This is a genomic window from Flavobacterium psychraerolatum (assembly GCF_025960985.1).
Classification (GTDB): Bacteria; Bacteroidota; Bacteroidia; order Flavobacteriales; family Flavobacteriaceae; genus Flavobacterium.
Map to the genome: position 1 here is coordinate 1 of NZ_JAOQMX010000018.1, position 57,671 is coordinate 57,671.

Genomic DNA, 57,671 nt, shown 5'->3' on the forward strand with positions numbered 1-57,671 from the left:
GTAATATTACAGATGAAATGGTAAATCAATATTTGGAACATCATCGAAGCCCGAATGAAAGTAATAATGATAACTTCATAATTGAAGACTAGCAACATGCAGACTTTAAGTCTGACAACCAAATCTATGGACTTTAAGTCCATAGTGGTTTAGTTCGATAAGCTTTTTTTATTAGGTATTATCAGTTTTAAGGTTTTATTTGTTCAGCTCTTCTAGATTATAGATTGTTTAGAGAACAGCTGTATTTTAATTAATCTATGTTTATGTACTTCATTTGAGTTTCTTTATTTAGAAAGAAATAGTAAGGAATTATTCCTTTTTTTGATTAAGTTTGCAGAATTATCCAGCTTGTCCAATCCACCAAAAATGGGATTTAGGATTGCGAAGCGATGGAAGGAAATGAAGAATGATTTTATTTAGTGTCTATTATAATGTTTGATATGAAGAAGTTAGCTACAGTGGTTCTGGTAATGTTTTTAAGTTTATTGCCCTTGACCTCAATGGCACAAGACTTATTAAAAGGAAATGACCTTAGTGCAGTAAAAGTCGATAACTTGAAAGATGCCGATATTTCAAAGCTTCAAAGTCAGTTGCTTTCTAATAATATGACAATTGATCAAGTAGAGCAAATGGCGATAGCAAAAGGCATGTCTCCCTTAGAATTTTCAAAATTAAAGGCACGTATGAGTACTTTGGCTTCAGTTTCAACAGAAGGAAGTACTAATGATAAAGCTGTTCCGGGTAGAAAGCAAGATAAGATTGTTAATGCTAAAAAGGACTTCGTAACTGGCGGAGATATGACAATATTTGGTTCTGATCTTTTTGATAGTGGCAGTCTTAATTTTGAACCCAATTTAAAACTAGCTACACCTGTGAATTATATTCTAGGACCAGGTGATGAGTTAGCCGTTAGTGTATATGGAGTACAAGAATATAACGGAAATCTACCTGTAAGTGTTGAAGGTAAAATTAATGTTCCTTATGTTGGTCAGATTTCGGTATTCGGAATGACCATAGAAGCAGCAACTCAAAAAATAAAAAATTCGCTTGCGTCGATTTATAGTACGATTAATTCAGGGCAGTCAAATGTAAGTGTTAGTTTAGGGAGTATTAGAACTATAAAAGTAACTATTATCGGTAGTAAACAACCTGGAAATTATTCCGTTTCTTCCCTGTCGTCAGTTTATAATGCGTTATTTATGGGTGGCGGGCCAGGGATTAATGGCTCTTATCGAAATATAGAATTATTACGCAATAATAAAGTAATTAGGATAATTGATATTTACAATTTTTTATTGAACGGTAATCAATCTGATAATGTAGGTTTGAAGGACAATGATGTCATTCGTATACCATCATATACAAGCAGAGTAACGGTCGAAGGAGAAGTTAAACGTCCAGGTATATTTGAAATGAAGGCTGGAGAAACGTTTAAAGATCTTTTGTCATTTGCTTCTGGTTTTAATGAGTTAGCTTATAAAGGTTCAGTTAATGTTACCCAAAAAACAGGAACAGAATTTAAAGTTAAGGATATTAAGGCTATTGATTTTGATTCTTACAAACCACTTTCTGGAGATGTCTATCGTATTACTAAAATATTAAATCGTTTTGAAAATCGTATTGAGGTACGGGGGGCAGTTTTTAGACCAGACACGTATTCGTTTTATGAGGGAATGAGAATTTCTAATTTGATTGCTAAGGCAGATGGTTTAAAAGAAGATGCTTATGCAAAAAGAGCAAGAATAATACGTTTAAAACCTGATTTAACTACTGAGATTGTACAAGTTAATTTGGTTGAAGCCTTAAACGGAAATGCCGAAGAAGATATTTTATTGAAAAAAGAAGATATTGTAACCGTTTATTCTGTACTTGATTTTGTAGACGAATTTAAAGTAACGGTAGATGGTGAGATTCGCAGTCCGGGTGAATATAATTTTTACGAAAATCTAAGTTTAAATGATTTATTGATTCAAGCGGGTGGTTTAACAGGGTCAGCTTCTAAAAGAGTCGAGATTGCTCGTATGATTAAGGCTGAAGAAATTGATAACGCTAACTTAAGCAAAGCCGAATTGTTTAACTTGGAAATTACGCCAGAGAATAATGAACAGGTTAAAAATTTTAAATTGGAACCTTACGATGTGATCAGCATCCGTAGAATGGGTGTGTATGAGAGACCAGAGTCCGTGACTGTTAGTGGATCAGTAAGTTATCCAGGTAAATATGTTTTAGCATCTAAGAAGGAAAAAGTATTTGATGTTATCACACGTTCGGGTGGATTAACTGCTTTAGCCAATAACGAAGGTGTTAAAATTAAGAGGCCGATCCAGCAAGCTCAAATAGAGGATTTGAAAGCAGTCAATTTTAGTATTGCTAAAAGAGATAATGATACAATTAATACTAAAGTCGTAGACAAATTAGTAAATGAAGTTAAGTATTTAACTATACCAATTGACTGGAAGCGTATTTTAAAAAATCAAAACGATTTGGCAAACGTTTCTTTAATGGCTGGCGATGAAATTATAGTTGAAAAATTTGCGGAAGGCGTAAAAGTGGCCGGGAATATTCTTTTGACTTCTGAAATACCTTATGTAAAAGGTAAAGGATTCAAATATTATTTGAGCTCGGCAGGAGGCATAGATGCAAAGGGATGGAAAAGAAAAGCCTATATAATCTATCCAAATGGTCGTGCTGATGTTGCTTCTCATTTCTTATTCTTCAATTCTTTTCCTAAGGTAAGTCCAGGTTCTCAGATTGTCATTCCTGAGAAACCTATTAGTAAAAAAATGACGACAGCCGAAATTGTTAGTGTGGGGTCTATTTTCGTGAGTATTGCCGGAATAATATCAACTTTTTTATTGTTAAATAGATAAAAAATAAATGGAAGCGAAAAAAATTAATGACGAAATTTCTTTAAAAGAGTTAGTTGTAATAGGAAAAGAGTGGTGTAATTATCTATTATCCCAATGGAAAATTATTGTAATTACAGGTTTAATTGGGGCTGTTTTAGGAATTACCTATTCTCTTATTAAGAAACCAGTATATATGGCAACATTATCTTTCGCAGTAGAGTCTGAAAAAAATGGAGGAATGAGTGGGGCATTAGGTTTAGCGAGTTCTTTTGGTTTTGATTTAGGAGGAAGTGGCGGTGGGATATTCGAAGGTTCCAATTTGACTGAATTATTTAAGTCGAGAAAGATGGTCGAACAAACCTTGTTAACTCCAGTTATTTATAAAGGAAAAATAATCTCTTTGGCTGAAATGTACATTCAAAATAATGAGTGGAGAGAAGGATGGGAAGAAAAACCTAAACTAAAAAATGCTTTTTTTTTACCTGATGCGGATCGAAAGTCATATACACGAGTTCAAGATAGTATTTTAGGTGTTATTTATGATAATTTATCCAAAAGTGCTTTAACTGTTGGTCAAAGAGATAAAAAAATTGATGTCATTAGTATTGATGTAGCATCGACTAATGAGTTGTTTGCTAAATATTTCTGTGAAGCATTGGCGAAAAAAGTGTCTGATTTTTATATTGAAACTAAAAGCAAAAAGTCACGAGAGAATATGTCAATTTTAGAAAGACAAACTGATTCTATTCGAGTGGAATTAAATGGAGCAATAACAGGTGTTGCAGTGGCTAATGATAATACTTTTGGTTTGAATCCTGCCTTAAACGTGAGACGGACGCCATCCGCAAGAAGGCAAGTAGACGTACAAGCGAATACAGCCATTTTAACGGAATTGGTAAAGCAAACGGAGATGGCTAAAGTGACTTTGCGGAAAGACACGCCTTTAATTCAGGTCATAGATAAACCTATATTACCATTGAAAAATGATCGATTTGGTAAAGCTAAAGGGATTTTGTTTGGTGGTTTTTTGGCTGGATTTATTACTTTACTGTTTTTGATTATTAGAAGGATATTGAAGCAACTTCTTTAAATTAAACATAACTAAATAATAATATTTTGTCAATCGATTTGTTATAATAATAAACAAGTTGAAAAATTAATGAAGCCATTTTTTATAATTGCCTTTTAGCCAGGCCACGGATAAAGAGAAAAGCTTTAGATAAGAATTAATTGCTTAAAAAAGGCAAATGGTCTTGTCTACAAAAGAACTCAATGTTTTCGAGTAGAAGTGTTATAATTCGAATAGTAAATAAAGAATTCTTAAAAAATTGTAGGTGATTAGATATTGTTGTAGTTAGTTCATTTTTTTTGAAACAGATTAATAATTATTTTATTGTAAAAGCTCATTTTTAAAATATGATAAAAGACATAAAGGATTTAGCTTTAAATTCATTTTATTTATACTTAATTCAGGGGCTAAATTACCTATTGCCACTTCTAAGTTTACCATTTTTATTAAATGTATTATCTAAAGAGTCTTTTGGGATTTATATTTACGCGCTTTCATTTTCACAATTTGCAATTTTATTAATAGATTTTGGGTTTAATATTTCTGTAACAAAAAAAATCACTCTATTACAAAATGAATCTGATGAAATAAATAGAGTCTACTGGTCTATCACCTTTGTTAAATTTTTATTTTTTTTAATTAGTTCAGTAATTTGTGCAATAGTCGTTTTTTTATTTCCTTATTTAGAAATTTACAGAACAGGAATTTTTATAGCTTTTATTTCGTTAATAGGTTCTGTTTTTTTTCCTATATGGTGGTTTCAAGGACTAAATAAAATGCGTACACTGAGTATTATTAATGCTTTCTCAAAGCTACTTACTTATCCTTTTCTTTTTCTATTTGTAAAACAAGCAACAGATCATAGTTTAGCTATTTTCATACAATCATCAAGTGTCCTATTAGCTGGACTTTTATCTGTTGTTTTTATAAATATTAAATATAAATATTACAAAAAATTTTCTTTTTCTTTTTTTAAATTAACTATTCTGAAAGAAGAAATTAAAGAAGCTTGGCCTATTTTTTTATCTAATTCTGCGATTAGTCTTTATACGAATAGTTTAACTGTGATTTTAGGTTTTTACACAACTGCTGCATATGTCGGTTTATTTGGAGCTATTGAACGTATCATACGAGTAATATGTTTTGGCGTATTTGGTCCTGTTAGCCAAGCGAGTTTTCCGGTTATTGCGCGTTTTGCTGTAATTGATTTTAATAAAGCCAAATACGTTTTTCGACTTGTTTTTTATGGTTTACTTTTCTTAATGTGTTTTGCATGTGTTGGTTTTGTACTTATTGAAGATTTTATAATTCATAAATTTTTTGCAAGCTATCCTAATGTAAAATTTCTTTTGAGGATCTCAATATTGACTATAATACCTATCGCATTGGGAGGGGCTTGTGGTCAATTAGGTCTGTTAGCCCTAGGGAATATGGAACAAAAAAAAGTATTTTCAAATATTTACGTTTCTGTAGGTATTTGTTCTATACCGGTTAGTTTATTTTCTATCTATTTTTTTAAAGTAGAAGGAGCCATATTTAGCATGATGTTAGTTGAGTTAATTATATTTTTGTTAATGTATTTTTATGTAAAAAAATATAACTTTTTATAACATGGGTTTATTTTTATCACTGTTGTTTTTTCTTTTTTCTTTTATTTGTTATCGAATAAATAAAAGTATTTTAAGTCCTATTTTTATTACACCTTTTTTGTGGGCTATTTTATTGCTTTTATTCCATATAATTCCTCACACGCTATATTCATTACAGTTCCAATTTCTTTTTGCCATTTTTTTGTGGGTTTCTTTTTTTATAGTTGGAGGATTGATTATGAATTTTGTTTTAGAGCACACTTCTAATTTTATTGAAAACTTTGCAAATAGAAAAATCTTAAATCTTTATTTTTGGATTACTTTAGTTGGGGCACCTCTAATGATATTTTCTTTGGTTTCGCAAGCGATTTCTTCTGGTCCTCAGTTCTTTTTTTTAACTTTAAGAAGTTTAAATACAGGTACTGAGACAACAGATACAACTTTTCCAGTCTTAGGTTTTATATTTAATTTTGGTTATGCGGCACTTCTTCTATATATACAAAATTATGGTAAATCAAGAAAGAGTGGTAAGACAAAATTAATTGTTTTAATATTTTTAAATGTATTATTAAGTATTGTTACTGTTTCGCGTAGTAGTTTTTTGTTTCTTACATTGGCTATTTTTATTGTATTGTATTTTAAAGGGAAAATAAAAAAGAAACATTATTATTATGGTATCGGTCTATTGGGCTTTCTTCTTTTTTTGATTACTTTCTTAAGGTCAATAGCTGATACTGAATTAGGAAAAGAGAGCAGTTTGTCTAATACAATATCTATTTATCTTTTTGCCGGCATGCCTGCTTTTGATACCATTAGTTCTTTGTATCGTCAAGGTTTTGGAGAAAATACATTTCGTTTTTTTTATGCAGTATTGCATTCAATAGGATTCCCTGTTGAAGTAAAGCCCACAATATTAGAGTATGCAAATGTACCTGTTCTTACTAATGTGTATACTGTAATGTATGGTTTTTTTAGAGATTTTGGCATGATAGGGGTTGCTGCGTTTGGTAGTTTTTATGGTAGTTTTTTTCAATTTTTTTATAAGTTTTCAAAGAAGAATAATCAAATTGCTCAGTTGCTTTTTGCTTATTTATTTTCTATGTTATTGATGCAATTTTTTGGAGAATATTTATTTTCTAATTTATCCACTTTTTTTCAAATGTTTATTTTTTTTTCTATACCTTTTTTTTTAAAATTTAAAATATGACAGTAGATATTCTTTTAGCAACCTACAATGGAGCTAAGTATGTAGAAGCACAGATTCATTCTATTATCTCACAATCTCATAAAGATTGGCGTTTGGTTATACATGATGACGGGTCAAAAGATAATACCGTTACTATAATTAAAAAATTTTCTGCCGTTGATTCAAGAATTATGCTTGTTGATGATGGTGTCAGTTTTGGAAATGCAGGTCAGAATTTTATGTACTTGCTTCAGTTTTCTTCCGCTGATTACATTATGTTTTGTGATCAAGATGATATTTGGTTTGATAATAAATTAGATGTATTATATCAAGAAATTAAAAATAAAGAGTTTCCGTGTGCTGTTTATTGTAATGCGGATGCCTATGATGGGAGTAAAGTAGTTAGTAAAAATATTACCTTATTTCATCGAAGTACTTTGGAGAATAGTCTTTTCCTAAATAGTGGTGTTCAAGGTTGCTCTTTAATGTTTAATAGGAAATTATTAAATTGCTTAAAAGAATTTCCTAATTACGTTTACATGCATGATCACCTTATAACTATTGCATCAGTAACTTTTGGTAAGCTTTTTCATATTGATGATTCTTTGATGTTGTATAGGCAACATGATAGTAATGTAACAGGTAATATTAATAATAGTTTGTTAAGCAGAATGAAACAGTTTTTATTCACTCGAAATTCTGTAATTGATAAGAAACATTATGAGGCTAACTTGTCTTTTTTTGAAAAATATTCTCCAGTTATTTCTCGTAAAAACAAAGAAATCTTCAATGCGTATTTTGCCTATCCAAAAAAGAATCGCTTGGAAAGATTAGGAATCATTTTAAAATATCAATTTGTTATTGGTAATCATTATTCTATATTATTTGTAAAAACATTATTAAGAAAACCAATATAATTATGCTGTTATCTATAGTTACTGCTACATACAATAGAGCGTATTGTTTGTCAAATATATATATTAGTCTTTTAACGAATTCAAGAGCTGATTTTGAGTGGATTATTGTTGATGATGGATCAACAGATGGTACTGAATCTTTAATTCAGGAATGGATTATTGAAAATAAAATAAATATAAGATATGTAAAACAAGTCAATGGAGGAAAAACAAGAGCTATTTTCAGGGGGTTTCAAGAAAATCTTAAAGGTGATTTTACTCTTGTTCTAGATTCAGATGATTTTTTAGAATATTCTCTTCTAAATAAAATTAGAGAAGAACTGTTAAACTTAGATTATAATTGTATTGGTGTTATTGGATTAAAATCTGATTTAAGTGGTAAGCTAATAGGAAGTGAATTTCCATGTAAACAGTCATCGTACATAAATTTATATTACGGAAAAAATTTAGTTTTAGGTGACAAACTTTTTATAATAAAAACGGATTTATATGTAAATAGTTATAGTTTACCATATGATAATGAGAAGTTTATGCCTGATAATGTACCTTATATTAATTTAAATCATTTAGGGTTGTTTAACTGTATGAATATTATATTTTATAGAGGGGATTATTTAAAAGATGGTATGACAGCAAATGTTATGAAAATGGCAATGAATAATATAAAAGGATTTATTTATGAAAAAAAAATTCTTCAAAAACAAAAATTATATTTTAGAATCAAAGTTTTAAATAACGTGAAATTTATTCATTATTCATTAATTGACAGACAGCCCTTTAAGGTAATTGTTAATAATTCGGATAATATTATTTTTACTATTCTTCTATATATACCAACCTTTATACTCACAAAGAAATATAGATTAGAGACATTAAAGTATAAGAATAATATATGAAAATTCTGCAAGTAATCAATAGTCTAGCAATGGGCGGTGCTGAAAAGCTTCTGTTAGAATCAATCCCTAAGTATAAAGAAAATGGTTTAGAGGTCGATTTATTGTTATTAAACGGTATCAGTTATCCTTTTTTGGAAGAGTTAAAAAACTTAAATTGTTGTAATATTTATATATTAGGTAAATTATCTGTATATAACCCGTTACTTATATTTAAAATTATTCCTTACTTAAAGAAGTATAATCTTATTCATGTTCATCTTTTTCCAGCTCAATATTGGGTTGTTCTTGCAAAAATTTTTAGTTTTTCCAGAACTAAACTGATTTTTACTGAGCACAGTACTTCCAATAAAAGAATGCAAAACCTGTTATTTAAGCCTATTGAGAAATTTATATATTTTTTCTATATTAAAATTATTTGTATTACTGATGACGTTAAGAAGATACTTATTTCTCATACTGGTAACAAAGAGTCAAAATTTATAGTAATTTACAATGGTGTAAATATTGATAAATTTAAATCAGCAAAGGTTTTGCCGTTGAGTGAAATACATAATTCTTTGAAGGAAGAGGATTTATTAATTATTCAAGTGGCAGGATTTAGAGAGGAAAAAGATCAAAAAACAGTTATTAGGTCTATGTCATATCTAGAAAAGAATGTTAAATTGCTCCTAGTAGGCGATGGCATTATGAAAAAGGATTGTGAGTTGCTTGTACAAGAAAATATGTTAGAGGAGCGTGTTTTATTCCTTGGAGCTAGATCTGACGTTGCGAATTTATTAAAATCAGTTGACATTTCTGTAGTTAGTTCTCATTGGGAGGGCTTTGGCTTAGTTGCAGTAGAGGGTATGGCTTCAGGAATACCTGTTGTTGCATCTAACGTCAGAGGCCTATCGAAGGTAGTTGATGGAGCCGGTGTATTATTTAGTAAGGGTGATCATCGGCAATTAACTAAGTGTATAAATAGTTTACTTGAAAATAAGGAAAATTATAATGAAATTGTTGAAAAAGGATTTGAACGCGCTAAAAAATACGACATTAATATAATGGTTGAAAAGACAATTAGTTTATATATGAAATATGTTTAAACCTAAGATTATAAGAACATCTACAGTAGCATTATCTCTGAATGTATTATTGAAGGGGCAATTATCTTTTTTAAATAAGTATTATGAAGTTATAGCTGTTTCAGGTGTGGATGAAAATTTAGAAGAAGTAGCTACGAGAGAAATGGTTAAAATATCTGATGTTAAAATGCATCGTACTATAAAACCGTTTAGTGATTTATGCTCTTTGTATAATCTTTATCGTCTCTTTCGTAAAGAAAAACCAATGATTGTTCACTCTATTACCCCTAAGGCAGGATTACTAAGTATGGTTGCTGCTAAACTTGCAGGTGTTCCTATTCGAATGCACACTTTTACAGGGTTGATTTTCCCTTCCAAAGGAGGGCTGATGAAAATTCTACTAATTAAGATGGATCAATTCCTTTGCCTTTGTGCTACGAATATATACCCAGAGGGTAAGGGTGTGGAAAAAGATTTAAAGTTATACAATATCACTCGCAAACCACTCAAAGTTTTAGCGAATGGAAATGTTAATGGTATCGATTCAAATTTTTATTCTCCTGAACATATAAATAGTAATCAAGATAATGAATTACGAAAATCTCTAAGTATTAAGGAGAATGATTTTGTCTATATTTTTGTAGGAAGGTTAGTAAAAGATAAAGGAATTAATGAATTAGTAAATGCTTTTTCGAAAGTCCCACTGGAAAATATAAAATTACTACTTGTAGGAGACGAAGAGAAAGATTTAGATCCTTTAAATGATTTTACTGTTGAGCAAATCAAAAACCACAGCAATATTATTGCTGTGGGCTTTCAAAAGGATGTTCGCCCCTACTTTAATATTAGTCATGCTTTAGTATTTCCAAGCTATCGAGAAGGGTTTCCCAATGTAGTCTTACAGGCAGGTGCTATGGGATTGCCCTGTATAGTGTCAAATATAAGTGGGTGTAATGAAATAATTATGGAGGGTATTAATGGTGCTATTATTCCTGTGAAAGACGAAGAGGCTATTTTAAATAAAATGATAGAATTTCAGGCAGATATAAAATATTATAATGCATTGAAAAATAATGCTAGAGAGATGGTTTTGTCTAGGTATGAACAAACATACGTGTGGGAATCTATATTAAACGAGTATAAACAGTTGATTAATGATGTATAAAATTGTTTTTAAAAGACTTATGGATTTTGTCGCTGCATTAATTGGTTTAATAGTTTTAAGTCCAGTTTTAGTTATAGTTTTAATTAGTCTGTATTTTGCAAATCAAGGGAAACCATTTTTCTTTCAGCTACGTCCGGGTCTTAATGGAGTTATTTTTAAAATTATTAAGTTTAGAACAATGAATGAGAAGAAAGATGCTTCGGGCAATCTTTTATCTGATGCCGAAAGACTTACAAGAATAGGTGCATTTGTACGAAAAACATCCCTTGATGAAATTCCACAACTGATAAATGTTTTAAAAGGCGATATGAGCTTAATAGGTCCTAGACCTTTATTACCGCAATATCTTTCATTATATAATGATTTTCAAAGTAGAAGGCACGAAGTAAAACCAGGAATTACAGGATGGGCACAAGTGAATGGCAGAAATGCTATTTCCTGGCAAAAAAAATTTGAATATGATGTGTGGTATGTTGATAATTTATCAATAGCAATAGATATGAAGATTTTTCTCATGACTATTAAAAAAGTATTTGTTAGTGAAGGTATAAACATGCAGGGGCAGGTAACTACCGAAGCATTTAAAGGAAATTAAAATGTACTTATTTGGAGGAAGCGGACACTGCAAAGTTATTATTGACATTATAAAAAAAAATAATTTATATGAGATTACGTCAATAATTGACGATAATCCCGTTTTGGATAAAATTTGTGGAATTGACATTGTTAGAAGGGTGAAATTTAATGAAGATGATTCACTTTTTATTTCAATAGGCGATAATAAGATAAGAAAAAAAATAAGTAATAAGTACACTAATGTTAATTATCCAATATTGATTCATTCTAATGCAGTCATAGGAATTAATGTTAGTATAGCTCGTGGTACGGTTATAATGGCTGGAGCTATTGTTAATTCAGATACAAGAATTGGTAAACAATGTATTATTAATACTAGTGCTGTCGTAGAACATGATAATATAATAGAAGACTTCGTCCATATATCTCCTAATGCTACTCTTGCAGGGAATGTAAGTGTTGGTGAAGGTACTCAAATAGGAATTGGAGCTTGTGTAATTCAAGGTTTGAAAATTGGCAAATGGTGTACAATTGGAGCCGGATCTGTCGTCCTGAAAGATGTACCCGACTTTGCTGTTGTAGTAGGAAATCCTAGTAAAATAATAAAATATAATAAAGAACATGAATAACTCAAAAATATGGCTTTCATCTCCACACATGGGAGGAAATGAACAAAAATTTGTACAAGAAGCTTTCGATACTAATTGGGTTGCACCTTTAGGACCTAATGTGAATGGTTTAGAAAATGATTTAGAAAATTATCTAGGTAGTGAAAGCTATGTTGGTGCTTTAAGTTCAGGAACTGCAGCGATACATTTAGGTTTGATTTTATTGGGTGTTAAAGCTGGCGATGAAGTAATTTGTCAAAGTATGACATTTTCAGCATCAGCAAATCCAATTTTATATTTAGGGGCAACGCCTGTTTTCATAGATAGTGAATCAGATACTTGGAATCTTTGTCCAATTGCCTTGGAAGAAGCAATTGTAGACAGAATTGCAAAGGGGAAAACACCCAAGGCAATAGTCGCAGTCCATTTATATGGTGTGCCATACAAAGTAGATGAAATTAATACTATTGCTAAAAAATACAATATTCCTGTACTCGAGGACAGTGCAGAAGCTTTAGGAAGTTCCTATAAAGGACAAAAGTGCGGTACTCTTGGTGATATAGGTGTATTGTCATTTAATGGTAATAAGATTATAACAACATCTGGAGGTGGGGCGATAGTCACAAAAAGCAAAGAATTAAAGGATAGAGCTGTTTTTTTTGCAACTCAATCTCGAGATGACGCACCTCATTATCAGCATAGCGAAATAGGATATAATTATCGAATGAGTAATATTTGCGCGGGTATTGGTCGTGGTCAAATGGAAGTGTTAGATAAGCACATAGCTTTACGTAGAGAAATGAATTCCTTTTATATTGATTTATTTAAAGATATTCATTTTGTGAAAGTTTTTCAAACTGATGAAGAGATTTCTTTTTCTAATTATTGGTTGAGTGCTATTGAAATAGTTCCCAATAATGAGTATGGGATTACGAGTGAAAGTCTTCGATTAGCGCTTGACGCTGCTAATATCGAATCTCGTCCGTTATGGAAGCCGATGCATTTGCAACCTATATTTTCCAATTATCCTTATTACGGATCTGACGTTAGTCAAAGATTGTTTGAAAATGGATTGTGTTTGCCGTCAGGTTCAAATTTATCTGATGAGGATAAAATAAGAATTAAAAAAGCTATAGTTAGATTTTTTGAAGAAAGATAAATTATCAGTATTTAAGAAATAAAATATCTCCTAGCTGATATGAAGTAAATGATAAATATTATACCAAGCTGAAATTGAATAACTTTATGTCCCAAGAACCGAATTTTTATGTATGTTTATTTTAGCTGCTGTAGCATATGCTCTTTCGATATTTATTGACGTTGCCGCATATCATTTTAAATATTATATACAGGATAATAAAAACACAAGACATCTGTTGTCTTTAATAAATATTTTTCAGTATTGCTCTCGTGGATTTATTTTGATATTTATACCGATTATGGCCTTTGTAACCGAATCTGTTAAAGATAAAAATGAAATATGGTTAATAACAATATTAGCACATTTTTCAGTAATAATAGTGTTATTGCCTCTTTATTCACATCAGTTTACGTTTGCTTTCTCTAAATTTGTGATTACAAAGTTAAATTTCTTTTTTGGTAAATCTAAGCCCATTAATTTGAAGCTAATTAATCGGCAGCCTATAGGGTTTAAGTTAACCGTTAGAAATTGTATTTTGTTTGTTACAAATTATATCGCAGGTTTTTTGTTTTCATTCAGTATTACTTTTTTGTATTATATAAGTTTTTCTTTTCCTCAGAAAGCCTTGACGCTTAGTTCGATGACGCAGGTTATCAACATGTTTGGATCTATTATTTTGATTATTTTCATTGATCCCAGAATTATGGGGGCAATAGATGATGGAGAAGGATTTGCAGAAATTAAGATATTGACAACTAGTCGAATTTTGGTACATATCACTTTATTTATTATTCTACTTTTATTAAAATGATATTTATTATTACTTTATTAACTTTTTTGTTTTACTACTTTGCAAGTTTGGCAGTTGATAAGCCGCGGAAACAACAGATATTTATTTTGTGTTTTATTAGTTCTTCAGTTGTTTTAAGAGATATAATAAATATTACTTTAAATAATGATTATTATTTATATTACAATTTTAAAATATTTCATAAGCCAGATGGCTTTCTCTCCTTTTTGATAAATGAACCTTATCTCTACTGCATTTATTCGATATTTAATAACTTTTTTGAATTAAAATCAGATGTCTTTTTAGCTATGTATTGGTTTAATTTTTTAATTAACACATCTTTTTTTATTTGGATATTGACAAGAAGAGATGTTGAAGTATTTAAAAAAATGATCCTATTTGTTCTTTATTATTTTGTTCTGGGATTTGTAGTGCTTAGAAATGGTCCAAGCTATATTTTATTTTCACTTTTTTTTTATTATACCTTTAGAGATTTCAAATTTAAATGGGTTTTATTGACTCCATTTATGCATATAAGTTCATGTGTGATACTCGTGACTTATTTTTATAGGAATAAATGGTATTATATAGTAACAATGCTTACACCCATAATACTAATTTTTCTTTTTTTCCTTTTCAGTAAGTTCTTACATTCCTTACCAGCTTTTGAATCTATTTTATTTAAAATTAACTATTATTCAAAAGGAATGAAGGCTATTGGTTTAGCACATAAAGTTTTCTTTATTTTTGTTTGTTGCTTGTTTTTGACAGGGGTTTTTTTGTATAAAGAAAGAATGAATCATCCCATACTTGTGACGACTATGCTTGTTTATACACTTTCATTTTTTATAAACCCTTCAGTAGCTCATCGTTTTTCGCCATATATACTTTTTGCATTACTATTAGCTCCATTTTCCTTTGCAAAAGGTAATGGCAAGGTGATAATAGTAAATCATTTGACTGTATTGTTATTTCCTGTGTTTTTATATTCACTTTTTTTAGCTCATAAAAATAGTTTATTTCTAGAATGGTTCAGTTAAATAATTTGGTTTCAAAATTTATCAATAAAAATTAAAATAATAATATGAACATAGAACAAACACCAATAAAAGACTTAGTAGTAATTACACCAGTTGTTTTTGAAGATGAAAGAGGCTATTTTATGGAATCTTATAATGAAAATAAATTAAAAGATTTAGGAGTAAATATAGATTTCGTACAAGACAATCAATCTTTTTCAAAAAGAGGAACGCTAAGAGGACTACATTATCAGAATCCTCCATTTGCTCAAACTAAATTAATTAGAGTATTGGAAGGAGAAATAATTGATGTTGCAGTAGATTTAAGAAAAGATTCCCCTACATTTGGTCAGTCTTTCAGTGTTAAGCTAACGTCTGAAAATAAAAAACAATTATTAGTGCCACAAGGTTTTGCTCATGGCTTCTCTGTAGTAAGTGAAACAGCATTGGTAATGTACAAATGTGATCAATATTATAATAAAGCCAGTGAAGGCGGAATTCGATTTGATGATGCTGAATTAAACATCGACTGGGGAATAGATTTGAAAGATGCAATTGTATCAGACAAAGATTTAGTTTTGCCAGATTTTAAAAATTGTAATAGCGAATTTTAATGCAAAAAATAGTAATCACTGGAGGAAATGGTCAATTAGGATCGGAATTAAAAGTTCTATCTAAACTATATTCACAATTTGACTGGGTTTTTACCGATTGGCAAGAACTAGACTTGTGTAATTTGGATGCTTTAGAAAAAAGTATTTCATCAATTAATCCTCAAATAATAATCAATTGTGCTGCACATACAGCGGTTGATAAAGCAGAATCTGAGGTTGAATTGTCGGATATACTTAATCATCAGTCCGTTGCGATCATGGCTAAATGGAGTTTTCAAAACAACTGTAAATTTCTTCATGTTTCAACAGATTATGTTTTCGATGGTAATTCTTCGATAGCATTAACCGAAGAAGCAGCAACGAATCCGATCAATGTATACGGGGTGACGAAATTAGCGGGAGAAAAAGCATGTTTAAAAAATAATCCTGATGCTATTATTATCAGAACATCATGGGTATACTCAAGTTTTGGAAATAATTTTGTGAAAACAATGTCACGCTTAATGCAAGAAAGAGATACGCTAAGTGTAGTAAACGATCAAATTGGGAGTCCAACATATGCTGCAGATTTGGCGGCTGCAATTATGACTATTATCGCGGGTACGAAATGGGAAGCTGGAATTTTTAATTTTTCAAATGAAGGCGAAATTAGTTGGTATCAATTTGCCTTGGCGATACAAGAAATCGGGAAATTTGACTGTGATGTAAGCGGAATACCGGGATCAAATTACCCAACACCTGCTAAAAGGCCTAGCTTTTCTTTATTGGATAAATCAAAAATTAAAACTACGTACGCTGTTTTAGTTCCTGATTATAAAGTGAGTTTAGCAAAATGCATGGCTATCTTAGAAAGTTAGAAGTTATTTAAGTACTTATTTATAGCAGTAAAAATATATTCATTATTTTTTAATGTAAAAACAAAATACTATGAAAGGAATTATATTAGCAGGAGGTTCAGGAACTCGATTGCATCCTTTAACACTTGCCATGAGCAAGCAAATGATGCCAGTTTATGATAAACCAATGATTTATTATCCACTTTCGACTTTAATGTCGGCTGGGATTAATGAAGTTTTAATTATTTCAACGCCACATGATTTACCAAATTTCAAGAAACTATTGGGAGATGGAAGTGCATTAGGATGCAAGTTTACTTATGCTGAGCAAGCCATACCAAATGGTTTAGCGCAAGCATTTGTAATTGGTGAGGATTTTATTGGTAAAGATAGTGTTGCTCTAGTCTTAGGAGATAATATTTTCTTTGGCTCAAATATGAAAGAGTTACTTCAAGCCAATAATAATCCAGAAGGTGGTGTAGTATTTGCTTACCATGTTTCGGATCCAGAACGTTATGGTGTTGTAGAGTTTGATAAAGATTTCACAGCAATGTCGATAGAAGAGAAACCTTTAAATCCAAAATCCAATTATGCAGTTCCGGGACTTTATTTCTACGATAATTCAGTAGTTGAAATAGCAAAAAATATTCAACCATCTGCACGAGGAGAATATGAAATTACAGATGTGAATAAGGTCTATTTGGAACAAGGGAAATTAAAGGTAGGTATCTTGAGTAGAGGAACCGCATGGTTGGATACGGGTACTTTTAATAGCCTTATGCAAGCTGGACAATTTGTTCAAGTTATAGAAGAAAGACAAGGACTTAAAATTGGTTGTATAGAAGAAATTGCTTGGCGCCAGGGATTCATCTCTGGTCAACAATTGCGTGATCTTGCCTTACCACTTGTTAAATCAGGATATGGAGAGTACTTGATAAGTCTTCTAAAACACAATTAGGGAGATGATTTTTCTGGGTAGTTGTTGAATAATAAGATAAGGTATTTCATTCTAATTATTGGAATTACTCCCTATAATTGATCAAATTGGTTAACTTAGTAAGTATTTAGTTAATTTTGATGCGTATATAATAATTAAATTAATAATTGATGAAAAAGTATTCAAGTTTAGAAAAAAAAATTACTAAACTTAGTCAGAGATTACATTTTGATAATTTAAGTTATCTACCAAGATGGATAATTGTAATTATCGATTTTGTGGTGCTTGTTGGTGCCTTTTTTATGACCTTTTTATTATTTAAAGGTATGGGATTGGATTATGTGAAAATGGATTCGATATTTCTATATTTCGGAACATTTCTATTAGTCAATCTTTTTTTCTTTTGGTTATTTAGAACGTATTCAGGAATTATAAGGCATTCATCTTATATTGATGCTGTAAAACTTTTGTTCTCACAGACTTCATTACTTATCGTTTTTATGTCATTTAATTATACACATTTGTTAATATATGGATATAAAGCATTTTTGAATACCTCCTTGTTTATCAACGTAGTGATCTCATTTTGTGGACTTTTTTTGTACAGAGTAATAGTGAAGCAAACGTTCGAATTATACTTTACTCATCAGAATAAAGATGGACTGACTAAAGCCATTATTTTTGGTGCAGATGCAAATGCAATATCAGTAGCTAATGCTTTGAAATTAGAATCTCCTTTACGTTTTAAAATTGTTGGTTTTATAGATAAAAATAAACAAAACGGAACCAAGCGAATTCTAGATTTACCGATTTTTGCTCAAAAGAAAAAAATTCCAACGGTATTGCGCAGTCAAGGCGCGCAAGGTTTAATTATCGCCGATAAAAGTTTGTCAAAACAAGAACAGATGACTATCGTGGATCAATGTTTAGAATACAATTTAAAAGTATTTACGGTCCCCGCAATTTCGGATTGGGAAAACCAAAAAGAAATTTCGAGAAAAGTGAAGAAAATTCAAATCGAAGATTTATTAAATAGAAACCCAATCGTACTTGATAACAGATTAATTTCTAGTCAATTAAAAGATAAGAATGTTTTAATCACTGGTGCAGCAGGTTCAATCGGTAGTGAGATTGCACGTCAGGTATTGGGGTTCTCTCCCAAGCGATTAATTATTTTGGACCAAGCAGAGACACCTTTACACAATTTAAATTTAGAAATTGAAATTTTAAAACCAAAATCTAAAATTAAATCGGTTATTGCAGATATTAGAAACAAAAAAAGTATAACCGCTGTTTTTGAAAAGTACAGCCCTCACGTTGTATTTCATGCTGCTGCGTACAAGCACGTTCCGTTGATGGAGAGCAATCCGAATCAGGCAATACAAACAAATGTGGAAGGAACTAAAAACTTAGCAGATCTTTCTTGTCAATTTGGAGTTCAGAAATTTGTTATGATTTCCACAGATAAGGCTGTCAACCCTAGCAATGTAATGGGGGCAAGTAAACGTATTGCAGAGAAATATGTGCAATCGTTACATTTGAAAAATCTAAGCTTGGGAGAAAGTACGACCAAATTTATTACTACTCGTTTTGGAAATGTTTTGGGTTCGAATGGATCTGTAGTACCACTTTTCACAAAACAAATTGCCGAAGGTGGCCCAATAACTATTACTCACCGAGATATCATCCGATATTTTATGACTATTCCTGAAGCCTGTCAATTGGTATTAGAAGCGGGTGCAATGGGGAATGGTGGCGAAATCTACATTTTTGATATGGGTAAACCGGTTAAAATTATTGATTTGGCGTACAAAATGATAAAATTAGCAGGATTCATACCAGACAAAGATATCGAAGTCAGGGAAATTGGACTTCGACCAGGAGAAAAACTATACGAAGAGTTGTTAAACGATACTGCAAAAACATTACCTACTTATCATGAAAAGATCATGATTGCAGAAGAAATTCAAGAAGAGTACGAAAATTTACATGTTTCAATTAATTGTTTGATCGATACTTCAAAAATATCAACTAAAGAAGAGATTGTAAGGATGATGAAACAAATCGTACCTGAATTCAAAAGTATGAATTCAGATTATGAACTGTTGGATATTAAAAATTAATAGTTTTAAATGTGACTGTAATTACACCTTACTTTAAATGAAACAATTAGTCAAAAAAGTTTATTGGAATTAATTTCAATAAACTTTTTTTGTTAATGGGGTATATTTTTAAGACTCTAGAATTCGAAAGTATTTTGGATAAGGTAATTCAACTTAAAAAAAAAACGGAACCTTTAGTTTGGTTCAGATATTTTAGATTGTAATTACTAACTAAATTTGCTGTTCTACTCAAGAAGTACAAAATGAAAATTGTGGTGATGTAGTTCAAAATGCCAATCAAATTCTAGTTATTCAAATGCAAAGAAGTTGTTATTGATGATTATTTCTTTTAGAGGACTAAGATCTTTTATTTTTACCCTTTCATTAAATGATTCGACGTGATTAGTATGATGCACATCAGATCCAACAAAATCGTACAATCCTCCTTGCAATAGTTCTTCGGCTACATTGGCTACTTGCTTACCATAATATCCTGTTACAGCCAAAAGATTTAATTGAAATTTACAACCAGCTTTTTTTAGTTTTCGATATTCGGCGGTATTGGTATGATAAAATAAATACCGCTCAGGATGTGCCAAAACCGGAATATATCCAGCTACTTGCAAATCAAATAGAATACTATACAATTGAATAGGAGCATTTATATAGGACATCTCAACTAATACATACTTATCTTTTAATGTTAGTAAGTTTTGATCTTGTACTAGGTGGGTGAAATTATCATCCATGAAATATTCGGCTGCTGCTTTGAAGGGTAATTCAAACTGATGCGCTTGCAATGCTGCGACAGTATTGTTTTTAGTAGTTATTATTTGCTCACTCGTATTTTCCCAGACATGTTGAATAATGTGCGGAGTGGTAATAAATTGTGAGAATCCTATTGTTCTTAAGGCTGCGGTCATTGCCAGAGTATTCTCGATTGAGGTAGATCCATCATCTAAACTTGGTAAGAGGTGAGAGTGAATATCGATATAATTGTCTGGAATTAAATCTTTTAAGGTAGGTTTTTTTTTCGAAAAGAAAAGCATGAGGTCTTTTTTATATTACAGTACAAAGTACGTTATTTTTCAGCAATACTTAAGGTATTCGACTGTTATTCCTTTAAAGAAATAAGTATATTTGTATGTGACAAGCAAAATCACATTCACTCTGTAGCGCTATTAGCATGCAATTTGAATAATTAATCTAGTTAATGAATCCTAAAGAAAATAATACCAGCCCTTGGTTGTTTGAGATCAAGCCCAAGAGTAGCTTTTTTACCTTAAACCTGAAAGAAATTTGGCAATACCGTGATCTACTTTACTTATTTGTACGTCGTGATGTTGTAACAGTTTACAAACAAACCATTCTGGGGCCGCTTTGGTATTTGATTCAGCCTTTATTTACCTCGGTAACTTTTACAATTGTTTTTAATAATCTAGCTGGCATAAGTACGGGGGCTGTGCCTTCTTTTTTGTTTAATTTGGGCAGTATTACAATTTGGAATTACTTTTCGTCTTGTCTTACAGGAACCTCAAATACGTTTGCGACAAATGCAGGGATTTTCGGAAAGGTTTATTTTCCAAGAATAATTGCGCCTTTGACAACTGTCATTTCAAATTTAGCACGATTCGTCATTCAATTGTTGATATTTTTTGGTTTTTTCATTTATTTTTATTGGAAAGGAGCCCAAATTAGTTTTAACCAATGGTCTATTTTACTACCGATTGTAATTATAGTAATGGGAGTTTTGGGATTGGGATTAGGAATGATAATCTCATCAATGGTAACAAAATATCGAGACTTGAACTATTTAATTACTTTTGGGATTCAGCTATTAATGTATGTATCGGGGGTTTTTTATCCCATGAGTTTAATTCAATCTAAAATGCCAGAGTATGCATGGATAATACAATACAATCCTGTTGCGTACATAATTGAAACTTCACGATATATGTTGATGAGCGTTGGAGAATTACCCTTGTTAGGTATGGTTTACACAACAGTTGTAACGATTGTTGTTTTTCTAGTTGGAATACTACTTTTTAATAGAACAGAAAAGAATTTTATAGATACTATTTAAGTTTTCTTTGGATTGATTAAGATAAGTTTATTAATCGCAATTGCTAGTAGAGTAAGTCAAGAACCTTATTTTACGTAAAAGGGATAATGCTTATGGAATATAACTATTTGTCCAATAATTTCCACTGACGGTCAGAGCTGTCAAAGAGTTTGATTAGCATACATGAGATAATAAAAAACTAGATGGAGTGAGGAGGGATTAAGTAACAAAAGATGTCATAGTCTATCTAATACTTCACTTTAATAATGAAAAAAATACTCTTTTAAATAAAAGGAGATGAATTGATAAAATGAAAGACATAATTTTAAAAGTCGAGAATATTTCCAAACAATATCGTCTAGGCCTTGTGGGTACTGGTAGCTTAATGCATGACATTAATCGCTGGTGGTACAAAATACGCGGTAAAGAAGATCCATATTTGAAAATTGGAGAAGTCAATGATCGCGCTTCCAAAGGGCAAAGTGATTATGTATGGGCTCTGAAAGATATCAATTTTGAAGTAAGTCGTGGCGAAATAGTTGGGATTATTGGGAAGAATGGTGCCGGAAAATCTACTCTTTTAAAGTTGTTATCACGTGTTACTGCACCCACTACTGGAAGTATAAAATTTGGAGGAAGAGTAGCTTCTTTACTTGAAGTGGGTACGGGTTTCAATGGTGAAATGACAGGTAAAGAGAATATCTATCTCAACGGTGCCATTCTAGGAATGACTAAAAAAGAAATAACTTCAAAGCTGGACGAAATTATAGAATTCTCAGGCTGCGAGCGGTATATTGATACACCTGTAAAACGATACAGTAGCGGAATGTACGTGCGATTGGCCTTTGCAGTAGCTGCTTTTTTGGAACCTGAAATTCTAATTGTAGATGAGGTTTTAGCCGTTGGTGATGCCGAATTTCAGAAGAAAGCTATTGGAAAGATGCAGGATATCTCTAAGCAAGGTGGAAGGACTGTTTTGTTTGTCAGTCATAATATGGCGGCGGTAAAGCAACTCTGCAATCGAGGTATTATATTAGAGCAGGGTAAAGTAATTTTTGACGGGGGAATTGACCAGACTTTAGAAAAATACCTAAAAGCAAATCTCAATGATCTCAATGATAATTTTTATGGTAACGGAATAATTAAAAGGGCATCTTTAAAATTTTGCGGGGAGAAACTGTTTTACAATACAACTTTTAAATTAGAGGTGTTTTTTGAGTCAAATGTTTTAATAACTAATCCGATTTTAGGAATAGTGATAAAGGACTTAGATGATGTACCTTTAATAGGCGTAAATAATAGACATTATCTATTTCACAAATTAATTAAAGAGTCAATATATAGTGGAGAAATTACCGTTGAAATAGATAAGTTAAAATTATTTCCAGGTGTTTATAAGCTAGATTTGTTTTTGGGAGACTCAACCACTGATTTAGAAGTGCAAACAGATGTTATACAGTTTGAAGTAGTTGAAGATTTTCAAGAAGAAATTATCAATACATTAAATTTTAAAATTAATAAAATTTTTCATCCTAACGTCAAATGGGAGTGCAAAACTATAATAATCAAAATAGAGGAATGAAGTTAATTAGTAAGCGTATTCTAAGAATATTTAAAAGAGTTTTGCTCAGATTTCGCAACTCGGAAAATTTGTATTATGAGAACTTATTTATTACAAATCCAAAATGGAATTCAAAGGCACCAAATGATGAAGAATATAAAAGGTGGTTAATAATTCAGTCTTTTGTTGAACAGACATATTATGAGCAAGAAAATCTACAAATTCTAGACATAGGATGTGGAAGAGGATGGTTGTCAAATTTACTTACTAAATACGGTAATGTTACCGGTGTAGAGCCTGTTAGGTCTGTTGTTGGTCATGCAAAAAAGATGTTTCCTCATTTAAATTTTATTTGTGGAACAACAAAGACCATTTTGAAAAAACAACAAAATAAGTTTGATTTAATTATCGCTTCGGAAGTAATTGAACATATATCAGATAATAAAAAAAAGGAATTTGTTCAGGAAATAGCTATGCTTTTGAAAGATAAAGGATATTTAATTATTACTACTCCCAGAAAAGAGGTGGAACAATTATGGAATTCTTATTCTAGTCAAGACCAACCAATTGAAGATTGGATTGGAGAAAAAGAATTAGTTGAATTAATTTCGGCCGAAAATTTCACTACACTAAAACTAGAAAGATTTTCAATAGCTCCTATTGAAGGCGCTGCAGAAATACTAATTTATCAACTATGGTTATTTCAGAAAAAATAAATAGTAGTTTTATGATCTCCATAATAGTTCCATGTTACAATCAAGCGCAGTATTTACCTGAAGCTTTGCAATCGGTTTTAAATCAAACCTGGCAGCATTGGGAATGTATAATCGTAAATGACGGTAGTCCTGATCAAACTGAAGAAGTTGCAAAAGAATGGATTGCCAAAGACTCTAGATTTAAGTACCTTGCCAAAGAAAACGGTGGGTTGAGTAGCGCTCGGAACAGTGGCTTGGATATGGCAATGGGAGAGTATATTCAATTTTTAGATGCAGATGATTGTTTACATGAATCAAAATTTGAAAAGTCATTGGAGTTCTGTGAACAGTTAAATTTAGATTTGATTATTTCCAATTATGTGTCATTCACCAAAGATATAAGTAAAACAAATCCACCTCGTTTTAACCTACAAGAGTCTTATTTTAATTATGAGAAAATTGTCTTTGAATGGGATTTTGAATTCGCAATACCAATACATTGTGCTATTTTCAAAGCAAAATATTTTAAGGGATTTAGATTTCCAATTCATTTAAAAGCAAAAGAAGATTGGATAATGTGGATTTCAATTTTTAAACAAAATCCAAATACGGGTTTTATTAATAAACCGTTCGCATTGTATAGAGATCATTTAAGTAGTATGACAAGAGATAGACAAACAATGCAATCTAATTATGTTAATGCATTACTATATTTGAAAATTATTTTGAATGATAATGATTTCAATAAATTATTGACCTTGATATTGACGAATCTATATTCTAAAATTGAAATAGCTGAGTCAAATTTTTTAAAAATTAAGAAGTCTAAAACTTACCAATGGGGTTCCAAAATAAGGAATGTGGGGAATATATTAAAAGTTGAAAATTGGTTTCAGTCCAATCCTCAAAAATAAATTGGAATGAAAAAAGTTTTTGTAATAATAGTAACATATAACGGAATGAAATGGTTACCAGAATGTTTAGCATCTTTGGTAACTAGTACTGTTCCTGTGACGATTCTTGTTATAGATAATAATAGTACGGATGGCAGTGCATCGTATATTGAAGAAAATTATAATGATGTTATCCTTTTTAAAGAAAAGGTCAATTTAGGTTTTGGAAAAGCGAACAACATTGGCTTGGCTTATGCTTTGGGACAAAATGCTGATTATGTATTTTTATTGAATCAAGATGCATTTGTAGAGCCAGAAACCATCCAGAATTTAATTAACGTAGCTTGTGAGCACCAGGATTATGGGATCATTAGCCCTGTGCAACTTGAGTATTCTGGAAACGCATTAGAAATGTATTTTTATAAGTTTATGGCATGTACTGCGACTAGAAATTTTTATTCAGATTTTGTTTTGTCCAAATCTTTAAAAGCTATATACGAAGTTCCTTTTATTCAAGCAGCAGCTTGGCTTTTGCCAATAAGTACATTGAGAAAAATTGGAGGATTTGATCCAATATTTTTCCATTATGGAGAGGATGATAATTATTGCCAAAGAGTACTATTTCATAATTTAAAAATTGGTGTAGTTCCTAATGTTTATATTAGGCATGATAGTAACATGACACCAAAACCCATGGTTCCGCTGTTCTCAGATTTGTATTTTTTAAATTATGAAAAACAATTGTATATTAAATATGGAGATTTGAATTGTGATTTTTCTGTAAGTAATATTAAAATAGAAAAAAATAAAATTTTTAAATTACTAATTTTTGGTTGTTTAAGCTTTAATTCGCAAAAAATAAAAGGCGCTTTTAAACAGTTAACACTTTTAAAAGAATGCAATAAGAGAATTAGAATTAGTAGAAAGACTAATGAAATTATAAATGCACATTACATCAGTTAAAACATTTTTTGAAATTACAATAAATGAGTTGCTGAATTGATAAATTGAAAAGAACTATATACAAATGAATACAAAAAGCAATGTTACGGTTGTTATTCCTTGTTACAATGATGGGAAATATATAGCGGAAGCCTTGCAGTCTATCTACAATCAAACCCTCTTGCCAGAGAAAATTATCATTGTAGATGATGGTTCCGGTATGGAAACACAAAAAATGTTAGCAAAGATAAATCACCCATTACTTCAAATTATTCGTCAAGAAAACCAAGGAGTTAGTGTGGCAAGAAACAGCGCAATTGCAATTGCCCAGACTGATTTTATTGTCAATCTAGATGCCGATGATTATTACGAATCGACTTTTATAGAAAAAGCAGTAGCAATATTGGATGGTGATAGTAAAATTGGCATGGTAAGCAGTTTTTGTCGAGCTTTTATAAATAGTAAAACTCTTGAAATAATAAAACCATTAGGAGGAACTGTAACGGACTTTATTGTTGTCAATAATGGTAGGGCGAGTGCCATGTTTAGAAAAAGCTGTTGGGAAAAAGTTGGAGGTTTCGATGAAAAGATGATAAGTGGCTATGAAGATTGGGAGTTTTGGATAGCAGTAACCAAAAATAGTTGGTCTATGAGTATCATACCAGAAGTACTGTCACATTATAGAATTAAGAAAAGTTCGAGAGATCGTACGGCAATAATAAATCATGATTTTGAATTGAGAAATTATATATTTAACAAGCACAGAGATGTGTATATATCAAATTTTGAGTTTTATTGTGGTGAGTTGTTAAGACAAAATTCATTATTACGTATTAGCTTGAAAAATGCTAAAGAATCAAAAGAGTACGTTTTGGGCAAAAAGCTTTTGGCACCAATACGGTTTTTTAAAAAAATAGTATTCAAATGAATCCTTTAGTATCCATTATAGTTCCATGTTATAATCAAGCACATTTTTTGGATGAAGCCTTGCAATCAGTTTTAGAGCAAACTTATCCTAATTGGGAGTGTATTATAGTAAACGATGGTAGTCCCGACCATACTGAAAAAGTAGCAAAACAGTGGACAAAGAAAGATACACGTTTTGTTTATTTGTTCAAAGAAAACGGTGGTTTGTCTAGTGCTCGCAATGGGGGAGTTATAATTAGTAAAGGCGAATTTATTTTGCCTCTAGATTCAGATGATGTTTTGGATCCATCCTATTTGACAAAGCTTGTGCCAGTATTAAAAAAAGACTCCACATTGGGTATCGCATCCTGTTATAGTAATTTTTTTTATGGAACCAAAAAAAATATTATTTTTCAGATGAAGCCAAAAGGATTTGAAAATCTTTATTTACTCTATGTAAACCAATTAATTGCAACATCATTATATAGAAAAGAGTGTTGGGAGCAATCTGGTGGTTATGACGAAAATATGAAAAAGGGATTTGAAGACTGGGACTTTTGGTTGAATGTGACCAAAAAAGGATGGAAATATATTATCATTCCTGAATTTTTGTTTTATTATAGAAAAGCACAAAGTTCAATGTTGACTAATACTATTAAAAATCACACCGAAGAGGTAAAACAGTATATTTTTACAAAACATAAAGAGTTGTACATTCAAGATTTTAATAATTGTATGGAAGTCTTATTTTATGAGTTGAGAGTACAACGCGAAGGACATCAAAAATTCAAAAATTCCTTAGAATACAAATTAGGGAAGTTAATTTTGAATCCTTATCGATGGTGCTGTAAATGGTTTACAAAAATAAAAACATCACCATGATTTCAGTAGTTATTCGTAACAAAAATCAAGCAAAAGCTTTGTCCTTCTTGCTGAAAAACCTAACAGAACGTTACTCCAGTGATTTCAATGAAATTATTGTAATAGACAATCTATCTACAGATGATAGCCAGGAGATTTCGATACAGTTCGGAGCTAGATTTGTTTCAATTGCAAATTTTAGCTATGGTGGAAGTGCTAATCTAGCTGCTCAAGAAGCTATTGGTCCTATTGTTGTGATTTTTAGTGCTCATTCCTATCCTGTTAGCCATGACTTTTTTACTTTAATTCAAAAAAAATTTGAAGGCAATAGCAATTTAGCTGGATTGCGATGTTTGCATAGTACCAACGATTATCAGAATTATATAAAGGGCATTTCTGCCATAGAAGATCCTAATAAATCGGGATTGATTTTTTCTGGCTCGGCTTTTAATAAAAAAGTGTGGGAGCAACACCAGTTTCGCAATGATGTCGCCACGTTTGAAGACAAGGAATGGAGTAAAAGAGTTATAGAGAATGGTTTTGAAATTGAATTTGTGCCTTCCATTTTTCATTATCAGATAACGAGAACGCCAGAACAAAATTTCTTTAGATTCAAAAATGATGTGGTAGGCAATTACCAATTATGGCATCAGGATGTGACATTGAAAATGATTTTTAAGGGATTAATTGGGTCAACTTTTAGTGCTATTAAAAATGTAATAATTGAGTTGTGTTATAATTTAAAACGATTCTTTTATTTGATTAGATTTGTAAATAATAAACCTAATAGGTTTTAAATTCTTTAATATATGATATTTCTATTTAACCAAATATTTCTTCTTTTTAGTAGAATTGAGAACAAATGCCGCAAGTTTTTTGGCAACCATTCTAAGATTTTATCATCAAAGAAAATTCTCGAAAGGAATTTTAAAACGCAGTCAGAATTTAGTTTTGTTCAAGTGGGGGCAAATGATGGAATTAGTTTTGATTTTTTATATGAATTCCTTATTCGCCGAAATTCTCATGGTTTAGTTATCGAACCAGTAAAGGATTACTATAATGAATTAGTGAAAAATTATTGTAATTATCCAGAAATAATTGCGATAAATATGGCGGTTCATCCGACGGATAAAAAAATAGATGTTTACAAAATAAATCCTAACTCAATATATAAATATCCAGATTGGGTAAAAGGAATCGCTTCTTTAGATCCGGAACATCACAAGAAAACAAATATTGAAAGCGAGGACATAATTCATGAAACAGTTATGGCTGATGCTTTAATGAACATTATTAATGATAATAATTTTATAAATGGGATTGACTATTTTCAAAGTGACACCGAAGGTTTTGATTTAGAGATCTTAAAAATGATTGATTTTACAAAAGTCAAGCCCAAAATAATAAAATTTGAATTTGTTAACTTGAATGATGTTGATAAAAGGAAGGCCAACGATCTATTGATAAATTTTGGATATTATTTGTTTAATGAAAACGGGGACACTGTTGGTGTAAATCTAAATTCAATAAAATTATTTTAATGATCCCAAAAGTGTTGCATTATTGTTGGTTTGGAAAACAAAAGAAAACGCCATTAATTAATTCCTGCATTGCATCATGGAAAAAAATACTTCCAGATTATGAAATTATTGAATGGAATGAGTTAAATTCAGATTTAAGTCATCCATTTGCTGCAGAAGCATATAAGTTAAAGAAATGGGCTTTTGTTTCTGATTTCATTAGACTTAAAATATTATATGAGAATGGTGGGATTTACCTAGATACAGATATGATGATGGTTAAATCTCTAACTGGTTTGTTGTCAGATGCTTGTTTTTTTGGTGCGGAAGATGAAAATTGGATTAGTGCGGGAATAATTGCATGTGTGAAAAAGCATTTTTTTATTGAAGCTTGTTTGGGTATTTATGATACTATTAATTTAGTAGAATCAACTAATTTTTATGAGATATCGATTCCTTTATTAATTACTAAAATATATAGAAAAAAATGTAGTTCTACATTTTTTAAAAACAAAGTAGAAACGAATAATGTTGTAGTTTATCCCATGTCTTATTTTTATCCTTTTCCCAATAGTGCAAAAAATGACGTCAAAAATTATAAAAATTACATAGTAGAAACAACTTATGCTGTTCATTTATGGAATGCATCTTGGGTTGAATATGATGAATTTTATTATTTGAGAAATCGCAAATATTTAAAATCGTTCTCAAAAATTGTTAAAACTTTATTGGTCACCAGGAACTTTAATCTTTATTACTTTAAAAGGATTTATTATAATTTTTTAAAAAGTTTATGAATGAAAAAAACAATAAAATTTCTATATAATTTGTTTGTTGGTTGTTTCCTTTTGTTGGATTTTTATTTTTTTGAACAAAAGAAAATAAAAGAAGCTGAGGTGGTATGTTTTTTTCCTTTTTATCATACTGGTGGTGCTGAAAAAGTGCATTCACAGATTGTTGCATCTTTGAATACAAAAAAATGTGTTGTAGTGTTTACACAAGGTTCTGCTACTTCAAATTTTTTAGAAAGTTTTAAAGCTAATTCAATGGTTATAGAGCTTAATTCGATTGTAAATAAAAGAAATCTATGGGTAAATAGAAAACTAATTAATTTTATCTGCAGTTCAATTAATCAAAGCCGAGCAATTAAAACTATTTTTTCTAGTAATTCACCCTATTTTTATGGTCTATTACCTTTATTAAATAAAGATTTAAAGATTGTAGATTTATACCATTCATTTGCTCAAAATGACAATAGAGAGCAACAATTAATTGATTCCGCAATTAGAATCAATAGAAGGATTGTAATAAATCAAAAGGCGAAAAACGATTTAGTAAGGTATTACGATAAAAATAATTTGGATAATGAACTGACAAACCGAATTGAAGTTATCGAAAATGCCGTTGTAATTCCAGAAATTTTACTCAAGAAAAATAATAAAAATTTGGTCATTGGTTTTGTTGGTCGTTGGTCTGAGGAAAAAAGGCCGGAAGTATATTTAAATATTGTGGCCAATTTACGGCTCAAATTTCCAGAGATAAAATTTATTATGGCAGGTTCAGGAATGGCAGCTAATTTAGAATTTATTAAAAAGTGTGGTGCTGAATATATTGGTGATTTGTTTAAAGAACAACAAATTACAGCATTATATGAAGGTTTAGATCTTTTGTTAGTGCCATCTGTTTATGAAGGATTTCCAATGGTTATTATGGAGGCAATGAGTTATGGCGTAATTCCGATAACGACAGATGTAGGTGGTATAAGTGAACATATAACTAATGGTGAAAATGGCTATCTGATAAGCAAAAATACAAATGAAGAATTGGTCGATTCTTTTTGTGAAACGATTATACTTTTACAAAAAAATAATAATTTAAAAAAGCAATTATCGGTACAAAGTTATATTTATGCTAAAGATCATTTTTCATTAGAAAGATTTAATCAAGAGTATCAAAATCTATTAGCATAAAATGAAAATCCTTCTAGTCTCCATCTCAAACCATCATTTTTTTCAATGGGCCAATCAGTTAAAAGATTGTGGTCATGAAGTGTATTGGTTTGATGTTATGGATGGTGGGCCAAAATCAGAAAAAATCCCGTGGGTTAACCAAATCAAAGGTTGGAAAATGCGGTGGGATTTTCCGTTGAGGCAAACCATAAAAGCGAGATTACCAAAATGGTATCGTTTTGTTCAGCTAATAAATGAAAAAAAGTTAGCAACGGTTTTCGAAAAAACTATTAACGAAATTCAGCCCGACCTAGTCCATTGTTTTGAAATGCAATTGTGCGGTTTGCCTATTTTACAAGTAATGTTGCAACATAAAAAAATAAAATTTGTCTATTCTACTTGGGGTAGTGATATGTACTATTTTAAAGAAAATAACATCACATCGCAACAAGTACAGCAGTTTTTACAAAGAGTTGATTATTTAATTACAGATTGCCAACGTGATTTTTCTATTGCAGTTGCCAACGGTTTTGTTAATAAATTTCTAGGGGTTTATCCTGGAAATGGAGGAATTGATTATCTCAATGACTATATACAACCAATTGGCAACCGTAAATTTATTTTAATAAAAGGATATGAGAGTTTTGGTTGTAAAGCTTCCAAAATAGTTGACGCATTGCAATTGTTGCCAATAGCTTCATTTGAAAATTTTGAAATTATTATATACAGCGCTGATGCTGTAATTATAGAAAAAGTTAATTCTGCGCCGTTTTTTAAAAACTGTAAACATCAAATAATTCCAAGAACTACTTTTGTAGCCAACAATGAAATGTTGAAAATGATGGGATTGGCAAGCATTCATATTTCAAATAATATTTCAGACGGCATGCCCAATACCCTGCTAGAAAGTATGGGTATGGGGGCGTTTCCTATTCAGTCCAATCCTGGGAACGCATCAGCTGAAGTGATTACTCATGGTGTAAATGGATATTTGATATCTAATCCTTTGGACGAAAATGAAATAGCCACTTGGGTTGAAAAAGCAATTTCTAATGCCGACTTGAGAACTCAAGCCCAAGATATAAATATAAAACTAGCGCAGCGCAACTATAACCGTGCTATTTTGAAAACTAAGATTAGCCAACTCTATCAAGAAATTTTTTTATAATTCATGGAAGTTTCAATCCTCATCGTTACCAAGAATAGACCCAAAGAACTTGCTATTACGTTGCATAATTTATCAGGTATTATAGATTTAAGTCTTCATGAAGTTTTGGTTTTTATTGATGGTTGTATTCAAACAATGGCGATCCAAAAAGGTTTTCCTTGGGTACATTGGGAATCTGTGAGCTCAAGTATTGGTGCTTCACCAGCACGTACTATTTTATACAAACAAGGAAAAGGAACCGTTTTTATAGGTTTGGATGATGATGCACATCCCTTAACTCCAGATTTTATATCGAAAGTAAACCAAGTTTTTAACAACGATAAAAAGATTGGTATTGTAGCCTTTCAAGAAATAAAAGGAATTTTTGCCTCAGATGAGATTGCTATAGAAAATGCTAATTATACAAGTGAAGAATATCGTACAAATGATTTTATAGGTTGTGGTTTTGCCATCAAGAAAGAAGTGTATTTGCAGACCAATGGATTCCCAGTTTGGGTAGATATTTATGGCGAAGAAGCTTGTGTTGCTATTGAAGTTTTGGATTTAGGTTACCAAATTAAATATGTTAGTTCAATAATGGTCAACCATCGTGTTGATAGATTAGGACGTATTAAAGAAGGTAAATTTTATTTCAGATTCGAAAAACAATTAAAAAATACTATTTATTATTATCTAGTATATTTGCCAAATCCATCCTATAAAATTGCGAGACTATTATTTCATAATTTTAAAAAATATGGTCTTAAAGATTTAACGTATTTTCGATTGTTTTGGAAGTCTTTTTTTACTGCTGTTTTTTCATTTCGATATATAATGCGTTTTCGAAAACCAGTGCAAAAGACTACTTTAGAAAAAGCAAATAAACTAAAAGGGTTGAAGTATTAAGATTTTATATTAAAACACAGAAACTCATTTCTTCAAAAGGAAATCAAACCAAATTCCAATGTTAATTAAAATTGAACGCTATTATAACTACCCCGACATCAAGAGGCAAACTCCTGCGCAGAGTATGCAGTGGAAAGATTTCACCTTTACTGAAGAAGATGTAGCCGAATGTGATTATTTAGTTATTTTAGATTATCCAAAAAATGACATTTCGATAAAGGTCAACCCTAATAATATCATAAGTGTGTGTTTGGAGCCACCCAATGAGGTTTCAAAATACCGTCAATATGCCAATAAAAAGGCTGCTGTTATTATTAATCAATTAGATATAAACAAAAACAATATTTTATCTCATGGTGCTCTACCATGGCATATCGATAAAGATTATGATTTTTTGACTGCTGTAAAGCAGCAAGATTTAGTCAAAGAAAATAAAATCGTTTGGATTACTAGCAACCAACAATCATCAAAAGGGCATAAAGATAGAATGCGTTTTTTGGAACAGATTAAACCATTGCCTTTTGTAGATTTGTATGGTAGGGGAATTAATCCTGTTGATGATAAATGGGAGGTTTTGAGTCAGTCTAAATATGCGATTGCTTACGAGAATTTTCAAAACGAGTATTATTGGACTGAGAAAATTATGGATTGTTTTCTAAGTCATACCATGCCAATTTACTTTGGTTGTAAAAATATAGGGGAGTTTTTTCCTAAGAATTCGTTTATTCAAATGAATCCCAAAGACAGGCATATCGATTTGTTTTTGAAAGAAATAGTACAATCTAATAAATGGGATGAAAATAAAGACGCTATTAATGAAGCAAGAAATTTAGTCTTAAATAAATATCAGCTTTTCCCTTTTTTACATACGCAAATTAGTGGTATGGAAAGGATAAAAGGTAGTAGGCTAATGAATGATAAAGAAGGTATTACTATTACGGGTAAAGATGCTTATTTTGATAATTATCCTTTTTCCATAGATATTGAACGTTTTTTTAGAAAAGTAAAATTTAAAATTAATTCTATAATTAAATCAGAAAATATTTAAATGCTTTTTAACTCCATTTCGTTTGCCTTTTTTCTGCCTATCGTATTTTTGCTATACTGGTTTGTTTTAGGGAAATCATATAAGGCTCAGAATGCTTTTTTATTACTAGCTAGTTATTATTTTTATTCCTGCTGGGATGTTCGGTTCTTGGCTTTGCTATTGTTTTCAACAGGTTTGGATTATTTTTCGGCCTTACAAATTCAAGAATCAAAGTCTGAATCTTCACGTAAGTTTTGGTTTTGGGCCAGTATAGGGATCAATATTTCTTTTTTAGGGATATTTAAGTATTATAACTTTTTCGCCAGTTCATTTCAAGAAAGCTTGGCATTATTTGGTATTCAGATCGATTTGTATCTCTTGCAAATAATTCTACCAGTCGGAATTTCATTTTACACCTTTCACGGATTGTCTTATATAATCGATGTGTACAAAAAAAGAATTATTCCAGAAAAAGATCCTTTGGCTTATGCTCTTTTTGTGTCTTATTTTCCCTTGTTGGTTGCTGGACCTATTGAGAGAGCAACACATTTATTGCCACAATTAAAAAAGAAGCGAAAATTTGATTACCAACAAGCAGTAGCTGGTTTGTATCAAATTTTGTGGGGGTTATTCAAGAAAATTGTTATTGCAGACAACTGCGCCCAATATGCAAATCAGATTTTTGACAATGCAGCAGATTTTTCTGGTTCCACATTGGTTATGGGAGCTATTTTTTTTGCTTTTCAGATTTACGGGGATTTCAGTGGGTATTCTGATATTGCATTAGGAACGTCTAAACTGCTTGGGATAGAATTGCTTCAAAATTTTTCTTTTCCTTATTTTTCCAGAGATATTGCGGAGTTTTGGCGTCGTTGGCACATTTCACTTTCATCGTGGTTCAAGGATTATGTGTACATTCCTTTGGGTGGAAGTAAAGGTTCCAAATTAAATAAAATACGCAATGTTTTTGTGATTTTCCTGCTTAGTGGGTTTTGGCATGGCGCTAATTGGACGTTTATTGCTTGGGGTTTTCTACATGCGTTGTATTTTATTCCGTTATTATTAACCAATAAAAACCGTTCGAATATCGAAATTGTATCCAATGAAACTTTCTTTCCATCAATCAAAGAATTATTTCAAATCGGACTTACTTTTTCATTAACTACCGTGGCATGGATATTTTTTAGAGCTTCAACGATTGGAGGAGCTATTAATTATATGAAAGGAATTTGCAACGTTTCACTTTTTACGTTTCCAAGTGTACGACCAACCTATTTAATTTTATTAATACTCCTTTTTATTATAATCGAATGGATAGGCAGAAGAGAAACATTTGCATTAGGCAGTTTCAACCAAATAGGAAACCGATTTTTTCGCTGGACATTTTTAGTGTTTTTATTGATTCTTATTTTTATTTTTAATAGTCCAATAGAACAACAATTTATCTATTTTCAATTTTAGTATGAAGCGTTTTTTAAAAAATAGTTTACTGTTTCTTTTGGTGTTCTTTGTAGTGGACAAAGGATTTTATTACTTCCTAATAAAAGCTCCCGAAAGAGAGTATGACACACGATTGGAACAAATACTGGAGGGGAAGATAAATAAAGACATTATAATTCTTGGTTCTTCTCGTGGTGCAGATAATATTTTGGCAGGACAGATAGAAAAAGTAACTGGGCAATCAACATATAATTTATCATATCCGGGTTCTGATATTACTTTTCATAATTTTATTTTTAAGAGTTTATTGAAATTTAATAAGAAGCCCAAAATGATAATCTTAGCTATAGATAATCCATTTGAGTTTAGATTCGAAAGTACATTAGTCTTTAGATTGGATAGATTATATCCATTGTCAAAGTACAATTACATCAATCAAGAGTTGATTCTACAAAAACAGAAAAATTTATTGTCCAAATTCTTTTGTTTGGCACGGATAAATCGCTCCAATTTTAGTTTTAAAAATATTCCTATGTCTTTACAAAACCCCATAGATAATTGGGGTTCTATGCCTTTTGAAAATAAAAGTAAAAACATAAAAATCAATTATAATTATAGTAACAAGGAGTATGATTCGGGGACTGAAATAAATACGAAGCTTGAAGCATTCCGAGCAATTCAAATAGGATGTAAGGAAAAAAACATTGATTTGATTTATGTATTCGCTCCAAGTTTTGGAGAATTCAATACAGCATTTTACAATCGATTTTTGAAAGAAGTGCAAAAGAAGAATGTAATGGTATACGATTCACTGAACCCAGTTTATAAAGATCCAGCTTACTTTTATGATGAATCACATTTACTAGAAACAGGTGCTAAAATATATACAGACGAAATAATTACCTTTATCAAAAACAAAAACCAAACCAAATGAAAAAAATAGGTCTGATTCCATTACGCAAAAACTCCAAAGGAATTCCTAGGAAGAATAAAAAGAAAATGTTGGGACGTCCTTTGTTTTCGTGGGTTTTGACCGAAGCTGCTTTTTCAAATTTGGATGAGGTAGTTGTTTTTACAGACGATTTGGAGATCATCAGTTATGTCGAAAAAGAATACTATTGGAATCCAAAAATAAAGGCAATAATTCGCAATGAAGAGAATGCTACCGATACCGCTTCGACTGAAAGTGTGTTGTTGGAATTTGCTGATCAGGTAAATAATGATTTTGATGTTTTGTGTTTATTACAAGCGACTTCGCCGATGACAACCAGCAAAGACATCAATGCAGTGTTAGGTAAAATAGAAAATGAAGCTTTTGATTCTGCCTTAACAGTTGTGAAAACGCATCGTTTTACTTGGAATGCAGATGGAACACCTCAAAACTATGATGTATTCAAGAGACCGAGACGCCAAGATTTCGAGGGATTATTGGTTGAAAATGGGGCTGTATATGCAACAAGCAAAGCCGCTTTTTTGAATTCCAAAAATAGAGTAAGTGGTTCAATTGGTTTAATCGAAATGGAAGAGGCTAGTTACACTGAAATTGATAGTACGACCGATTGGGAAATTGTAGAACAATTGCTTGCTAACCGATTACAAAAGAACAAAATACACCAACGAATTGATTATTTAGTTTTGGATGTTGACGGTGTCTTTACCAACGGTGGCGTATATTATGGACCAGAAGGCGAAATGATGAAATACTTTGACATGCGCGACGGAATGGGATTAGAGATTATTCGTCAGCAGCAAGTAGAGTTGATTATCATGACTTCAGAAAACTCCGAATTGGTGGGGCAACGCATGAAGAAATTACAAATTCAAAATTGCTTTTTAGGTGTAAAAGATAAATTCGCATTTTTGAGGCAGTTTTTAAAAGATAAAAAAGCCAACTTAGGACAAGTGGCTTACGTAGGTGATGATGTCAATGACTTGGCAAATATTTGTAGCGTGGGTTGGTCTTTTTGTCCCGCAAACGGAACCGATATCGTGAAACGAAGTGCAGATTATGTACTTACTAATGCTTCTGCAGAAGGCGCAATTAGAGAAGTTTGTGAAGTGATTATGAAGTACAATAAACGATATTCATAGGAACGGGGCCTTCGACAAAAGCTCAGGCTGACAGATAGGTAGTTTTATTGACAAAATTTGGTGTTTAAATTTTATAATTCCACGATTGTCCGCCTGATCTTGTCGAAGGCTTTTGCGGTTTGTATGTGCGTGACGGTTGGGACGGGGCTTCGACAGGCTCAGCCTGACAATGTGCATTGATTAGTGATTATTTTAAAATTTAACGATTTTGTAAATGATTACGGTTGTCAGCCTGAGCTTGTCGAAGGCTTTTTTTTAGCAGATTTTCTTATTAGAACGGAGCTTCGACAAAAGCTCAGCCTGACACGACAAGCTCAGCCTTATGAAATTTTTGTAGCGATACAATTTTGTATTTAAAATTTATAATTCCACTTTTGTCCGCCAGTCCCGAGGCTTCGGGAGTCGAAGGCTTTTTTTAGCAGATTTGCTTATTGGAACGGGGCTTAGACAAAAGCTAAGCCTGACACGACAAGCTCAGTCTTACAAAATCGTTATTGTGATAAAATTTTGTATTTAAAATTTGTAATTCCACTTTTGTCGCCAGTCCCGATCCCGAAGCTTCGGGACGGGAGTCGAAGGCTTTTGTTCAACGAATAATGTAAGTACTTATGAAAATTTATTACGTTTATATCTTAAAATGTAAAGACGATTCGTTTTACACCGGTTTTACAAGTAACTTGGATAAACGGTTAATCGAGCATAATGCTGGGATTCATTCTGAGGCATATACTTTTACACGAAGGCCTATAACATTGGTATGGTTTGAAATGTTTACTGATCCTACACAAGCTATCAGTATCGAGAAGAAAATAAAAGGTTGGAGCAGGAGAAAAAAGCAAGCGCTAATTGATCAAGATTGGGATAAACTGGTTCTTTATTCTAAAAATTATACACAATTTGGTAAAAATAACGAAGGCTTCGACAAGCTCAGCCTGACAGATGAATAGATGTAGTGATGAGATTTTCGATTTTAAAATTTGTAATCCCACTATTGTCCGCCAGAGCCAGCCTGTGCTGAGCTTTTGTCGAAGGATCGAAGGCTTTTTTTAGTTGGATTGTAAATTGGAACGTGGGTTTCGACAAGCTCAGCCTGACAGACGAGTAGTTGCAGCGATAATGTTTTGTATTTAAATTTTATAATTCCACTACTGTCCGCCTGAGGCAGCCTGTGCTGAGCTTTTGTCGAAGGATCGAAGGCTTTTTTTAGTCAGATTGTGAATTGGAACGGGGCTTCGACAAGCTCAGCCTGACAGACGAGTAGTTGAAGCGATAATGTTTTGTATTTAAATTTTATAATTCCACTATTGTCCGCCAGTCACGAAGCTTCGGTTACAGAAGGCTTTTTTAGTTGGATTGCGAATTGGAACGGGGCTTCGACAAAAGCTCAGCCTGACACGACAAGCTCAGCCTTATGAAATTTTTGTAGCGATACAATTTTGTATTTAAAATTTGCAATCCCACTCTTGTCTGCCTGAGCTTGTCGAAGGCTTTTGTTCAACGAATAATGTAAGTACTTATGAAAATTTATTACGTTTATATCTTAAAATGTAAAGACGATTCGTTTTACACCGGTTTTACAAGTAACTTGGATAAACGGTTAATCGAGCATAATGCTGGGATTCATTCTGAGGCATATACTTTTACACGAAGGCCTATAACTCTGGTATGGTTTGAAATGTTTACTGATCCTACACAAGCTATCAGTATCGAGAAGAAAATAAAAGGTTGGAGCAGGAGAAAAAAGCAAGCGCTAATTGATCAAGATTGGGATAAACTGGTTCTTTATTCTAAAAATTATACACAATTTGGTAAAAATAACGAGGGCTTCGACAAGCTCAGCCTGACAGATGAATAGATGTAGTGATGAGATTTTCGATTTTAAAATTTGTAACGCCACAATTGTTCGCCTGAGGCAGCCTGTGCTGAGCTTTTATCGAAGAATCGAAGGTTTTATTAGTCAGATTTGCTTATTGAAACGGGGGCTTCGACAAGCTCAGCCTGACAGATGAATAGATGTAGTGATGAGATTTTCGATTTTAAAATTTGTAACGCCTCAATTGTTCGCCTGAGGCAGCCTGTGCTGATCTTTTTTCGAAGGATCGAAGGCTTTTTTAGCAGATTTGCTTATTGGAATGGGGCTTCGACAAAAGCTCAGCCTGACACGACAAGTTCAGCCTGACAGACGAGTAGATTTAGGGAAAATACTTTTTTACACTGATTATGAATTGCAACGAAGGCCACTCTTCAATAATAATGGTGTAAACTGTACATTATTCAAAAAAAATAATTTTCTTTGTTTCCTAAACCCGAATACATGACTACCTATAAGAAACCCTTTGTTATTGCCGAAATTGGTTGTAATCACAAAGGGGATATTGAAATTGCCAAAGAACTCATTCATATCGCAAAGATTTTTTGCAACGCAGATGCAGTAAAATTTCAAAAAAGAAATAATAGAGAACTACTTACAGAGGAACAATATAATACTCCGCATCCAAATACTGATAACTCATACGGGGATACGTATGGTGCACACCGCGAATTTTTGGAATTTGATCTAGAGCAGCATGCCGAATTGAAAAAGTATTGTGAGTCAATTGGAATGGTGTATTCTACCTCGGTTTGGGATACGACTTCTGCCAAAGAAATAGCTAGTCTAAAGCCGGATTTTATTAAGATTCCGTCGGCTTGTAATAATAATTATGATATGCTGACTTGGTTGTGCGAAAATTATCCAGGTGAAATTCATATTTCGACAGGGATGACTACAAAAAACGAAACCGCAGATTTGGTTCAATTTTTTGTTTCGAAAGGTAGAAATAAAGATTTAGTACTATATAATTGTACCTCGGGTTATCCGGTTCCTTTTGAAGATGTGTGTTTGTTGGATATTAATTTATTGAAACAGAAATACGAGCATTTGGTAAAGCATATTGGATTTTCGGGGCATCACTTGGGAATTGCAGTTGATGTTGCGGCCTATACTTTGGGGGCGAACATTATTGAAAGACATTATACCCTTGATAGAACTTGGAAAGGGACTGACCATGCTGCTTCGCTAGAACCAATGGGATTGCGTAAATTATCGAGAGATTTGGCAGCGGTACACAAAGCACTTTCTTTTAAAGCGACGGACATATTGCCAATTGAGCAAGTACAACGTGATAAACTGAAGAATAAAAAAGGATAATCGAATCGCAGTTTCTTGCACTCGACCGCGTGAGGGATAGTAGCATGCTACCTAAGTAGCGCGAATAGCCCGACAGCATCATAAAAAAGGGCTTTGTATAGACCTGGATTGGTGAGCCCTTTTTTATGATGGTGGCACGCCCAAATTAATTTTTGAATCAAAATATGAATAAAAAAATATTTGTCTTTTTTCCTGATGGCGTTGGTCTTCGGAACTTTGCTTTTACTCAGTTTAAAGAAATAGGAGAGGCGAGGGGCAACCAAATTGTGTACTGGAACAACACTGTTTTTTCGTTAAAGGAGGAGTTGGGGTACGATGAGGTTAAGATCGAAAATCATAAAATCCACAAGCTTACACCCATATATACGCGCATTCGTAAGCATATTGAATTGAATGTTTCTCAAAAGAAATTCAATGACGAGGTGTATCCAACGTATAAGTTCCCGTTCAGTTACAAGGGAATCAAAAACAGCTTAATTAGTGTTTTTTCGAAAATAATGATCGGTTTAAATTCTTCGGAAAAGGGAATTATTCGCATTCGAAAAAGTATTAATGAACTAGAACGATCTACGGAAAAATACCAGTATTGTAAAGCGCAATTATTGGAGCACAAACCCGATTTGGTGTTTTGTACCACCCAACGTGCCAGTCAATCTATTGGTGCTTTGTTGGCGGCGCAAGATTTAGGAATTCCGACTGTAGGTTTTGTATATTCTTGGGACAATGTTCCTAAAGCGATGCAGTTAATAGAAACTGATTACTACTGTGTTTGGAGTGATTTGATGAAAGCAGAAGTGTTGAAATACTACCCTTTTGTGAGAGAAAGCCAAGTAATTGTTACGGGTACGCCGCAGTTTGAACCTCATTTTGATGCTAGTTTGTCTCAAAGTCGTGAAGAATTTTGTCTCGAAAACAACTTAGATTCCGCCAAAAAATACATTTGCTACTCTGGTGACGATGAAACTACGTCGCCTTTGGACCAGTACTATTTGGAAGATTTGGCAATTGCCATTCGGAACCTCAATTCAAAAGGTAGAAATTTAGCTGTTATTTATCGAAAATGTCCAGTTGATACTACTGCGCGTTATGATGCGATTTTGGAGAAATACAAAGATGTAGTCGTTTCGCTAGATCCTTTATGGAAGTCACAGGGTAAGAATTGGAACGAAATATTGCCTACGAAAGCTGATTTGAAGGCTTTGTATAATGTGTGCCAGCATTCAGAATTGGTGACCAATGTGTGTTCCTCAACGGTATTTGATTTTGTGGCTCATGGTAAGCCTTGTATTTATTATAATTACGAGCAGCCGCAATTAAAGAAAGGCATTCGAGATATTGGTCAAAATTACAAATATGTCCATTTTAGGAGTATGCCGAGTCCCGAAGCAGCAGTTTTTTGTACGGATAAAAAAGAGCTGGAAAATTTGGTTCAAAAGATTCTTGACAATGAATTGTCCAACGTATCTGAGGGGCAAAAATGGTTTGAAATCGTGGCGTCACCAAATCCTACGCAAGGATCGAATCAAATTTGGAATGCTATCGAAACTATTTTAAAGTAAATTATGTTTTTCAATTCTTTTGCCTTTGCGGTATTTTTGCCCATTGTATTTATTTTGTATTGGTTTGTGTTTAATAAAAACAAAAGCAGTCAAAATTTATTATTGATCATTGCTAGTTATTATTTCTATTCTTGCTGGGATTGGCGTTTTCTGTTTCTGTTGGTATTCTCCACTTTCTTGGATTACTACACCGGAATCCAAATTGAAAAAAGCCAAAAAGAAGCGACTCGAAAATTCTGGTTTTGGTTGAGTATTGGTGTCAATTTAGGTTTTTTAGGCGTCTTTAAATACTACAACTTCTTTGCAAATTCTATGAGCGAATTGTTGGCATCGGTAGGTTTTCAGTCGAGTCCTTTTTTATTAGAAGTGGTTCTGCCGGTCGGAATTTCATTTTACACTTTCCACGGATTGTCGTATGTAATTGATATTTACAAAAAACGAATCAAAGCCGAATATAACTTTGTTGATTACTCGCTATTTGTATCTTATTTTCCATTGTTGGTGGCGGGTCCTATCGAGAGAGCGACTCATTTATTACCACAAGTAAAGGTGAAACGCGAATTTGATTTTGAAAAAGCAAAAGCGGGAGTTTATCAATTTGTATGGGGATTGGTCAAAAAAGTAGTCATTGCAGATACCTGCGCAACCTATGCCAACGCCATTTTTGATCATTATACGACCATGAATTCACTGTCTTTAATTTTGGGAGCTATTTATTTTGCTTTCCAGATTTACGGGGACTTTTCGGGCTACTCGGATATGGCATTGGGAATGTCAAAACTCTTCGGTATTGATTTACTCAAAAATTTTAATTACCCTTATTTTTCTAGGGATATAGCCGAATTTTGGCGACGTTGGCATATTTCGCTTTCAACTTGGTTCAAAGATTATTTGTATATCCCGCTTGGAGGTAGCAAAGGGGGCAAGTGGCAACAAGTGCGCAATACTTTTATCATTTTTGTTGTCAGTGGTTTTTGGCATGGCGCCAATTGGACCTACTTAGTTTGGGGTTTTTTAAATGCGGTTTATTTTCTGCCTTTACTTTTGCTTAAACGAAATCGAACCAACATTGAAAATCCAGTCTTGTCTTGGAATTTTAGCTCAATAAGGGTGGTACTGAATATCCTAAGTACTTTTATATTGTCCTGCATCGCTTGGGTGTTTTTTAGAGCAAAAACGGTGACAGATGCTGTTCTTTATCTAAAAGGAATTTTTACAAATGGGACTTTTGTTTCACAATATTTAGACAACCAACGATACAATTATGAAATACTCCTTTTGGTCCTAGTTTTTGTTCTAGTCGAATGGAATAATAGAACCAAAGTAGAACCTATTTCTGGGAAATATGATTTTGTAAAATTAATTGCATGCATAACAGCAATCATTACATTAGGAACGTATTCGGATTATAAGGAGTTTATTTATTTTCAGTTTTAACTAGAACGAATTATGTTTAGGATTGCGTTTACCCCAGCCCTAAAGCGAGCTGAAATGTGGAATACATATGTGAATGTTTTTCCTTTTCCCCCTTTAGGGTTGGGGCAAAAAAGGAGAAATATGGTTGGATTGCTTGTTAACGTTAACCTAAAGCGAGTAGCAATGCGTTTATCCCAACCCTGAAGGGAGCTGAAATGAGGAATACATATGTGAATATTTTTCCTTTTCTCCCTTTATGGTTGGGGCAAAAAAAGGAGAAATATGGTTAAAACACGTGTTATCTTAGACCTAATGGTAGCAGCAATGCGTTTACCCCGGCCTTAAAGGGCGCTGAAATGAGGAATACATATGTGAATATTTGTCCTTTTCCCCTTTTTAGAATCGGGGCAAAAAAGGAAAAATGTGGTTGGAATGAGTTTACACCAACTTAAAAGAAGTAGATTATTAGTAAGTTAGTTTTTGTAATTTCGAATTATAATTTATTCATTTATGAAAAAAAATCCTTTGGAATCAGATAATATGTGGAAGGGAGCAACTCCTGCTATTTTTTCTAATGCTAAAAAATTAAGAGAAAATGCCACAGAGGCGGAAAATCAATTGTGGCTTGCCTTGAGAAATAAGCAATTGGATGGCTTGAAGTTTAGACGACAACATCCCTTGAGTTGTTACATCGCCGATTTCTACTGTCATGAATTAAAGTTAATAATTGAAGTTGATGGAGGTTATCATCTAACCAAAGAACAAATACAATTAGATAATCGCAGAACAGCTGATCTAGAGTTTCAGGGTTTAAAAGTGATTCGATTTACAAATGAGGAAGTAATGCTTAGACTCTCAAGTGTTTTAGACAAAATAAGGGAATGGGTCTTACTCCAACGTTAAAGGGAGTTGAGTTGATTTTACCCCAACCCTAAAGGGAGCAGCAATGCGTTTACCCCAACCCTGAAGGGAGCCGAAATGTGGAATACAGAAGTGAATATTTCTCCTTTTCCCCCTTTAGGGTTGGGGCAAAAAAGGAGAAATGTGGTTGGATTGCGTTTACCCCGGCCCTAAAGGGAGTTGGAAGCTTAAAATAGTCGTTAATGTTTCTCCTTTTCCCCCTTTAGGGTTGGGGCAAAAAAGGAGAAATATGGATGGAATACGTTTACCCATACCTTAAATGTGAGCAGCAATGCGTTTACCCCGGCCCTAAAGGGAGTTGGAAGTTTAAAATAGTCGTTAATATTTCTCCTTTTCCCCCTTTAGGGTTGGGGCGAAAAAAGGAGAAATATACTTTTCCTTTTCCCCTTATAAGATCGGGGCGAAAAAAGGAAAACACAAGATCTCAAAAGAATTTAAAAAAAGGAATGAAAAAGTTTTTACTATTTATATTAAAATCGTTAGTTGCCATAACAATCATTTTGATTGTTCTTGACTTCGGATACACTAAGATTTATAAGCAATCAAGTTCTCGCGGAAAAGTCGATCAAGTGTACAGCTCAACAGCCGCTAAGTATGATGTAGTGATTTTGGGATCTTCACGGGCTAATAATCATTTTGTGTCAAAAATGTTTGAAGATAAAGGACTCAAAACATTTAATTACGGGATGAGCGGTGCGCATTTGTTTGAAGCCGATTTATTGTTGAAATTAATGTTGGAGCGCAACTATCAAATTAAAAACATTATTATCGAAGTGGATTTAAATTTATCGAATGATAAACGAGCTGATGGAGTAGCTTCTAAATTTTTGCCTTATATTCACGACTCAAATGTGATAAGAGAGCAATTCGAAAAAGAAACCGATTTTGACTATTTATATTACGTGCCTTTTTACAGATACATCAAATACGATTCTCAAATTGGATTTAGAGAAGGATTTAAAACACTCAATAAAGAGACAACCTCGTTGTTGAACAATCAAGGTTATTATGCTTTGGGGAACAAGAAAAAAATGAAAATGCGCAATGATATTAGGAGCTTAATGCCATTGGTACCTAATAAATATTATGAAGACATTAAGTTATTGTGTAAAAAAAACAACATTCGACTCATTTCAATAATGACACCCATGTGTGAAAACACCAAAGGCATGAATTATTTCGAAAAAGTAAAAAAAGCGTATCCTGAAACATATAATTATGAAAATGTAGTAGTCGAAGATAAATATTTTTCGTCTTGCGGACACATGAATGATATGGGGGCTAAGAAATTTACAGCAGTAGTTATTAATGATTTTTTTTGATATAAATTAGCTTCACATAGGAAGTAGTTATTTTAGCTTATAAAACAATACCAATTTTAGATAATCATGCACATTGCTTTTCTCACACCCGAATATCCGCATGCCAATATTGCTAATTCTGGAGGTTTAGGTACCAGTATTAAAAATTTAGCATCAGCTTTGATTGCCGCTGGTGTACAGGTGACCGTTTTTGTATATGCGCAAAAAAAAACCTTGGTTTTTGAGGACAACGGTATTCAGTTTCATTTGATAGAAGACAGAAGCTATAAAGCTTTCAAATGGTTATTGTATCGAAAGTACATTCAGAACTATTGTAATTCGATTATAAAAAAACAAAATATTGATTTAATCGAAGCGCCAGATTGGACCGGAATCACTGCATTTATGAAATTTAAAGTTCCGCTGATTATTCGGTTTCATGGTAGTGATACTTATTTCTGCCACATAGAGAAAAGGCCACAGAAAAGAAAGAATTTTTGGTTCGAAAAATTAGCTACCCGTGGCGCACAAGCTTTTATAGCACCCACGGCATTTGCAGGGAGTCTCTCGGCTACATTATTCAATATCCAAAATAAAATAATAAAAACGATACACTACGGTTTAGAATTGTCTTTATTCGAAAATGAAAATCCGCTTACATTCGATCATGGGATGATATTGTACATTGGAACCATTATTCGAAAAAAAGGAGTTTTTGAATTACCTGCTATTTTGCAAAAAGTAACAGAGCAAAATCCTGCAGCAAAGTTAGTTCTAATTGGTATGGATTCAGGTGATATTTCAACCAATAGTCCTTCGACCTGGAAACTTGTAGAGCAAGAATTTAAAAAATTAGAACTCACAAATTATACGTATTTAGGACAAATAACCTATGACTGTGTTCGCAAGTTCTTGCCACAGGCCAACGTATGTATCTTTCCTAGTTTTGCCGAAACACTGGGTATGGTAACCATTGAGTCTATGGCATTACAAAAACCAGTTGTGAATACCAATCTTGGATGGGCACAAGAATTGATGGTCGATGGTCAAAGTGGTTATCTTGTCGATCCCAAAAATCATACGCTATTTGCACAAAGAATTCTAACCATTTTAAATGATGGTGACTTTGCTGCTCAAATGGGGCGAAAAGCAAATGAATACGTAAAAGAACATTTTGATATAAAAAAAATAGCGCAACAAAACATACAGTTTTATAACCAATTTATAAAACGATGATTATAGTTTACCATCAACATAATAAGGTGTCTCGTGTACAAAGGGACACAAATGATATTGCTTTCGATTCCAAAAAATCAATTGCAGCAATTTTATTTCAAAATGCAGCAGCTTTTCCAGAAGAGCAATTGATTTGGTGTGACGAAAAATATGCTCCGTTTTTAAATATCGAAAAGATAGGTAGTTTGTGTCATCATCAAAAAATAATGATGAGCTACGGAGAGCAGCAAAATCTTTTTCTACAAAGGGAAATGGGATATATTGAACAATCACCATTTTTGAAAATAAACAAAAAAGTGCGTTATCCTACTTGGATCATGAGCACGACTGTGGGCGTTATCCATGCATCGGCCTTAACTGTTTTTGAAGGTAAAATTAGTGCTGATGCTGATTTTGAGTATTTCCTGAATTCAGTGGCTAAAATCGGAATGCCAAACGGACTTTTCTGCTATTCTGAACCGCAGTTATTGTTCAAGACAGCATTGAAAAATAAGCAAGTTGCTATAAGTAGTTTTACTTTATTTCGTTTTGTAAAACAGCATTTTAAAAAACGTTGGTTGTTTTTGCTACTGGTTAATCTTATTATTTTCGAAAAGAGTTTTCCACTACTTCCTTTTTTGAGTGCTTTCTTTTTTCAGAGTCGAATGCAACCCTCCATTAGTTTCGTGAATTTGGAGATTCAGTCGTCTAATGTTGTAAGCCAAAAGGATGTCACAATTGATGTAATTATCCCAACAATTGGCCGTAAAAAATATTTGTATGATGTACTACAGGATTTGGCAAAGCAAACGCTATTGCCCACCAATGTAATTATAGTAGAACAAAATCCAGAACTAGGCAGTGTTTCTGAACTAGATTATCTCACCACAGAAACATGGCCTTTTTTTATAAAACATACCTTTACACATCAGGCAGGTGCCTGCAATGCACGGAATCTAGCATTGGATCAAGTAACGAGTGATTGGGTTTTTCTTGGAGATGATGATAATCGTTTTGATGCCGGTTTAATTGAGAAAATGTTTCAAAAAGCAGCGCAATATGGAACCACTGTGGTAACTACCAACTATATTTTAAAGGAGGAAGTGCAAGAATTCAACATCATTCATCAATCGGGAATCTTTGGTTCAGGCAACAGTTTTGTAAAGACCTCGGTACTACAAGACATTCGTTTTGACAATGCTTTAGAATTTGGTTACGGCGAAGATACCGATTTCGGGATGCAATTGCGCAACCATGGTCAGGATGTGATTTATTTTCCTTCCTTAAAAATAACACATCTCAAAGCACCTATTGGAGGTTTTAGAACTCCTTTTGTACAAAAATGGGACACTGAAAAAATACAACCCAAACCATCGCCCACTGTAATGTATGTGTATAAAAAACATTTTACACAGGAACAAGTAAAGGGTTATCAATTGATTTTATTTCTAAAATTAATTAAAAGAGAAAAGGTTCGAAACTTCTTCGCTTTCTATAAAGAATTTAAAATAAAGTGGAACGCTTCACTGTATTGGGCAAATCAATTATCTTCATGAACACTACGATACAAATCAGTTTTTTGATAACACATTTTAATCGACCAGATGATTTAAAAAAGTGTTTACAACATATTCATGCACTAGGATTGCCTAGCTATGAAATTGTGGTAAGCGATGATTGTAGCACGATAAAAAATCAAGAAGTCATAAAAACAATGGAGATTGACAAACTATTAATTGCGCCAGAAAACCAAGGTTTGGCAGCTAATATCAACAAAGGTATTGATGCTTGTCGTGGCGAGTATATCATCTATTGTCAAGAAGATTTTATTTTGAAAGCAGAATTAAAAGAAATTCTACCACAGTGTGTAGATATGATTAAGTCTAATACCGTAGATATGATTCGATTTTATTCCAACGTTAAATTTAGCAAACTAATAAAGATTTCAAACAAAATACATCTGATACCAAAGTTTTCTTTGCAAAACCTCCATACTAATTACTATCAATATAGTGACCATCCATTTATTATTCGAAAGGATTTCTTTATCTTATTTGGTTATTATTTAGAAAACACATCAGGAGATTATGGAGAAACGGAGTACGCGATTAGAATGATGCGTTCAAAATCTAAAATAGGATTATTAATTGATAACGTAACATCAAATATTTTAGGAAGTAATTCTGTAATTGATCGCGTGCAGACTACAAAAAATAACCGTTTCAACGGGCAGAAACAAATTCGAAGATTTGCACGTACATTACGATTGTATTTTGAATGTCTATTGTATGACAAAAGAAAAAGAGGATTGCGAACCTATACTAATTTTCGAAAATTAAAATAGCTATCATGATTAAACTTTATACAGATCAATCGTTTTTGACCGAAGCAAATAGAAAAGTAGTTTTTCCACTTCTATTTGATCTGTGGTATTTGCCCAATACTGTTTTATTAGAAAAATACCAATTGGTAGACTCCGTAGAAAGTTGTGATATTGCAGTTATACCTGTAGATTTGGCTCATTATGGTATGACAAAAATGATACATAGTTTTATACAAAAAGCACTTCACGCCAAGAAAATGGTTTGGGTATATAGTGCGGGTGATTATGGGCAAACACTAACGTACCCCGTGTATACCTTCAGGCACGGTGGCATTGGGAGTAGACTTGATATGTTAACTTTTGTTTTGCCTGCATTTATTTCAGACCCTTTAAAACACCTAAGTCATAAATTTGAGCCTTTGAATAAAGAATCAAAACCACAAATAGGATTTGTAGGCCATGCAAATAATTCTGTTTCGAAAAGAATCAAGGAGTTACTTATTTTTTTAAAATATCGTTTTGATAAAATTACGGCAAAGTTAAAAACAGATGGGCAGCCTTTTTATCCTTCGAGTAGTAAAAGATTTAAGTTACTGCAATTACTGGCAGCTGACGATAACATTGATACTGATTTTATTTTTCGAAAAAAATATAAAGGTGGATTTACCAATCAACAAGATAGCAATCAAGGGACTACCGTATTTTTTGAAAATATAGATCGAAATCCTTATACTTTTTGTCTGCGAGGCGCAGGTAATTTTTCGGTTCGATTTTATGAAACCTTAGCGATGGGTAGGATTCCATTTGTGATTGACACTGATTTTAAGTTACCTTTGAATCATAACATTGATTGGAAAAACTATTGTGTAATTGCTTCAGAAAAACAAGTAGTTCAAAAATTATTGTCTTTTCATAATTCAATTTCCGAATCAGATTTTAAAAAAATGCAAGTAGAAAATCGCAATTTATGGCTGAATTTTCTAGAAAGAGAAGCTTATTTTTTACAGGTCTATACGGTTTTTAAACAAAAAATAAATGAAGTTTAGTTTAGTCGTTTGTACCTATATGCGTCCGCAAGCTGTTTTGCAACTTTTGCAGTCGGTACAGCTGCAGACTTTATATCCCAACGAAATTTTAATCATTGACGGGAGTCCTAGCGATGATACAAAAATCATTTTTGATAACAATCATTTTGAAAATTTGGTTTATCGAAAGGTATCTCCTGAATTTCGAGGGTTAACAAAACAGCGTAATTTTGGTGTGCAAAATGTAAGTGCGTCTAGTGAAATCATCTGTTTTCTTGATGACGATACGGTATTGAAATCACAGTATTTTTTTGAAATTATAGAAGTTTTTAAGCACAATCCAGAGTATATTGGAGTGGGTGGTATATCAATCAATGATTATCTATGGCAAACTAAAAAGCCTGATGTCAATTATGATAAAAATAAATTTTATGAATTTGAAGGATATGTCTATCCTGAAGGCCTGCGTAATGTGGTGCGCAACAAACTAGGCTTATCCTCGGACTTAGGCCCAAGTAGAATGCCTGCTTTTTCACACGGGCGTACTTGTGGTTTTCCGCTCAATGACAAAATCTATGAAGTTGATTTGTTAATCGGAATGTCGATGTCCTTTCGAGCTAAATTATTTAAAGAAATCAGTTTTTCAACCTATTTCGAAGGATATGGGTTATATGAGGATGCCGATTTTAGTCTTCGAGCTTTAAACTATGGCCAGAATGCTATAAGTACCAAGGCGCAATTGTACCACAATCATGAACCTTCGGGCAGACCCAATCAATACCATTACGGCAAAATGGTGGTTAGAAATGGCTGGTATGTGTGGCGCGTCAAAAATCCAAGCCCAACCTTAAAAGCAAAACTAAAATGGCATTCCATTACGATAGTGTTGATGTTGATTAGGTATAGTAATGTAGTAACTACAAAGACAAAAAAAGAGGCTTTTACTGAAGCAATTGGTAGAACTGTGGGTTGGTGGAGTTTGTTATTTAATAAACCTAAAACTATTATTTAAATTAGAAAACTTAAACTTAAATAAAATATAAATGGTTTACGTATACGCCTTATGTAATGTTTATTATGACTCATTTTATTTGAAAGGGTTAAAAGAGCTATTTTCTTCCTACGAGTTTAATGTGGATAAATTCCCTAAATTTAGACAAGGAGTTTTTGCTGTTTTAATACAAGAAGACGAGTTAGATGTCAAATTAATTATTGATTCAGCCGATTCCCCCTGTATTGATGAAGATTCGTTGAAATGGTGTGACGTTTATGGAAAAGTAAACTATATCAGTTCTAGTATCCCAGAAATTTATGGACAGAGGGTACAACCGATCGGTCCAAGTTTCGGAATAAAAATTTGGAGCTATCCAAACTCTATTTTTATTTCTATAATGAATTTTATAAAATGCAAAGAGGCTATATCTAATAAAAGAGAGTTTTTTGCAAATTATTGGCGACAAAATAAGAGATTGCCACTAGAGTGTTATCAATCTTCACCTACGGCAGATGATTATGTTTTTTTTGCAGGATCAATTTGGAAAAATGAAAGAATGACTAATTTGGCTAGATCTAAGTTTATTGAAGCATGTAAAAAAAATAATACTATTATCTTTGAAGGTGGATTTGCGCCTAGAAATGATGGTGATAATATGGCATTTGATAATTTAGTTGTTTCCAAAAGATACAGTTTAAAAGATTATTTAAAAAACACTAAACAATCAACTATTGTTTTTAATACACCAGCAGTTTTATCTTGTCATGGTTGGAAACTAGGAGAGTTTCTAGCTTTAGGAAAGGCAATTGTCACAACGAAACACATTAATATTCTTCCTGCTGATCTAAGGAATAATGTTGAAGTTGTATATGTTGATGACATTGAATTAATTGAGAATGATGTAAAAGCAATTCTCCAAAATAGGAATCGTAGAGTTAACTTAGAGCAAAATGCAAGAACATATTTTGATACCTATTTGGCTCCCAAAAGTGTAATTAAAAAACTATTGTATCCTGATATTATTTTATGAAATTCCTAATCGTCACACATGTCCCGCACATTACAGCGCAAAATCGATTTTTTGCCTATGCGCCTTATGTGAACGAAATGAATATTTGGATTGAAAATGTAGATGAACTTAGTATCCTTGCACCTAAGAGCGTGGAGACTTTGTCGGCGATTGATACCTGCTATGTTCATGATCGTATTCAGTTCATTCCAGTAGCGAATTTTGATTTTTTAAATAGTAAAAACAGTTTTTTGGCGGTTACAAAATTCCCTAAAATATGTTGGAAGATGTTTAAGGCAATGCAACAAGCAGATCATATTCACCTCCGTTGCCCTGGTAATATAGGATTGCTGGGTTGTTTCGTTCAGATTTTATTCCCAAATAAAACAAAAACGGCAAAGTATGCAGGCAACTGGGATCCGAAGTCAGCTCAACCATGGACATACAAATTACAATCTTGGTTATTAAATAATAGGTTTTTGACTAGAAAAATGACGGTGTTGGTATATGGTGAATGGCAAAATCTATCAGCAAACAGTAAACCATTCTTCACCGCCACCTACAGAGAGGCTGAAAAAATAGAAATCCAAAAGAGAACATTTAAGGGAGCGATAAAATTCCTTTTTGTAGGGACTTTGGTTCAAGGGAAAAACCCATTGTATGCCATACAGTTAGTTGAACAATTACTTTCGAAAGGAGTATCGGCTACGTTAGAACTATACGGAGAAGGAGTGGAAAGACACATGCTAGAAGACTACATTGTCAAGAACAAATTAGAAAACTCAATTACTTTAAAAGGAAATCAAAATAGAGAAATACTCCAGCAAGCCTACCAAAACACTCATTTTGTACTATTACCTTCGGATAGCGAAGGATGGCCAAAAGCAATTGCTGAAGGAATGTTTTGGGGCGCTGTGCCTATTGCAACCGCTATTTCTTGTGTGCCGTATATGCTTGATCACGGTCAAAGAGGTATTTTAATCGAAAAGAATTTAGATAAAGATGTGGTAGCTATTTGTGATCATATTAATAATGTTCAAAAATACCACACCGTTAGTGCCAAAGCATGGGCATGGTCACAGCAATTTACTATGGATAGATTTGAAATAGAAATTAAAAAATTTCTCCAATCATGAGAATTATACAACTTATTGATTCTCTCGAGGCTGGCGGAGCTGAGCGTATGGCAGTTAATTATGGCAATGCATTGGCGAGCTGTATTGATTTTTCGGCAGTGGCATCAACTAGAGCTGAAGGACCTTTAAGAGCGGCACTTTTACCTACTACGCATTATTTTTTTCTAAATAAAAAAAGTGCACTCGATCCAAAGGCAATATGGAGATTGAGACAGATAGTGAAGCGACATAAGGTCGAGATGGTGCATGCGCATAGTACGTCCATCGTGACTGCTTTTTTGCTTAAACTAGTTTGCCCTTCGATAAAACTCATTTGGCACGACCATTATGGCGATAGTAATTTTTTGAATAAAAGAGATAAAGGGTTGTTTCGAATGATATTGCCTTTTTTTAACGGAATTATATCAGTCAATCATGATTTGAAAAAATGGACGATAGAACAACTTCATTTTGCAAACACAGTATACATTCCTAATTTTCCTGTCGTAGATTTTGATACTACTGCTGCGATACGTTTAAAGGACGATGCCAATAAAAGAATCGTTTGTTTGGCTAATCTTCGACCTCAAAAAAATCACTTTTTATTGCTTGAAGTTGCTTTGTTAGTGAGACAATCGCATCCCGACTGGACCTTTCATTTGATTGGAAAGGATTTTGACGACGACTATTCTTTTCGAATAAAAGCAAAAATAAAAGCCTTAGATCTAGAACAAACTATATTTTTGTACGGTACTCAAAATGCTGTTCAGGAAATTTTAGCACAAGCCAACATCGGCATTTTAACTTCAGCTTCTGAAGGCTTACCAGTTGCTTTGCTTGAGTATGGTTTGGCAAGGTTAGCAGTTGTCACAACCGCTGTTGGAGAGATTCCGTCGATTATTACTGAGGACAAAAATGGTTTTTTAGTTTTAAACCAAGAAGCAGCTGAATTTTATGAGAAATTAGTTCAATTGATGGAGAGTACTCAGTTACAGAATAAATTTGGGTTGGCATTAAATAAAACCATAAAAGAGTCCTACTCGCAAGAAAGTGCACTCGACGTCTATATGCCGTGGGTTCAAAAAATAGTGAAATGAAAAAAGAAGAGATTAATTATATAATTTTATTACTAATCCATGTCGGCATTGGGTTTATGGTGTATTTGCTACCTATCCTTGCTAAGCTATACGGTTTTTTAGGTCTGTTTATCGGAATGTATTACGTGATTCAATCAAAAAACAGGAATCATGAATGCCTTTATGCAGCAGCTTATTTGGTAGGAAGTGAGCTTTTACTGCGAATGACCAATGGAAATATCACGTATGAGTTTTCAAAGTACGGGGTGATGATCTTTATTTTTATGGGAATGCTTTATACTGGTTTCTCTAAAAAAGGATATATCTATTGGTTGTTTATTATACTACTAATTCCGGGTGTGATTTTGTCTACATTCTCGTTGAATTTTGATACCGACATCAGGAAAGCAATTGCCTTTAATATTTCGGGGCCAATTTGTTTGGCTTTGACTGCATTATACACTTATAGAAGGGCAATTACATTGCAGCAGTTCAATAATTTGATGTTAGCTTTAGGGCTTCCAATTGTAAGTGCAATGATTTATTTAATATTTTACACACCTAATATTAGAGATGTAATTACTGGGACAGCATCTACCTATGCAACTTCGGGAGGTTTTGGACCAAATCAAGTAGCAACATATTTGGGGTTGGGAATGTTTGTTTTTTTTTCAAGAGTTATTTTAGAGTCAAAGTCAAAAATTATTGTAATTATTAATTTAATTATAGCATTTAATTTTTTCTATCGTGGAATGGTAACTTTCTCTAGGGGAGGAATGGTTACTGGATTATTAATGTTTGGTATATTATTGCTCTCCTTGTATTTTAAAACTAATGGAGTTGGGAAATTGAAACTTGGTTTGATCATTATAATTATTGGAGCTGTGATGGTGGGCGCATGGAGTTATACATCTTTTCAAACTGGTGGTCTGATCAATAAGAGATATGCAAATCAAGATGCAGCTGGTCGTGAGAAAGAAAATAAATTTACAGGAAGAGAGATGATTGCACTAAGTGAGATTGATATGTTCTTTGATAATCCAATTCTGGGAGTAGGAGTAGGTAAAGGTGTAGAAATTAGAAAAGAGAAGTCTGGGGTATTTGTTTTATCACACGATGAAATTACACGAATGATGGCTGAACATGGTTCTCTGGGTGTACTTGGCTTACTCATTTTAATTTTAACTCCAATGGCTTTGTATTTTGAAAAAGGATATAATATATATCTACTGTGCTTATTGTCATTTTGGTTTTTAACTATTAATCATGCTGCAATGCGTACAGCGGTATCTGCATTTGTTTATGGAATTGCATTATTAAATGTAAAGCTGATGCCTGATAAATCAATATCAAAACAGCAAAATTAAATAGGACGTGATTATGAGAGTTTCTTTCTAAAAGAACTAAATTGCGCCCAAAACCACGATTACGATATGCCCAATAACAAAATACATTTTGAGATATCAGAAAGAAAAGCAATTTTACATCTTTTTGATGCTTTATTTGTTGTACTTGCGCTATACGTAGTGGGGCAGTATTTTGATGTTCTCTATCTAAAACAAATTATTGCATCAAAAACCTGTTTGATACTGTTGGTTATTTATCTAAACGTGTTTGGAGTTGTTTTTGAAATGTACAATATTCAAACAGCCAGTAATGAATTTCAAATTTTAAAGAGCACATTACTTTGTGTATCTTCCACGGTTTTGGTCTATTTATTAACGCCATTGTTATCTCCCTTATTACCATCGAATAGGCTGCAAATTCTTTTATTCTATTCAATAGTATTTGCTGTTTTGATGTCTTGGCGATTATTTTATGTAAAATTTTTGGCTTCTACTCGTTTTTCTCAAAATGCCTTGTTAATTTGTACCGAAAATGAAGTAGAAAGTTTAATACAAGGGCTTGAAAATATAGACCCACATTATAAAATAGTAGCTTTTGTAGCTACAGATTGGGAGGAAACCATAAACACAAACCCGCATCACTACGTTGAATGTGTAGTAAAAGCAAATTTGTTGACGTATGTAAAAAAAATGGAAATCTCTGAGATTGTAATCGCTTCTCAAATCACAACCGGAATCGAAGCAGACTTATACCATCAATTAATTAAATTATTAGAAGCAGGAAAAGTTATACGGGAGTATGCACAGTTGTATGAATCCAAAACATATCGGATTCCAGTACATCAAATGGGTGGGGATTTTTATCGGTTTTTCCCTTTTAGCCGTAGTAATCACAACAAGTTGTATTTGTTTGTAGTTCGTATTATTGAATTAATAATAGCCGTTGTAGGACTATTTTTAGGGTCACTTTTGTTGCCTTTTATAGTGATAGGAAACAGTATTGGCAATCGAGGTAGTTTACTGTACAGTCAAGAACGAATTGGTAAAGACGGTCATCCATTCAAAATTCTAAAATTACGTACGATGGTTAAAAATGCTGAAACCAATGGGGCTGTTTTCGCAACCACAAACGACAATAGAATCACAGCTTTTGGCAAGTTTCTCAGGAAAACAAGAATAGACGAAATTCCTCAATTTATCAATGTTTTAAAAGGTGAAATGGGAATTATTGGGCCACGACCAGAACGCACAGAGTTTGTCGAATTAATAGCCAAAACTATGCCTTTTTACGAAACCCGTCATATCATAAAACCAGGGTTAACAGGTTGGGCTCAAGTTAATTATTCGTATGGCGAAAATATAGATGATAGCTTGGTTAAATTACAATATGATCTATATTATATCAAACACAGAAGCTTTTTTTTAGACTTAAATATTACTTTCAAAACCATTACTACAGTTCTTTTTTATAGAGGACAATAGTTATCGTTTTTTTATCAAAATAATGTTACACTTTTAGCTTTTACATTTAATGTATTTTAACCGTTTCTTAAACTTTTCCTTAGATAATAATAGAAATACGCTTATTATGTTTCAATGCTAATTTCACCAATAAATAGCCGTTGGTGAAAATCATAGGCAACACAATCAAGAAATGTACTTTGTTAATCAAAATAACAATATAAATTACCAATAAGAGAAGACTGAACAGCGCCAAGTAATAAAGCCACTTTCTTTGTGTAGCTCCATAAAAGCAAAACGAAAGGATGAGTAATGGGTTAAATAAAAGTACATTGTAATTGTTTGCCAACTCCAAATGACCT

The 57,671-nt window shown here is 32.5% G+C and carries 53 protein-coding genes and 1 pseudogene (1 of these 54 running past the window's edge); 52 read left to right on the plus strand and 2 right to left on the minus strand.

From position 1 onward, the window contains the following. The 18 genes and pseudogenes from M2326_RS17630 to M2326_RS08480 form a co-directional block, all read left to right on the plus strand. Nucleotides 1–92 (plus strand): annotated as a pseudogene (locus M2326_RS17630) (IS200/IS605 family transposase); the annotation flags it as partial. Nucleotides 93–440: 348 nt separating this feature from the next. Then, nucleotides 441–2,870: an SLBB domain-containing protein gene (locus tag M2326_RS08400; RefSeq protein WP_264619118.1), complete on the plus strand. Its 2,430-nt coding sequence runs from the start codon at nt 441–443 to the stop codon at nt 2,868–2,870. Nucleotides 2,871–2,877: 7 nt separating this feature from the next. Next, on the plus strand, nt 2,878–3,939 hold the full coding sequence (locus M2326_RS08405; RefSeq protein ID WP_264619119.1) for a Wzz/FepE/Etk N-terminal domain-containing protein: 1,062 nt from the start codon (nt 2,878–2,880) through the stop codon (nt 3,937–3,939). A 326-nt stretch (nt 3,940–4,265) separates the two neighbouring features. Beyond that, on the plus strand, nt 4,266–5,528 hold the full coding sequence (locus tag M2326_RS08410; RefSeq protein ID WP_264619120.1) for an oligosaccharide flippase family protein: 1,263 nt from the start codon (nt 4,266–4,268) through the stop codon (nt 5,526–5,528). Between the two features lies 1 nt (nt 5,529). Further along, nucleotides 5,530–6,714 carry an O-antigen polymerase gene (locus tag M2326_RS08415; protein WP_264619121.1) on the plus strand — a complete coding sequence of 395 codons (1,185 nt, stop codon included), beginning with the start codon at nt 5,530–5,532 and terminating at the stop codon, nt 6,712–6,714. Beyond that, a complete protein-coding gene (locus M2326_RS08420; RefSeq protein ID WP_264619122.1) occupies nt 6,711–7,610 on the plus strand; it encodes a glycosyltransferase family 2 protein in 900 nt (299 codons plus the stop codon). Before M2326_RS08415 ends, M2326_RS08420 begins: the two co-directional genes overlap by 4 nt. A 2-nt stretch (nt 7,611–7,612) precedes the next feature. Then, complete coding sequence (locus M2326_RS08425; protein WP_264619123.1) at nt 7,613–8,506, plus strand: glycosyltransferase family 2 protein; 894 nt, start codon at nt 7,613–7,615, stop codon at nt 8,504–8,506. Further along, nucleotides 8,503–9,591 (plus strand): glycosyltransferase, encoded by a 1,089-nt coding sequence (locus tag M2326_RS08430; protein ID WP_264619124.1) that lies wholly within the window; start codon nt 8,503–8,505, stop codon nt 9,589–9,591. Before M2326_RS08425 ends, M2326_RS08430 begins: the two co-directional genes overlap by 4 nt. Further along, nucleotides 9,584–10,735, plus strand: coding sequence for a glycosyltransferase family 4 protein (locus tag M2326_RS08435; protein ID WP_264619125.1), 1,152 nt, complete (start codon nt 9,584–9,586; stop codon nt 10,733–10,735). The genes M2326_RS08430 and M2326_RS08435 overlap by 8 nt, the downstream gene beginning before the upstream one ends. Next, the gene (locus M2326_RS08440; protein WP_264619184.1) at nt 10,728–11,330 is read left to right on the plus strand and encodes a sugar transferase; all 603 of its coding nucleotides are present in this window, start codon (nt 10,728–10,730) and stop codon (nt 11,328–11,330) included. Before M2326_RS08435 ends, M2326_RS08440 begins: the two co-directional genes overlap by 8 nt. A 1-nt stretch (nt 11,331) precedes the next feature. Continuing rightward, nucleotides 11,332–11,940 carry an acetyltransferase gene (locus tag M2326_RS08445; RefSeq protein ID WP_264619126.1) on the plus strand — a complete coding sequence of 203 codons (609 nt, stop codon included), beginning with the start codon at nt 11,332–11,334 and terminating at the stop codon, nt 11,938–11,940. Beyond that, entirely contained in the window at nt 11,933–13,078 is a 1,146-nt protein-coding gene (locus tag M2326_RS08450) for a DegT/DnrJ/EryC1/StrS family aminotransferase (RefSeq protein WP_264619127.1), read from the plus strand. The genes M2326_RS08445 and M2326_RS08450 overlap by 8 nt, the downstream gene beginning before the upstream one ends. Before the next feature lie 112 nt (nt 13,079–13,190). Continuing rightward, a complete protein-coding gene (locus tag M2326_RS08455; protein WP_264619128.1) occupies nt 13,191–13,871 on the plus strand; it encodes an alkanesulfonate monooxygenase in 681 nt (226 codons plus the stop codon). Beyond that, nucleotides 13,868–14,890 carry a hypothetical protein gene (locus M2326_RS08460; protein ID WP_264619129.1) on the plus strand — a complete coding sequence of 341 codons (1,023 nt, stop codon included), beginning with the start codon at nt 13,868–13,870 and terminating at the stop codon, nt 14,888–14,890. The genes M2326_RS08455 and M2326_RS08460 overlap by 4 nt, the downstream gene beginning before the upstream one ends. Nucleotides 14,891–14,934: 44 nt before the next feature. Further along, nucleotides 14,935–15,483, plus strand: coding sequence for a dTDP-4-dehydrorhamnose 3,5-epimerase (gene rfbC, locus M2326_RS08465; RefSeq protein WP_264619130.1), 549 nt, complete (start codon nt 14,935–14,937; stop codon nt 15,481–15,483). Continuing rightward, nucleotides 15,483–16,340 (plus strand): dTDP-4-dehydrorhamnose reductase, encoded by an 858-nt coding sequence (gene rfbD / locus M2326_RS08470; protein WP_264619131.1) that lies wholly within the window; start codon nt 15,483–15,485, stop codon nt 16,338–16,340. Before rfbC ends, rfbD begins: the two co-directional genes overlap by 1 nt. A gap of 70 nt (nt 16,341–16,410) precedes the next feature. Continuing rightward, a complete protein-coding gene (rfbA, locus tag M2326_RS08475) occupies nt 16,411–17,277 on the plus strand; it encodes a glucose-1-phosphate thymidylyltransferase RfbA (RefSeq protein ID WP_264619132.1) in 867 nt (288 codons plus the stop codon). A gap of 149 nt (nt 17,278–17,426) precedes the next feature. After that, entirely contained in the window at nt 17,427–19,379 is a 1,953-nt protein-coding gene (locus M2326_RS08480; protein WP_264619133.1) for a polysaccharide biosynthesis protein, read from the plus strand. Nucleotides 19,380–19,666: 287 nt separating this feature from the next. Here the strand turns inward: M2326_RS08480 and M2326_RS08485 are convergent, their stop codons facing one another. Beyond that, the gene (locus tag M2326_RS08485) at nt 19,667–20,407 is read right to left on the minus strand and encodes a tyrosine-protein phosphatase (protein ID WP_264619134.1); all 741 of its coding nucleotides are present in this window, start codon (nt 20,405–20,407) and stop codon (nt 19,667–19,669) included. Between the two features lie 164 nt (nt 20,408–20,571). Here M2326_RS08485 and M2326_RS08490 point away from each other — a divergent pair, with 164 nt between their 5' ends. From M2326_RS08490 to M2326_RS08655, 34 genes are all read left to right on the plus strand, one after another. Then, on the plus strand, nt 20,572–21,441 hold the full coding sequence (locus tag M2326_RS08490) for an ABC transporter permease (protein WP_264619135.1): 870 nt from the start codon (nt 20,572–20,574) through the stop codon (nt 21,439–21,441). A gap of 289 nt (nt 21,442–21,730) precedes the next feature. Beyond that, nucleotides 21,731–23,002 carry an ABC transporter ATP-binding protein gene (locus tag M2326_RS08495; protein ID WP_264619136.1) on the plus strand — a complete coding sequence of 424 codons (1,272 nt, stop codon included), beginning with the start codon at nt 21,731–21,733 and terminating at the stop codon, nt 23,000–23,002. Further along, nucleotides 22,999–23,697, plus strand: a complete 699-nt coding sequence (locus M2326_RS08500) for a class I SAM-dependent methyltransferase (protein ID WP_264619137.1) — start codon at nt 22,999–23,001, stop codon at nt 23,695–23,697. The genes M2326_RS08495 and M2326_RS08500 overlap by 4 nt, the downstream gene beginning before the upstream one ends. Next, nucleotides 23,676–24,590 carry a glycosyltransferase family 2 protein gene (locus tag M2326_RS08505; RefSeq protein ID WP_264619138.1) on the plus strand — a complete coding sequence of 305 codons (915 nt, stop codon included), beginning with the start codon at nt 23,676–23,678 and terminating at the stop codon, nt 24,588–24,590. The genes M2326_RS08500 and M2326_RS08505 overlap by 22 nt, the downstream gene beginning before the upstream one ends. Nucleotides 24,591–24,596: 6 nt before the next feature. Beyond that, on the plus strand, nt 24,597–25,532 hold the full coding sequence (locus tag M2326_RS08510; protein WP_264619139.1) for a glycosyltransferase family 2 protein: 936 nt from the start codon (nt 24,597–24,599) through the stop codon (nt 25,530–25,532). Nucleotides 25,533–25,596: 64 nt separating this feature from the next. Further along, nucleotides 25,597–26,439 carry a glycosyltransferase family 2 protein gene (locus tag M2326_RS08515; RefSeq protein WP_264619140.1) on the plus strand — a complete coding sequence of 281 codons (843 nt, stop codon included), beginning with the start codon at nt 25,597–25,599 and terminating at the stop codon, nt 26,437–26,439. Next, the gene (locus M2326_RS08520; protein ID WP_264619141.1) at nt 26,436–27,299 is read left to right on the plus strand and encodes a glycosyltransferase family 2 protein; all 864 of its coding nucleotides are present in this window, start codon (nt 26,436–26,438) and stop codon (nt 27,297–27,299) included. Before M2326_RS08515 ends, M2326_RS08520 begins: the two co-directional genes overlap by 4 nt. Beyond that, complete coding sequence (locus M2326_RS08525; RefSeq protein WP_264619142.1) at nt 27,296–28,075, plus strand: glycosyltransferase family 2 protein; 780 nt, start codon at nt 27,296–27,298, stop codon at nt 28,073–28,075. The genes M2326_RS08520 and M2326_RS08525 overlap by 4 nt, the downstream gene beginning before the upstream one ends. Before the next feature lie 12 nt (nt 28,076–28,087). Beyond that, a complete protein-coding gene (locus M2326_RS08530; protein WP_264619143.1) occupies nt 28,088–28,819 on the plus strand; it encodes an FkbM family methyltransferase in 732 nt (243 codons plus the stop codon). After that, nucleotides 28,819–29,595, plus strand: coding sequence for a glycosyltransferase (locus M2326_RS08535; RefSeq protein ID WP_264619144.1), 777 nt, complete (start codon nt 28,819–28,821; stop codon nt 29,593–29,595). Before M2326_RS08530 ends, M2326_RS08535 begins: the two co-directional genes overlap by 1 nt. Continuing rightward, nucleotides 29,596–30,768, plus strand: a complete 1,173-nt coding sequence (locus M2326_RS08540) for a glycosyltransferase family 4 protein (protein WP_264619145.1) — start codon at nt 29,596–29,598, stop codon at nt 30,766–30,768. Between the two features lies 1 nt (nt 30,769). Beyond that, on the plus strand, nt 30,770–31,915 hold the full coding sequence (locus M2326_RS08545) for a glycosyltransferase (protein WP_264619146.1): 1,146 nt from the start codon (nt 30,770–30,772) through the stop codon (nt 31,913–31,915). Between the two features lie 3 nt (nt 31,916–31,918). Next, the gene (locus tag M2326_RS08550; protein WP_264619147.1) at nt 31,919–32,800 is read left to right on the plus strand and encodes a glycosyltransferase family 2 protein; all 882 of its coding nucleotides are present in this window, start codon (nt 31,919–31,921) and stop codon (nt 32,798–32,800) included. A 58-nt stretch (nt 32,801–32,858) separates the two neighbouring features. Further along, nucleotides 32,859–33,848: a glycosyltransferase family 10 domain-containing protein gene (locus M2326_RS08555; RefSeq protein ID WP_264619148.1), complete on the plus strand. Its 990-nt coding sequence runs from the start codon at nt 32,859–32,861 to the stop codon at nt 33,846–33,848. Continuing rightward, nucleotides 33,849–35,288 carry an MBOAT family O-acyltransferase gene (locus M2326_RS08560; RefSeq protein ID WP_264619149.1) on the plus strand — a complete coding sequence of 480 codons (1,440 nt, stop codon included), beginning with the start codon at nt 33,849–33,851 and terminating at the stop codon, nt 35,286–35,288. A gap of 1 nt (nt 35,289) precedes the next feature. Then, nucleotides 35,290–36,201, plus strand: coding sequence for a hypothetical protein (locus tag M2326_RS08565; protein WP_264619150.1), 912 nt, complete (start codon nt 35,290–35,292; stop codon nt 36,199–36,201). Next, nucleotides 36,198–37,358: an acylneuraminate cytidylyltransferase gene (locus M2326_RS08570; protein ID WP_264619151.1), complete on the plus strand. Its 1,161-nt coding sequence runs from the start codon at nt 36,198–36,200 to the stop codon at nt 37,356–37,358. The genes M2326_RS08565 and M2326_RS08570 overlap by 4 nt, the downstream gene beginning before the upstream one ends. Nucleotides 37,359–37,966: 608 nt before the next feature. Then, nucleotides 37,967–38,305 carry a GIY-YIG nuclease family protein gene (locus M2326_RS08575; protein WP_264619152.1) on the plus strand — a complete coding sequence of 113 codons (339 nt, stop codon included), beginning with the start codon at nt 37,967–37,969 and terminating at the stop codon, nt 38,303–38,305. A gap of 569 nt (nt 38,306–38,874) precedes the next feature. Then, on the plus strand, nt 38,875–39,213 hold the full coding sequence (locus tag M2326_RS08580; RefSeq protein ID WP_264619152.1) for a GIY-YIG nuclease family protein: 339 nt from the start codon (nt 38,875–38,877) through the stop codon (nt 39,211–39,213). A gap of 459 nt (nt 39,214–39,672) precedes the next feature. Next, nucleotides 39,673–40,548: an N-acetylneuraminate synthase family protein gene (locus M2326_RS08585; RefSeq protein WP_264619153.1), complete on the plus strand. Its 876-nt coding sequence runs from the start codon at nt 39,673–39,675 to the stop codon at nt 40,546–40,548. A 164-nt stretch (nt 40,549–40,712) separates the two neighbouring features. After that, nucleotides 40,713–42,107 (plus strand): glycosyltransferase family protein, encoded by a 1,395-nt coding sequence (locus tag M2326_RS08590; protein ID WP_264619154.1) that lies wholly within the window; start codon nt 40,713–40,715, stop codon nt 42,105–42,107. 3 nt (nt 42,108–42,110) lie between these two features. Next, a complete protein-coding gene (locus M2326_RS08595) occupies nt 42,111–43,544 on the plus strand; it encodes an MBOAT family O-acyltransferase (protein WP_264619155.1) in 1,434 nt (477 codons plus the stop codon). Between the two features lie 489 nt (nt 43,545–44,033). Then, the gene (locus tag M2326_RS08600) at nt 44,034–44,426 is read left to right on the plus strand and encodes an endonuclease domain-containing protein (protein ID WP_264619156.1); all 393 of its coding nucleotides are present in this window, start codon (nt 44,034–44,036) and stop codon (nt 44,424–44,426) included. Nucleotides 44,427–44,890: 464 nt separating this feature from the next. Continuing rightward, the gene (locus M2326_RS08605) at nt 44,891–45,766 is read left to right on the plus strand and encodes a hypothetical protein (RefSeq protein ID WP_264619157.1); all 876 of its coding nucleotides are present in this window, start codon (nt 44,891–44,893) and stop codon (nt 45,764–45,766) included. Between the two features lie 66 nt (nt 45,767–45,832). Continuing rightward, nucleotides 45,833–46,981, plus strand: a complete 1,149-nt coding sequence (locus M2326_RS08610; protein ID WP_264619158.1) for a glycosyltransferase family 4 protein — start codon at nt 45,833–45,835, stop codon at nt 46,979–46,981. After that, nucleotides 46,978–48,516, plus strand: a complete 1,539-nt coding sequence (locus M2326_RS08615; RefSeq protein WP_264619159.1) for a glycosyltransferase family 2 protein — start codon at nt 46,978–46,980, stop codon at nt 48,514–48,516. Before M2326_RS08610 ends, M2326_RS08615 begins: the two co-directional genes overlap by 4 nt. After that, nucleotides 48,513–49,304: a glycosyltransferase family 2 protein gene (locus M2326_RS08620; protein WP_264619160.1), complete on the plus strand. Its 792-nt coding sequence runs from the start codon at nt 48,513–48,515 to the stop codon at nt 49,302–49,304. The genes M2326_RS08615 and M2326_RS08620 overlap by 4 nt, the downstream gene beginning before the upstream one ends. A 5-nt stretch (nt 49,305–49,309) precedes the next feature. Then, nucleotides 49,310–50,329: a hypothetical protein gene (locus M2326_RS08625; RefSeq protein ID WP_264619161.1), complete on the plus strand. Its 1,020-nt coding sequence runs from the start codon at nt 49,310–49,312 to the stop codon at nt 50,327–50,329. Beyond that, nucleotides 50,319–51,320, plus strand: a complete 1,002-nt coding sequence (locus M2326_RS08630) for a glycosyltransferase family 2 protein (protein ID WP_264619162.1) — start codon at nt 50,319–50,321, stop codon at nt 51,318–51,320. The genes M2326_RS08625 and M2326_RS08630 overlap by 11 nt, the downstream gene beginning before the upstream one ends. 79 nt (nt 51,321–51,399) lie before the next feature. Then, nucleotides 51,400–52,332 carry a hypothetical protein gene (locus M2326_RS08635; RefSeq protein ID WP_264619163.1) on the plus strand — a complete coding sequence of 311 codons (933 nt, stop codon included), beginning with the start codon at nt 51,400–51,402 and terminating at the stop codon, nt 52,330–52,332. After that, nucleotides 52,329–53,447: a glycosyltransferase family 4 protein gene (locus M2326_RS08640; RefSeq protein WP_264619164.1), complete on the plus strand. Its 1,119-nt coding sequence runs from the start codon at nt 52,329–52,331 to the stop codon at nt 53,445–53,447. The genes M2326_RS08635 and M2326_RS08640 overlap by 4 nt, the downstream gene beginning before the upstream one ends. Then, on the plus strand, nt 53,444–54,523 hold the full coding sequence (locus M2326_RS08645; RefSeq protein ID WP_264619165.1) for a glycosyltransferase: 1,080 nt from the start codon (nt 53,444–53,446) through the stop codon (nt 54,521–54,523). The genes M2326_RS08640 and M2326_RS08645 overlap by 4 nt, the downstream gene beginning before the upstream one ends. Further along, complete coding sequence (locus M2326_RS08650; RefSeq protein WP_264619166.1) at nt 54,520–55,869, plus strand: O-antigen ligase family protein; 1,350 nt, start codon at nt 54,520–54,522, stop codon at nt 55,867–55,869. The genes M2326_RS08645 and M2326_RS08650 overlap by 4 nt, the downstream gene beginning before the upstream one ends. A 66-nt stretch (nt 55,870–55,935) precedes the next feature. Beyond that, a complete protein-coding gene (locus M2326_RS08655; RefSeq protein WP_264619167.1) occupies nt 55,936–57,330 on the plus strand; it encodes a sugar transferase in 1,395 nt (464 codons plus the stop codon). Between the two features lie 79 nt (nt 57,331–57,409). On the opposite strand, the gene M2326_RS08660 is transcribed toward M2326_RS08655, so the two are convergent. Then, nucleotides 57,410–57,671 carry the end of a DUF4105 domain-containing protein gene (locus M2326_RS08660; protein ID WP_264619168.1) on the minus strand. Its footprint extends 875 nt past the window's final position, so 262 of the gene's 1,137 nt are visible here — the last part of the coding sequence; the start codon falls outside the window, past its right edge; its stop codon occupies nt 57,410–57,412.

Bases quoted from the DNA above. Each gene is read 5' to 3' on its own strand.
- M2326_RS08560 (WP_264619149.1), top strand. From the start codon at position 33,849: ATGCTTTTTAACTCCATTTCGTTTGCCTTTTTTCTGCCTATCGTATTT.
- M2326_RS08410 (WP_264619120.1), top strand. From the start codon at position 4,266: ATGATAAAAGACATAAAGGATTTAGCTTTAAATTCATTTTATTTATAC.
- M2326_RS08510 (WP_264619139.1), top strand. From the start codon at position 24,597: ATGAAAAAAGTTTTTGTAATAATAGTAACATATAACGGAATGAAATGG.
- rfbA (WP_264619132.1), top strand. From the start codon at position 16,411: ATGAAAGGAATTATATTAGCAGGAGGTTCAGGAACTCGATTGCATCCT.
- M2326_RS08605 (WP_264619157.1), top strand. From the start codon at position 44,891: ATGAAAAAGTTTTTACTATTTATATTAAAATCGTTAGTTGCCATAACA.
- M2326_RS08540 (WP_264619145.1), top strand. From the start codon at position 29,596: ATGAAAAAAACAATAAAATTTCTATATAATTTGTTTGTTGGTTGTTTC.
- M2326_RS08650 (WP_264619166.1), top strand. From the start codon at position 54,520: ATGAAAAAAGAAGAGATTAATTATATAATTTTATTACTAATCCATGTC.
- M2326_RS08520 (WP_264619141.1), top strand. From the start codon at position 26,436: ATGAATCCTTTAGTATCCATTATAGTTCCATGTTATAATCAAGCACAT.
- M2326_RS08590 (WP_264619154.1), top strand. From the start codon at position 40,713: ATGAATAAAAAAATATTTGTCTTTTTTCCTGATGGCGTTGGTCTTCGG.
- M2326_RS08580 (WP_264619152.1), top strand. From the start codon at position 38,875: ATGAAAATTTATTACGTTTATATCTTAAAATGTAAAGACGATTCGTTT.
- M2326_RS08550 (WP_264619147.1), top strand. From the start codon at position 31,919: ATGGAAGTTTCAATCCTCATCGTTACCAAGAATAGACCCAAAGAACTT.
- M2326_RS08545 (WP_264619146.1), top strand. From the start codon at position 30,770: ATGAAAATCCTTCTAGTCTCCATCTCAAACCATCATTTTTTTCAATGG.
- M2326_RS08585 (WP_264619153.1), top strand. From the start codon at position 39,673: ATGACTACCTATAAGAAACCCTTTGTTATTGCCGAAATTGGTTGTAAT.
- M2326_RS08655 (WP_264619167.1), top strand. From the start codon at position 55,936: ATGCCCAATAACAAAATACATTTTGAGATATCAGAAAGAAAAGCAATT.
- M2326_RS08430 (WP_264619124.1), top strand. From the start codon at position 8,503: ATGAAAATTCTGCAAGTAATCAATAGTCTAGCAATGGGCGGTGCTGAA.
- rfbC (WP_264619130.1), top strand. From the start codon at position 14,935: ATGAACATAGAACAAACACCAATAAAAGACTTAGTAGTAATTACACCA.
- M2326_RS08500 (WP_264619137.1), top strand. From the start codon at position 22,999: ATGAAGTTAATTAGTAAGCGTATTCTAAGAATATTTAAAAGAGTTTTG.
- M2326_RS08445 (WP_264619126.1), top strand. From the start codon at position 11,332: ATGTACTTATTTGGAGGAAGCGGACACTGCAAAGTTATTATTGACATT.
- M2326_RS08400 (WP_264619118.1), top strand. From the start codon at position 441: ATGAAGAAGTTAGCTACAGTGGTTCTGGTAATGTTTTTAAGTTTATTG.
- M2326_RS08440 (WP_264619184.1), top strand. From the start codon at position 10,728: ATGTATAAAATTGTTTTTAAAAGACTTATGGATTTTGTCGCTGCATTA.
- M2326_RS08600 (WP_264619156.1), top strand. From the start codon at position 44,034: ATGAAAAAAAATCCTTTGGAATCAGATAATATGTGGAAGGGAGCAACT.
- M2326_RS08460 (WP_264619129.1), top strand. From the start codon at position 13,868: ATGATATTTATTATTACTTTATTAACTTTTTTGTTTTACTACTTTGCA.
- M2326_RS08625 (WP_264619161.1), top strand. From the start codon at position 49,310: ATGATTAAACTTTATACAGATCAATCGTTTTTGACCGAAGCAAATAGA.
- M2326_RS08425 (WP_264619123.1), top strand. From the start codon at position 7,613: ATGCTGTTATCTATAGTTACTGCTACATACAATAGAGCGTATTGTTTG.
- M2326_RS08515 (WP_264619140.1), top strand. From the start codon at position 25,597: ATGAATACAAAAAGCAATGTTACGGTTGTTATTCCTTGTTACAATGAT.
- M2326_RS08535 (WP_264619144.1), top strand. From the start codon at position 28,819: ATGATCCCAAAAGTGTTGCATTATTGTTGGTTTGGAAAACAAAAGAAA.
- M2326_RS08485 (WP_264619134.1), bottom strand. From the start codon at position 20,407: ATGCTTTTCTTTTCGAAAAAAAAACCTACCTTAAAAGATTTAATTCCA.
- M2326_RS08495 (WP_264619136.1), top strand. From the start codon at position 21,731: ATGAAAGACATAATTTTAAAAGTCGAGAATATTTCCAAACAATATCGT.
- M2326_RS08640 (WP_264619164.1), top strand. From the start codon at position 52,329: ATGAAATTCCTAATCGTCACACATGTCCCGCACATTACAGCGCAAAAT.
- M2326_RS08565 (WP_264619150.1), top strand. From the start codon at position 35,290: ATGAAGCGTTTTTTAAAAAATAGTTTACTGTTTCTTTTGGTGTTCTTT.
- M2326_RS08505 (WP_264619138.1), top strand. From the start codon at position 23,676: ATGGTTATTTCAGAAAAAATAAATAGTAGTTTTATGATCTCCATAATA.
- M2326_RS08450 (WP_264619127.1), top strand. From the start codon at position 11,933: ATGAATAACTCAAAAATATGGCTTTCATCTCCACACATGGGAGGAAAT.
- M2326_RS08620 (WP_264619160.1), top strand. From the start codon at position 48,513: ATGAACACTACGATACAAATCAGTTTTTTGATAACACATTTTAATCGA.
- M2326_RS08525 (WP_264619142.1), top strand. From the start codon at position 27,296: ATGATTTCAGTAGTTATTCGTAACAAAAATCAAGCAAAAGCTTTGTCC.
- M2326_RS08555 (WP_264619148.1), top strand. From the start codon at position 32,859: ATGTTAATTAAAATTGAACGCTATTATAACTACCCCGACATCAAGAGG.
- M2326_RS08645 (WP_264619165.1), top strand. From the start codon at position 53,444: ATGAGAATTATACAACTTATTGATTCTCTCGAGGCTGGCGGAGCTGAG.
- rfbD (WP_264619131.1), top strand. From the start codon at position 15,483: ATGCAAAAAATAGTAATCACTGGAGGAAATGGTCAATTAGGATCGGAA.
- M2326_RS08595 (WP_264619155.1), top strand. From the start codon at position 42,111: ATGTTTTTCAATTCTTTTGCCTTTGCGGTATTTTTGCCCATTGTATTT.
- M2326_RS08405 (WP_264619119.1), top strand. From the start codon at position 2,878: ATGGAAGCGAAAAAAATTAATGACGAAATTTCTTTAAAAGAGTTAGTT.
- M2326_RS08435 (WP_264619125.1), top strand. From the start codon at position 9,584: ATGTTTAAACCTAAGATTATAAGAACATCTACAGTAGCATTATCTCTG.
- M2326_RS08610 (WP_264619158.1), top strand. From the start codon at position 45,833: ATGCACATTGCTTTTCTCACACCCGAATATCCGCATGCCAATATTGCT.
- M2326_RS08420 (WP_264619122.1), top strand. From the start codon at position 6,711: ATGACAGTAGATATTCTTTTAGCAACCTACAATGGAGCTAAGTATGTA.
- M2326_RS08480 (WP_264619133.1), top strand. From the start codon at position 17,427: ATGAAAAAGTATTCAAGTTTAGAAAAAAAAATTACTAAACTTAGTCAG.
- M2326_RS08490 (WP_264619135.1), top strand. From the start codon at position 20,572: ATGAATCCTAAAGAAAATAATACCAGCCCTTGGTTGTTTGAGATCAAG.
- M2326_RS08570 (WP_264619151.1), top strand. From the start codon at position 36,198: ATGAAAAAAATAGGTCTGATTCCATTACGCAAAAACTCCAAAGGAATT.
- M2326_RS08575 (WP_264619152.1), top strand. From the start codon at position 37,967: ATGAAAATTTATTACGTTTATATCTTAAAATGTAAAGACGATTCGTTT.
- M2326_RS08415 (WP_264619121.1), top strand. From the start codon at position 5,530: ATGGGTTTATTTTTATCACTGTTGTTTTTTCTTTTTTCTTTTATTTGT.
- M2326_RS08615 (WP_264619159.1), top strand. From the start codon at position 46,978: ATGATTATAGTTTACCATCAACATAATAAGGTGTCTCGTGTACAAAGG.
- M2326_RS08455 (WP_264619128.1), top strand. From the start codon at position 13,191: ATGTTTATTTTAGCTGCTGTAGCATATGCTCTTTCGATATTTATTGAC.
- M2326_RS08530 (WP_264619143.1), top strand. From the start codon at position 28,088: ATGATATTTCTATTTAACCAAATATTTCTTCTTTTTAGTAGAATTGAG.
- M2326_RS08630 (WP_264619162.1), top strand. From the start codon at position 50,319: ATGAAGTTTAGTTTAGTCGTTTGTACCTATATGCGTCCGCAAGCTGTT.